Annotated in this window: 48 protein-coding genes; 16 read left to right on the forward strand and 32 right to left on the reverse strand. The window is 45.3% G+C overall.

Annotated features, from left to right (window positions below; all coding sequences use genetic code 11):
- Positions 1-26: 26 nt before the first annotated feature.
- Positions 27-320: a DUF2218 domain-containing protein gene (locus tag IM753_RS03930; RefSeq protein WP_065256745.1), complete on the reverse strand. Its 294-nt coding sequence runs from the start codon at positions 318-320 to the stop codon at positions 27-29.
- A 131-nt stretch (positions 321-451) separates the two neighbouring features.
- On the opposite strand from IM753_RS03930, the gene IM753_RS13270 reads away from it, so the two are divergent.
- From IM753_RS13270 to IM753_RS03940, 3 genes are all read left to right on the forward strand, one after another.
- The gene (locus tag IM753_RS13270) at positions 452-574 is read left to right on the forward strand and encodes a hypothetical protein (protein WP_255518639.1); all 123 of its coding nucleotides are present in this window, start codon (positions 452-454) and stop codon (positions 572-574) included.
- A gap of 103 nt (positions 575-677) precedes the next feature.
- On the forward strand, positions 678-1,091 hold the full coding sequence (locus IM753_RS03935) for a CidA/LrgA family protein (RefSeq protein ID WP_227713066.1): 414 nt from the start codon (positions 678-680) through the stop codon (positions 1,089-1,091).
- Positions 1,088-1,792, forward strand: coding sequence for an LrgB family protein (locus IM753_RS03940; RefSeq protein ID WP_194092570.1), 705 nt, complete (start codon positions 1,088-1,090; stop codon positions 1,790-1,792). The genes IM753_RS03935 and IM753_RS03940 overlap by 4 nt, the downstream gene beginning before the upstream one ends.
- Before the next feature lie 48 nt (positions 1,793-1,840).
- Here the strand turns inward: IM753_RS03940 and htpX are convergent, their stop codons facing one another.
- The 3 genes from htpX to IM753_RS03955 all read right to left on the reverse strand — a co-directional run bounded on the left by htpX (position 1,841) and on the right by IM753_RS03955 (position 4,766).
- Positions 1,841-2,749 carry a protease HtpX gene (gene htpX / locus IM753_RS03945; RefSeq protein WP_062501308.1) on the reverse strand — a complete coding sequence of 303 codons (909 nt, stop codon included), beginning with the start codon at positions 2,747-2,749 and terminating at the stop codon, positions 1,841-1,843.
- Positions 2,750-2,912: 163 nt separating this feature from the next.
- Positions 2,913-3,764, reverse strand: coding sequence for a lytic transglycosylase domain-containing protein (locus tag IM753_RS03950; RefSeq protein ID WP_065254851.1), 852 nt, complete (start codon positions 3,762-3,764; stop codon positions 2,913-2,915).
- Between the two features lie 399 nt (positions 3,765-4,163).
- On the reverse strand, positions 4,164-4,766 hold the full coding sequence (locus tag IM753_RS03955; RefSeq protein ID WP_065254852.1) for a nitroreductase family protein: 603 nt from the start codon (positions 4,764-4,766) through the stop codon (positions 4,164-4,166).
- 356 nt (positions 4,767-5,122) lie between these two features.
- Here IM753_RS03955 and IM753_RS03960 point away from each other — a divergent pair, with 356 nt between their 5' ends.
- The 5 genes from IM753_RS03960 to IM753_RS03980 all read left to right on the forward strand — a co-directional run bounded on the left by IM753_RS03960 (position 5,123) and on the right by IM753_RS03980 (position 12,801).
- On the forward strand, positions 5,123-6,019 hold the full coding sequence (locus IM753_RS03960; protein WP_065254853.1) for a LysR family transcriptional regulator: 897 nt from the start codon (positions 5,123-5,125) through the stop codon (positions 6,017-6,019).
- Positions 6,020-6,354: 335 nt separating this feature from the next.
- Positions 6,355-8,766 (forward strand): penicillin-binding protein 1B, encoded by a 2,412-nt coding sequence (mrcB, locus tag IM753_RS03965; protein WP_227713067.1) that lies wholly within the window; start codon positions 6,355-6,357, stop codon positions 8,764-8,766.
- Between the two features lie 129 nt (positions 8,767-8,895).
- Positions 8,896-10,752 (forward strand): Na/Pi cotransporter family protein, encoded by a 1,857-nt coding sequence (locus IM753_RS03970; protein ID WP_194108727.1) that lies wholly within the window; start codon positions 8,896-8,898, stop codon positions 10,750-10,752.
- A 206-nt stretch (positions 10,753-10,958) separates the two neighbouring features.
- Positions 10,959-12,548, forward strand: coding sequence for an inorganic phosphate transporter (locus tag IM753_RS03975; RefSeq protein ID WP_065254854.1), 1,590 nt, complete (start codon positions 10,959-10,961; stop codon positions 12,546-12,548).
- 97 nt (positions 12,549-12,645) lie between these two features.
- On the forward strand, positions 12,646-12,801 hold the full coding sequence (locus tag IM753_RS03980) for a hypothetical protein (RefSeq protein ID WP_194108728.1): 156 nt from the start codon (positions 12,646-12,648) through the stop codon (positions 12,799-12,801).
- Positions 12,802-13,194: 393 nt separating this feature from the next.
- Here IM753_RS03980 and gltS read toward each other — a convergent pair whose 3' ends face one another.
- The 3 genes from gltS to IM753_RS03995 form a co-directional block, all read right to left on the reverse strand.
- Positions 13,195-14,457, reverse strand: coding sequence for a sodium/glutamate symporter (gene gltS / locus IM753_RS03985; protein WP_065254855.1), 1,263 nt, complete (start codon positions 14,455-14,457; stop codon positions 13,195-13,197).
- A 213-nt stretch (positions 14,458-14,670) separates the two neighbouring features.
- Positions 14,671-14,838, reverse strand: a complete 168-nt coding sequence (locus tag IM753_RS03990; RefSeq protein WP_156064926.1) for a hypothetical protein — start codon at positions 14,836-14,838, stop codon at positions 14,671-14,673.
- Positions 14,839-14,912: 74 nt separating this feature from the next.
- Positions 14,913-16,202 (reverse strand): sodium/glutamate symporter, encoded by a 1,290-nt coding sequence (locus IM753_RS03995; RefSeq protein WP_065254856.1) that lies wholly within the window; start codon positions 16,200-16,202, stop codon positions 14,913-14,915.
- 482 nt (positions 16,203-16,684) lie between these two features.
- On the opposite strand from IM753_RS03995, the gene prfB reads away from it, so the two are divergent.
- Both prfB and IM753_RS04005 read left to right on the forward strand, forming a co-directional pair.
- Positions 16,685-17,780 (forward strand): peptide chain release factor 2 gene (prfB, locus tag IM753_RS04000; protein WP_194108729.1). Its coding sequence is split into 2 segments (ribosomal slippage): positions 16,685-16,756 and positions 16,758-17,780, totalling 1,095 coding nucleotides; the frame shifts between segments, so codons are not numbered across the junction.
- Positions 17,781-17,943: 163 nt separating this feature from the next.
- Positions 17,944-19,470 carry an acetyl-CoA hydrolase/transferase family protein gene (locus tag IM753_RS04005; protein ID WP_194108730.1) on the forward strand — a complete coding sequence of 509 codons (1,527 nt, stop codon included), beginning with the start codon at positions 17,944-17,946 and terminating at the stop codon, positions 19,468-19,470.
- 94 nt (positions 19,471-19,564) lie between these two features.
- Here IM753_RS04005 and IM753_RS04010 read toward each other — a convergent pair whose 3' ends face one another.
- The 8 genes from IM753_RS04010 to tsaB all read right to left on the reverse strand — a co-directional run bounded on the left by IM753_RS04010 (position 19,565) and on the right by tsaB (position 26,548).
- On the reverse strand, positions 19,565-20,263 hold the full coding sequence (locus tag IM753_RS04010; protein ID WP_062499503.1) for an LrgB family protein: 699 nt from the start codon (positions 20,261-20,263) through the stop codon (positions 19,565-19,567).
- Positions 20,250-20,675: a CidA/LrgA family protein gene (locus tag IM753_RS04015; protein WP_065254859.1), complete on the reverse strand. Its 426-nt coding sequence runs from the start codon at positions 20,673-20,675 to the stop codon at positions 20,250-20,252. Before IM753_RS04015 ends, IM753_RS04010 begins: the two co-directional genes overlap by 14 nt.
- 368 nt (positions 20,676-21,043) lie before the next feature.
- Entirely contained in the window at positions 21,044-22,315 is a 1,272-nt protein-coding gene (gene purD, locus IM753_RS04020) for a phosphoribosylamine--glycine ligase (RefSeq protein ID WP_194092569.1), read from the reverse strand.
- 740 nt (positions 22,316-23,055) lie between these two features.
- Entirely contained in the window at positions 23,056-23,304 is a 249-nt protein-coding gene (locus tag IM753_RS04025) for a hypothetical protein (protein WP_062501241.1), read from the reverse strand.
- 22 nt (positions 23,305-23,326) lie between these two features.
- Positions 23,327-24,130 (reverse strand): class I SAM-dependent methyltransferase, encoded by an 804-nt coding sequence (locus IM753_RS04030; protein ID WP_062501238.1) that lies wholly within the window; start codon positions 24,128-24,130, stop codon positions 23,327-23,329.
- Positions 24,131-24,340: 210 nt separating this feature from the next.
- Complete coding sequence (locus IM753_RS04035) at positions 24,341-25,183, reverse strand: undecaprenyl-diphosphate phosphatase (RefSeq protein ID WP_065256920.1); 843 nt, start codon at positions 25,181-25,183, stop codon at positions 24,341-24,343.
- A gap of 14 nt (positions 25,184-25,197) precedes the next feature.
- On the reverse strand, positions 25,198-25,740 hold the full coding sequence (locus tag IM753_RS04040) for a hypothetical protein (protein WP_065256919.1): 543 nt from the start codon (positions 25,738-25,740) through the stop codon (positions 25,198-25,200).
- 85 nt (positions 25,741-25,825) lie between these two features.
- Complete coding sequence (gene tsaB / locus IM753_RS04045; protein ID WP_227514768.1) at positions 25,826-26,548, reverse strand: tRNA (adenosine(37)-N6)-threonylcarbamoyltransferase complex dimerization subunit type 1 TsaB; 723 nt, start codon at positions 26,546-26,548, stop codon at positions 25,826-25,828.
- A 510-nt stretch (positions 26,549-27,058) separates the two neighbouring features.
- Here tsaB and IM753_RS04055 point away from each other — a divergent pair.
- Positions 27,059-27,865, forward strand: coding sequence for an MBL fold metallo-hydrolase (locus tag IM753_RS04055; protein WP_194108731.1), 807 nt, complete (start codon positions 27,059-27,061; stop codon positions 27,863-27,865).
- A 211-nt stretch (positions 27,866-28,076) separates the two neighbouring features.
- Here IM753_RS04055 and IM753_RS04060 read toward each other — a convergent pair whose 3' ends face one another.
- Positions 28,077-28,979 carry an ATP-binding protein gene (locus IM753_RS04060; RefSeq protein ID WP_194108732.1) on the reverse strand — a complete coding sequence of 301 codons (903 nt, stop codon included), beginning with the start codon at positions 28,977-28,979 and terminating at the stop codon, positions 28,077-28,079.
- A 397-nt stretch (positions 28,980-29,376) separates the two neighbouring features.
- Here IM753_RS04060 and IM753_RS04065 point away from each other — a divergent pair, with 397 nt between their 5' ends.
- Positions 29,377-30,309, forward strand: a complete 933-nt coding sequence (locus IM753_RS04065) for a leucine-rich repeat domain-containing protein (RefSeq protein ID WP_194108733.1) — start codon at positions 29,377-29,379, stop codon at positions 30,307-30,309.
- A gap of 30 nt (positions 30,310-30,339) precedes the next feature.
- Here IM753_RS04065 and fetB read toward each other — a convergent pair whose 3' ends face one another.
- The 11 genes from fetB to IM753_RS04120 form a co-directional block, all read right to left on the reverse strand.
- Positions 30,340-31,116, reverse strand: coding sequence for an iron export ABC transporter permease subunit FetB (fetB, locus tag IM753_RS04070; protein WP_065256914.1), 777 nt, complete (start codon positions 31,114-31,116; stop codon positions 30,340-30,342).
- A gap of 107 nt (positions 31,117-31,223) precedes the next feature.
- The gene (locus tag IM753_RS04075) at positions 31,224-31,895 is read right to left on the reverse strand and encodes an ATP-binding cassette domain-containing protein (RefSeq protein WP_062499064.1); all 672 of its coding nucleotides are present in this window, start codon (positions 31,893-31,895) and stop codon (positions 31,224-31,226) included.
- A 122-nt stretch (positions 31,896-32,017) separates the two neighbouring features.
- On the reverse strand, positions 32,018-33,052 hold the full coding sequence (gene ppk2, locus IM753_RS04080; RefSeq protein ID WP_083108223.1) for a polyphosphate kinase 2: 1,035 nt from the start codon (positions 33,050-33,052) through the stop codon (positions 32,018-32,020).
- 384 nt (positions 33,053-33,436) lie between these two features.
- Entirely contained in the window at positions 33,437-37,390 is a 3,954-nt protein-coding gene (locus tag IM753_RS04085) for an AAA family ATPase (protein ID WP_194108734.1), read from the reverse strand.
- 115 nt (positions 37,391-37,505) lie between these two features.
- Positions 37,506-38,834 (reverse strand): exonuclease SbcCD subunit D C-terminal domain-containing protein, encoded by a 1,329-nt coding sequence (locus tag IM753_RS04090; protein ID WP_194108735.1) that lies wholly within the window; start codon positions 38,832-38,834, stop codon positions 37,506-37,508.
- A gap of 119 nt (positions 38,835-38,953) precedes the next feature.
- Positions 38,954-39,283: a YbeD family protein gene (locus IM753_RS04095; protein ID WP_062499067.1), complete on the reverse strand. Its 330-nt coding sequence runs from the start codon at positions 39,281-39,283 to the stop codon at positions 38,954-38,956.
- Between the two features lie 103 nt (positions 39,284-39,386).
- A complete protein-coding gene (gene rpoD / locus IM753_RS04100; protein WP_065256911.1) occupies positions 39,387-41,240 on the reverse strand; it encodes an RNA polymerase sigma factor RpoD in 1,854 nt (617 codons plus the stop codon).
- A 489-nt stretch (positions 41,241-41,729) separates the two neighbouring features.
- The gene (locus IM753_RS04105) at positions 41,730-42,485 is read right to left on the reverse strand and encodes a tRNA(His) guanylyltransferase Thg1 family protein (RefSeq protein WP_065256910.1); all 756 of its coding nucleotides are present in this window, start codon (positions 42,483-42,485) and stop codon (positions 41,730-41,732) included.
- Complete coding sequence (locus tag IM753_RS04110; RefSeq protein ID WP_194108736.1) at positions 42,467-42,919, reverse strand: ATP-binding protein; 453 nt, start codon at positions 42,917-42,919, stop codon at positions 42,467-42,469. The genes IM753_RS04105 and IM753_RS04110 overlap by 19 nt, the downstream gene beginning before the upstream one ends.
- Positions 42,919-43,704, reverse strand: coding sequence for a hypothetical protein (locus tag IM753_RS04115; protein WP_065256909.1), 786 nt, complete (start codon positions 43,702-43,704; stop codon positions 42,919-42,921). Before IM753_RS04115 ends, IM753_RS04110 begins: the two co-directional genes overlap by 1 nt.
- Positions 43,705-43,893: 189 nt before the next feature.
- A complete protein-coding gene (locus IM753_RS04120; protein WP_194092571.1) occupies positions 43,894-45,054 on the reverse strand; it encodes an MFS transporter in 1,161 nt (386 codons plus the stop codon).
- A gap of 668 nt (positions 45,055-45,722) precedes the next feature.
- Between IM753_RS04120 and IM753_RS04125 the strand changes: the two genes are divergently transcribed.
- Positions 45,723-46,619 carry a LysR family transcriptional regulator gene (locus tag IM753_RS04125; protein WP_065256908.1) on the forward strand — a complete coding sequence of 299 codons (897 nt, stop codon included), beginning with the start codon at positions 45,723-45,725 and terminating at the stop codon, positions 46,617-46,619.
- 57 nt (positions 46,620-46,676) lie between these two features.
- Here IM753_RS04125 and accC read toward each other — a convergent pair whose 3' ends face one another.
- Positions 46,677-48,020 (reverse strand): acetyl-CoA carboxylase biotin carboxylase subunit, encoded by a 1,344-nt coding sequence (gene accC / locus IM753_RS04130; protein ID WP_065256907.1) that lies wholly within the window; start codon positions 48,018-48,020, stop codon positions 46,677-46,679.
- Between the two features lie 10 nt (positions 48,021-48,030).
- Positions 48,031-48,459, reverse strand: coding sequence for an acetyl-CoA carboxylase biotin carboxyl carrier protein (accB, locus tag IM753_RS04135; RefSeq protein WP_194108741.1), 429 nt, complete (start codon positions 48,457-48,459; stop codon positions 48,031-48,033).
- A 444-nt stretch (positions 48,460-48,903) separates the two neighbouring features.
- Here accB and IM753_RS04140 point away from each other — a divergent pair, with 444 nt between their 5' ends.
- Together IM753_RS04140 and IM753_RS04145 are read left to right on the forward strand one after the other, a co-directional pair.
- On the forward strand, positions 48,904-49,239 hold the full coding sequence (locus IM753_RS04140) for a hypothetical protein (protein ID WP_062499098.1): 336 nt from the start codon (positions 48,904-48,906) through the stop codon (positions 49,237-49,239).
- Between the two features lie 45 nt (positions 49,240-49,284).
- Positions 49,285-49,728: a hypothetical protein gene (locus IM753_RS04145; RefSeq protein WP_062499099.1), complete on the forward strand. Its 444-nt coding sequence runs from the start codon at positions 49,285-49,287 to the stop codon at positions 49,726-49,728.
- Between the two features lie 268 nt (positions 49,729-49,996).
- On the opposite strand, the gene IM753_RS04150 is transcribed toward IM753_RS04145, so the two are convergent.
- The 3 genes from IM753_RS04150 to xseA all read right to left on the reverse strand — a co-directional run bounded on the left by IM753_RS04150 (position 49,997) and on the right by xseA (position 53,274).
- Positions 49,997-50,608 carry a TIGR00730 family Rossman fold protein gene (locus IM753_RS04150; protein ID WP_194108737.1) on the reverse strand — a complete coding sequence of 204 codons (612 nt, stop codon included), beginning with the start codon at positions 50,606-50,608 and terminating at the stop codon, positions 49,997-49,999.
- Positions 50,609-50,772: 164 nt separating this feature from the next.
- Complete coding sequence (locus tag IM753_RS04155; RefSeq protein WP_194108738.1) at positions 50,773-51,717, reverse strand: DMT family transporter; 945 nt, start codon at positions 51,715-51,717, stop codon at positions 50,773-50,775.
- Positions 51,718-51,768: 51 nt separating this feature from the next.
- Complete coding sequence (gene xseA / locus IM753_RS04160; protein WP_194108739.1) at positions 51,769-53,274, reverse strand: exodeoxyribonuclease VII large subunit; 1,506 nt, start codon at positions 53,272-53,274, stop codon at positions 51,769-51,771.
- A 516-nt stretch (positions 53,275-53,790) separates the two neighbouring features.
- Between xseA and IM753_RS04165 the strand changes: the two genes are divergently transcribed.
- On the forward strand, positions 53,791-54,564 hold the full coding sequence (locus tag IM753_RS04165; protein ID WP_194108740.1) for a Nif3-like dinuclear metal center hexameric protein: 774 nt from the start codon (positions 53,791-53,793) through the stop codon (positions 54,562-54,564).
- Positions 54,565-54,826: the final 262 nt, after the last annotated feature.

Below are 54,826 nucleotides of genomic sequence, written 5' to 3' on the forward strand. Positions count from 1 at the left end.
GATTGCCCTTTTTTATTGCCCTAAATTTAATCTTGCCAATCGTACTCAAATGTCTGATTTGCCATGCGGTCTAAATGGTCGGTGATGACAAAGCGTAGGCGAGTCTCATCATAAGGGCGTTCGGGACTGTCAGTGGTTTCGTTGCGAGTGTACTCAATATACAGCTCATCATCGTGGGGTGTCAATACAACGTCTGCCCCTGCCATTTTGACCAAATAGCCCGTGTCAGTCTCGGTAACTTCTACTTTATGGCGAAAGTGGTTAGTTAGACGTTTGGCAAGTCTTGCCCCTTCGGTGGTGCGAACACGAACGTGTGGCATATCATCTCCTGTGATAATGTGGAAAAATAACAACTATTAAATAAGACCTATTTTCACTAAATCAAGCCTTTTTATCAAATTTAACAAAATAAAATAACAATCTTAGGGCGTGCCTGCCTTTGGTATTTGCAATGAAAAATGAGAAAAATCGCACGTTTTTCAAGGAAAAAACGCAGGCTGATAGTCATTCTATCAGACAAGTTTTTGACGCAGAAAAACAAGATTTAGCCATTTTTCATGCAAAAATTGATTGAAATTGTCAAACTTTCATCTTATTTTATAAAAATGTTATCAATGGTAGGCACGCCCTAAATTAAGCGGTGCAAAATGCCATAAAGTTTTGTACAATACGTCATCTTGGGTATCTTTGGGTCGGATAAAACCGTCATGATTTTAAAAGCATTTTTGATTATTTTTGGGTGTGTGTTTTTGGGCGAGATTTTTATTGCCTTGACAGGATTGCCCCTGCCCCCGAGTGTGATTGGGCTGATTATCCTATTTGGGGCGTTGCAGGCAGGCGTGGTTAAGTTAGAGACGGTACAGAGCCTTGCCAAGACCTTACTGGACTATTTGGTGCTAATGGTCGTGCCTGCCTGTATCTCCATCATGCAGTATCTTGACATCATTCGGGCGGATTTGGGGGTGCTGATTGGGGCGACTGCCATCAGCACACTGCTGGTGCTGATTGTGACGGGCAAATCCTATGAGTGGCTGCGGCACGCCCAAAAAGCCAGGCATCAAGGACGGTCAAACCAAGGGGGCAACTTATGAACGCTGAACTATCAGAGTTGTTAAACAGCCCTTTTTTTCTGCTGTTCATGCTCATCGCTGTCTTTCATGGCTGTATGCACATCAAAGCCCGCTTTAAAAATCAGCTCATCAATCCCACGCTCATCACGACCATCGTGGTCATCATCCTGCTAAAAATGCTAAACATTGAGTGGGCGAGCTTTGAGCAGGCGAGTCGTCAGCTGACCTTTTGGTTGCAGCCTGCGGTCGTGGCACTCGCCATTCCGCTTTATGTTCAGTGGCAAAAAATTCGCTCGCAGTGGTTTCCCATCATCATCTCACAACTGCTAGGCTCGCTCACAGGCATCATTTCAGGGGTGTGGCTCGTGCGTCTGATGGGCGGTAGCGAGCAAAGTGCTATTGCCATCGCTCCTAAATCCGTCACCATGCCGATTGCCATCGAAGTCACTGATAAATTAGATGGGGTGATGGGCATTACCGCCAGTACCGTACTCATCGCAGGTGTGGTGGGGCAGATGATGGGTATAGGCGTATTGTTATTTGTCAAATCCACTCGCCCCATGGCGTGGGGGCTATCCATGGGGACAGCGTCGCACGCCCTTGGTACGGTGCGGGTCATGCAGATGGGGTCAAGGTTTGTGGCGTATGCGACGGTGGGGCTGATTTTAAATGGTATTTTAACGGCATTTTTAGCCCCTGTAATTGTGCCGTGGCTACTCTAATAAAAAATCCCCAATCAAGGGGATTTTTTATAACATGATAACATGGTGTTAATTGGCAGGCAGTTTTTGTAGTGCTGCGATACGCTCATCCAATGTCGGGTGCGTGCGGAACAGATTGGCAATGCTAAATCCTTGGGATTGACCGCTAGAAATGGCAAAGGCTTTCATGCTCTCTGGCATTTGGTCGGGGCGAGCTTCGGCAGGACGTAGGGCGTTTAAGGCACTAATCATCTTGTCACGGCTAGCAAGTTTTGCCCCCATCTCGTCGGCACGGTATTCACGCAAGCGAGAGAACCACATGACGATGGCACTTGCCAAGAAGCCAAGCAAGATATCCATGACGATACTGGTCACAAAGTAACCAATACCAGGGGAGTCGCTTTCGTTTTTAAAGACCACTTGGTCCACAAATGAGCCAATGATACGGGCAAAGAACATGACAAAGGCGTTCACCACACCTTGAATCAAGGCAAGCGTCACCATGTCGCCATTGGCAACGTGTCCGATTTCGTGAGCCAATACTGCTTCGACTTCATCGGCGGTCATGGTGTGCAGTAGTCCTGATGAGACAGCAACTAGGGCTGAGTTTTTGTTCCAACCTGTGGCAAAGGCGTTGGGTTGGGCGTTGTCAAAAATACCCACTTCAGGCATGCCAATACCGACGGCTTTGGCTTGTTTGGCGACGGTATCCACAAGCCACTGCTCGGTGGCGTTACTGGGACGTTCAATGATGACCGTACCTGTGGATTTTTTTGCCATCCATTTTGACAAAAACAAAGAAATCATTGAGCCAATCATGCCATAGCACAGACACATGACGGCAAGCGAACCATATTGAAGTCCGCCTGGTCCATGCACACCGCCCAATCCAAAGACTCTGCTTAGGATGAAAAAGGCGATACCTGCCACGACCATGACGGCGACGTTGGTGAGTAAAAATAAACCAATGCGTAACACGGTAAATTTTCCTTAAAATAAAAGTTGCAAAATAAAAATGCCCCCATTGGCATTACTGCTATTATGGGGCATGACGTTAAAAATTTAAATGGTATTTGTGTAACTGATTGATTATTTTTATAAAAAATCAGATATTTTTTAAAATCAACCAGTTACAAGCACATTATTTATGGATATAAATACGCCCTGAACCACTACCAACACTGGGGTTTTGGGGGGTGGCGTAGTTATTATTTGGGGTTGTGTAGGTAATGCTGACATTTTGAACACCTGATGAGCTGGGTACTTGTAAGGTGGTCGGGGCAGGCGTGGTAAAGTTTTGGTTCATTGCCAAGTGCGTGCCACCCCCGATGATACCCGTATCATGGCGATAGAGACTGGCATAACGGCTGTTTACCGAGCGGACGTAGTTTTGGGTTTCGCGAAATGGAGGGATGCCACCATGCTTGCGAACATTGCCCAGACCTGCATTATAGGCAGCGACAACGTGGTCACGGTTGCGAAATTGGCGTTGTAGCCATGCGATGTATTTTACCCCGCCTTCGATGTTTTGGACGGGGTCCCAAGCGTTACTTACGCCCATGTCTCGGGCGGTGCCGGGCATGAGTTGCATGAGTCCCATTGCCCCGACGGGTGAGCGAGCATTTGGGTTGAAGGCGGATTCGGTGTGAATGATGGCTTTGACAAGGGCAGGGTCTACACCATGACGAGCAGCGGCGGCACGGATTAAATGGTCGTAGGCGTTACGGTTAGCACTGCGACTGGGTGTGGCGGCAGTCGTTGGGTTGTAGGTGCTAGGGATGTTGCCGTTAGAGTGTAATTTGGTGTCAGGATAATAAGTAACGCTGATTTGGGTGAATTTTTTGGTGCCACTGGCGTTTTGTTGGACATTGGTCAAAAATTTTTGTCCGTTATCGCCGTCTTCGTAGACATAGATGGTGTTGGCTGTGGCATGAGTGGCAACAGCAGAGACTAGGGCGATGGGCAGTAGGCGACTTAAAAAAATATGGGTCATGGTCTTTTGGTTGTTAAAATGGTAAATACCCTAATTATAACATAAAAATTTATTTTTAAATAGGGTGTGCCTGCCTTTATATATTTGCAATGAAAAATGCCTGTTTAAAAAAGCAGGGGAGTCGCCCGTTTTTCAAGGAAAAACGCAGGCTGATAGTCGTTCTATCAGACAAGTTTTTGCCTTCGAGCCACAATCCGACCACTTAACTGGGTAGATTTTTAAGATTTTAACTTAACTTTTTAAATTAAGTGGTCGGATAGCCATTTTTCATGCAAAAACATCCTTTTATTTTTACAATATTTCCAAATTTTAAATGGTGTTATAAAGGGTAGGCATGCCCTAAAAAACCAAGATTTTTATCTTGGTTTTATCGCTGTGCTGTGTTTATTTGTTTGTTGATTAACCAAAAACTTTTAAGCGTTCTGCCACAGGGGCGAAAGTTTTCTCGCCAGCAGGGGCGACGATACCGCCAAAGACCATTTGGGCGACCAGTTGCCAGTTGCTAGGTACGTCCCATTCGCTTGCCACGAAGTCATTAATGAGTGGGTTGTAGTGCTGTAAGTTGGCACCGACATTGGCAGAAGCTAGGGTTGTCCAGATGGCATACTGCACCATGGCATTAGCGTGACCTGCCCAAATGGGGAAGTTGTCGGCATAAGCAGGGAACTGCTCTTGCAAGCCTTTAACCACGTCGGTGTCTTCAAAAAACAGCACCGTGCCTGCCCCTGCTTTAAAGGCGTTTAATTTGTCTTGGGTGGGGGCAAAATTCTCAGCAGGCACGATACCACGCAAAATCTCGGTGGTGGCATCCCACAGTTTTTCGTGTTCAGCCCCGTGTAGCACCACAAGGCGAGTGGACTGTGAGTTAAATGATGATGGCGTGTGGAGTAGGGCGTGTTCAACGATTTGGTCGATTTGTACGCTGGTTAGGGGGCTGTTTTTGTCTAGGGCGTAGATAGAACGGCGAAGTTCGGCGGTGGCTTGTAGGGTTTGGGTCGTCATGGGGTGTTCCTTGTTGGATAAAAATAAATAAAAGGTAAATGAGATGGGATTTATTATAAATTAAAACAATAAGAAAACAATAGTCGTTTTGTTAAAGATTTGTTTCTTATTAAGAAAAGGTTTATAATGGTAAAATGGTTTTGTTAAGTACACCTAACAAACTTAATATTTACCACAGGCTTTGTAGGGACTGGCTCCGCACGTCCTTTGATAACATGCCAATTTTTATAGGCGTGCACAGCACGCCCCTACACCAAAACTTCATTATGTTTGTGGTAATTTTAAAGTTTCTCGGGTGTATGTTTTGCCATTTAACACACTTTTAAAAATATTGCTTTTAATATAAGAACCCCAACATGGATACACTCACCAGTATCAAAGTCTTTCATCAAGTGGTTTTGACAGGCAGTTTTACCAAATCTGCCGACAGTCTAGACATGTCGGTGGCGATGACCAGTAAGCACGTCGCCCATTTAGAACGCACGCTCGGCACCAAGCTGTTGCATAGAAACAGTCGCAACATTCATCTGACTGATGCAGGCGAGCAGTATTACCGTGAGTCGCTGTACGCTTTGGAACTGTTAGACAGTGCCAAAGAGACCGCCCAAGGGGCAACCGATGGCGTGCGTGGCATGTTAAAAATCACCATGCCCAGATGGTTTGCCAATCCCAAGATGGCAGGCTATTTGAGTGAATTTCAGGCACGTTATCCTGACGTGATTTTGAATGTCTCGCTGTCTAATCAGTTCGTGGATTTGGTGGCGGATGGTTTTGATTTGGCACTGCGAATCACCCACGACCCCAAGCCATCCTTGATAGCCCGCCCTTTGACACGCATGGATTTTTATCTGGTGGCAAGCCCTGACTATCTGTCACGCCATGGCACGCCGACCACGCCCGATGAGCTAAATGACTCTGCTTGTCATCGGGTGATATTGCCGACGTATGTCAAAATGGACAACGTGTCCATTTATCATCACGCCACGCAAGCGGAATTTGTACTAAACCCCAAGCCGTCCATGTACAGCAATGACACGCCCATGATTAGTGAGCTGGTGCGGGCAGGGGCGGGGATTGGCTATGCCCCAAGCTGGCTTGTTGAGCATGATTTGGCAGATGGGCGACTGGTGCGACTGCTTGCTGATTATGAGCTGTTGTCGGTCACACTCTATGCGGTGTATGTGGATAGGGCGTTTTTGAGTGCCAGAGTACGGGCGTTTATTGATTTTATGGTGGAAAAATTGGATGGTTAGAATTTAGCCATTTTTCATGCAAAATAGATTAAAATTTTTAAAATTTATTTCAATTTCAACTTAAAATTACAACTTACTGATTCTTCAATGATTATTTTCGGGTTGTAGGGGTGAATTGCAATTTGCCCTTGATAAAACAATCACTCATACAAAGTTGAGAATGGGGTAAAATTTTGTTTTCTTTTTATAAAAATATTATCAATGCTCGGTACGTTCTGATCATATCCTGTCAGCTACCTGTAACATTTGGGTGGTTTTCCATGGTTTTTTCACTTGCCAAATGCCCGATTTTAACGTTATGATATGACACTTTTAATATTTTAACAATGATTATCATGCTAAATCATAAAAAAATCCCCAACCGCTCACCAAAATCAGAACAGGGGCTGATGCTTGTTGGGTTTTTGCTGTTGGTCATCATCATCGCAGGACTCGTGTTTTTGGCGATGTATGCCTATAAGTTAAACAGCGAGATTGTCAGTAAATTTGAAAATCGCCGTTGGGACATTCCCGCCACGGTCTATTCTCGTCCGCTGGATTTGGAGCAGGGCGTGGCGATCTCTGATGCCAATTTTAAGGCGTGGCTTGACATGCTAGGATACAGCCAAGGCGATGTTAATCAGACGGGGCGTTATGAGAAATCGGGCAGTACCTACACGGTGCATACACGGGGGTTTGATTATGGTGATGGTGAGATAGACTCAGCACAGGTGCTAAAAATCACCTTTAACGCTGGCAAAGTGACCAAAATCCAAAGCACCAATCCCAATACAGATGGGGCGGTGCGTTTGGAGCCGATTAACATTGGCGGTATCTATCCTGAGAATAACGAAGACCGCATTTTGCTGACCAAAGACACCATGCCGAGACAGTTGGTGGATGCACTCATTGCGACAGAAGACCGTGGTTTTTATGAGCATTATGGCATTTCACTGCGTGGCACGAGCCGAGCGTTGCTCTCCAACATCACAGGGGGCGAACGTCAAGGCGGTTCGACCATTACCCAACAGCTCATCAAAAACTTCTACCTAAACTCCGAACGCACCCTAAAACGCAAGGCAAATGAAGCCTTGATGGCTCTGCTGTTGGAACGTCATTATAGCAAAGATGCGATTTTGCTGGCGTATTTAAATGAGATTAATCTAGGGCAAAATGGCAATCGTTCGGTCAATGGCTTTGGCATTGCGTCGCATTTTTATTTTGACAAGCCCATATCGGAGCTGAGCCTTGACCAGTATGCCTTGCTTGTTGGGGTTGCCAAAGGGTCAAGCTATTACAACCCCAGAAAACATCCCGAGCGGGCGACCGAACGCCGTAACACCGTGCTACACAACATGCTGGTCATGGGTAAAATCAGCCAAGATGAGTATAATGAAGCAGCCCAGCGACCACTGGGTGTGGTCAAAACCCCTGCCATCGCCAAGCCCAAATTCCCTGATTTTTTTGATGCGGTCAGTCGTGAGCTAAGACGGTATTATAAAGACAGCGATTTGCGTGGGGCGGGGCTAAAAATCATCTCCACGCTAGACCCGATTGCCCAAATGTCGGCAGATAAAGCCATCAGTGAGCATTTAAATAAAAAAGGCAATAAAAGCAAAAATTTACAAGGGGCGTTGGTCAGTGCCGACCCTGCCACAGGCGAGCTCGTTGCCATCGTGGGTAGTGCTAGCGACTTTACGGGGTTTAATCGTGCCATTGATTCAAAACGACAAGTCGGCTCGCTGTTAAAGCCTGTCATCTATATGACTGCCATCCAGTCGGGCAAATACCACTGGGCAACCCCCATCAAAGATGAACCCATCGCCTATCCTGCCGGTGGCAAATCATGGACACCCAAAAACTATGCTGGCAGAAGCTATGGCGATGTCCCCATGCTCAACGCCCTTGCCAACTCTTATAACCAGTCGGCGGTCAATGTCGGCATGGATTTTGGGGTGGATGTGTTCGCCAAACAGCTACGCCAGTTGGGGGTGGAGAGTGACATTCCCCACTACCCATCGGTCATGCTCGGGGCGGTGGATTTGTCGCCCATGGACATGCTCGGGGTGTATCAAGTCTTTGCCAGTGGTGGCTATCACACCCCCATTCATAGCATTCGTCAGGTCATCAGCGAGACGGGTAAAGTGATTCAGCGAACAGATGACAACATCAAATCAACGGCACGCATACCACCCGAGGTCATGACGGTAACAAACTTCGGTCTGCAACAAGTGGTCAAAGATGGCACCGCCAAAGGCATGGGTAAGATTGGCAGTACTTATAAACTCGCTGGCAAAACAGGCACGACCAATGATGCCCGTGATGCGTGGTTTGCAGGGTTTAGTGGCAACTATGTTTCGGTGGTGTGGGTTGGACGCGATGACAATAAGCCTATCGGACTGACAGGGGGGTCGGGGGCATTGCCGATTTGGGCGGATTATATGAGACGGCTTAACTTAGCCCCTGTGCATTTTAGCCAAAGCAGTGATGTGACATGGCTGTGGCTTGATGGCGAGACAGGGCTGCTCTCAGATGAGATGTGCGAGCGTGCCATGTATGTCCCTGTGCTAAGCAAGCACGCCCCCAAAGAAAGCTCGTCATGCCTAGATGAACAGTATTTGGATGAGGATGATGAGACCATCAGCGAAGATGGCGAAGAGGTCATTGATGATGGTGAAGTGGTCTATGGCGAGGTGGCTGATGAGACCGCAGAAGATGTAGTCTATGGTGATGTGGAAGCGGAAGTGGAAGCAGAAGAGAGTTTTTGATGTATAGCCATTAAAAACCATTTGCAAAATCAAATCAATACTGCTATCATTGATTTATGACAAAATAGTGACAAAACCGTAACAAAGCCATGACAAAACTGTAAAATAGGATTGTCGTGGTTTTTGTTCATGCCACATACCAATCATGAAGTGTTCATCATGAAACGCAAAAACTACCTACACCATCTCATGCTTGTCGTCTTTGCCGTGGGGCTTGGCTTGTCCTTTTGGTACAGCTCAGCATGGCTACATCTGTGCTATGGACTTGCGTTGTTTTTGTTTGGTATGCAGTGCATAGAGGAGGGCTTACACAGCACGGCAGGCGGGACACTTGAACGCCTCATGACAAAAAGCACCGCCACACCTGCCAAGGGCTTTTTGTTTGGGGTAGGTTCTACCTTTATTTTGCAGTCCAGTACGCTTGTATCACTTTTGACCATTGCCTTTTTGGGGACGGGCATGATTACGCTTGCTGGCGGTATTGCCATTATTTTTGGTACAAACCTTGGGGCAACGACAGGCATTTGGCTACTTGCCTTGGCAGGGCAAAGCGTGAGCTTATCGCCTGTTGCCATTCCCATGCTTGTCTTTGGGATTTTGCTTGGGTTTTTTGGTGGTCAGCCCAAGGCGGTAGGGCGGATATTGGTGGGGGTGGCACTTATTTTTATGGGTATTGATGCCATCAAATCAGGCTTTGGGGCGTTTGGCGGACAGCTTGATTTTGCGTCTTTGAATTTTAGCCCAACCTTAGAAGTGCTGACCTTTGCAGGGATTGGGTTTTTATTAACGTGCGTGTTGCAGTCGTCCCATGCCACGCTGATTTTAACCTTGACCGCCCTTGCCAGTACACAAATCACCATTCCCCAAGCCTTTGCCATTGCGGTTGGTTCAAACTTAGGCTCATCTGCCACAACTGCCATCATGGGCATGATAAGTAGCGAGCGAGCAGGACAACGCCTTGCGTTGGCACACCTGATTTTTAATGGGGTAACGGCTCTTTTGACCTTTGTGCTTTGGATGCCGATGACCACGATAGTGGACACCATTGCCGAGCTTGCCAATTTTCCGCCTTTGATACAGCTTGCCTTATTTCATACGCTCTTTAACGTGTTTGGCATTGCGGTGTTTTGGCGGTGGCAGGGCAATCTTGCCAATGCTTTAACCAAAATCCTGCCCGACAAAGCCAACACCAAACTTCTGCCCGATGGCTCACAGGCAGTCATGCCACGCCATCTTGACCCCAATGCCTTGATGTCGGCAGATATTGCCCTGCGAGCGGTATCCCAAGAGATTCGCCATTTGGCAAGCCTTAGTATGGAAGTGATGTCGCACGCTGTCTTTGTGCCAAGCGATGATATTTACAAAAAAGACGAGTCGCCCACTGCCCCCACACCGCCTTTTGAACCGAATGTGCAGACTTTGTACGAGTGGCAGATTAAGCCTTTATACAGTGAGATTTTGGACTTTGTTAGTAAAATGGACGTGGATGAGACCGACACCCGCCAAGATGAGCTGACTGCCATTCACCTGGTGGCGTTTACACTACTGGGTATGGTTAAAGATGCCAAGCATTTGCAAAAGAATATGGCAAAGTTTTTGGCGGTTGATGTAAAGAATGACAAAAAAGATGGCGACATCAATGACATCGGTCAAGAATACCGCTATCTTAGAGAGCATTTGTTTGTCTCACTACAAGCCCTTGCCAAGGCGGGGGAGGTGAAGCTGGGTTCACAAAAATGGGTCATGCACATAGACACGCTCATTCGCCATGCTGATGGGCTTGATGAAATGCGTGGGCAGGTATTTGACCGCCTGCGAGATGGCGTACTTGATGGCGAACAGGCATCATCGCTCATGAATGATATTAGCTATGTCAAACGCATTGAAGATGGATGGTGTGCTAGAACTTCTGATGGGGGCAGGCGAGATGTTTTGTTGTCAGGCACGTTAATGCTGTCAAAAAAGCAAACAATCATAACATTTTGATACATTTTCCCAAAACTTATGAAATGTGTTAAAATTGTCATATAACTGTCATATTTGACTTTTATAATGCAACGATTTTTGGATACAACCATGTTATCCATGACGATTCAGATTAAATAGTAGTGGCGTTGCCCATTTAAGGATTGAATGGGTAGGGCTTTTTTATTGTCATATTCTTTTAATTTAACCAACCCTTGGCGGATTTTATGGTAAATTCAGCAAAGCAGTCCACGCCCATGGCGGCGAATGTCTTTTTTGCCTTATTGATGTTAGGTATTAGTGTCTATTTTGTGATGTGGGGACTTGATTATACCAATCATCAGCAAGTTGTGCTGTTTTTGGTGGCATCATTTTTTGGGATTTTTATGGCGTTTAACATCGGTGGTAACGATGTCGCCAACTCCTTTGGTACGTCAGTCGGAGCAGGGACGCTCAGTGTTACCCAAGCCCTAGCCGTGGCGGCGATTTTTGAAGTCTCTGGGGCGGTCTTGGCAGGGGCTGCCGTGACTGACACGATACGCAGTGGTATCGTGGACATCTCCGATTTGGGGGTGTCGCCCAATCAGTTTATTTATCTTATGCTCTCAGCACTCATCGCGGCGGCGTTTTGGCTACTGTTTGCCACCAAGCGGGGTCTGCCTGTCTCCACCACACATGCCATCATCGGGGGTATCGTGGGGTCGTCTATCGTGCTTGGCGTGAATCTGGGTGGGTCTGAGCTTGCTTTATCCACTGTTAAATGGTCAAAAATCGGCGAGATTGCCATCTCTTGGGTGCTCTCCCCTGTACTAGGCGGGGCGTTGTCCTATGTTATTTATGGGCTGGTTAAAAAGAACATTTTGGCGTACAACGACCACATGGAAATCAAGGTCAAAGAGCTAAAAGCGGAGAAAAAAGCCCTAAAAGCCCGCCAAAAAGAACATTTTGAAAACCTACCAGAAGAGAATAAACTGGACTACACCACCGCCTTACTGCGTGACCAAGAGATTTATAAAGAAGTGGACAGTGCCGATGAGCTAGAAACAGGCTATTATAAAGAGTTGCACGCCATTGAACACAAGCGTGAAAACCTAGACACCCTAAAAGCACTCAAAACATGGGTGCCACTTATCGCTGCTTTGGGTGCGGTCGTGATGACAGCGATGGTGGTGTTTAAGGGGTTAAAAAACACAGGGCTAAACCTATCCACCTTGCATTCTGCCCTTGTCATGGGCATGATTGGGGCGATGGTGTGGCTGACCGCCTTTATCTATACCAAGACCATTCGTGGTAAGCACAAAGAGGATTTGGGGAAAGCGACCTTTATCATGTTTAGCTGGATGCAGGTGTTTACCGCTTGTGCCTTTGCTTTCTCACACGGTTCAAACGACATTGCCAATGCCGTTGGACCTTTTGTGGCGATTATGGACGTTATCCGTGAAAACGCCATTGCCGCCAAAGCCACCGTGCCTGCTCCTGTACTGGTTACCTTTGGTGTGTCGCTTATCGTGGGGCTTTGGTTTATTGGCAAAGAAGTTATCCAAACTGTTGGGACAAATTTGACCGAAATGCACCCAGCGTCAGGATTTTCTGCCGAGCTTGCGGCGGCGGCGGTGGTCATGGGGGCGTCAAGCCTTGGTATTCCTGTATCCAGTACGCATATCCTTGTCGGGGCGGTGCTTGGCATTGGACTTGTCAATAAAAACACCAACTGGAAACTCATGAAACCCATCGGGCTTGCGTGGATCATCACGCTCCCTGCGGCGGGGGCGATTAGTGCGGTGGCGTTTGTGGCATTGTCAGCGATATTTGGCTGATGATAAAATTAAAAAAGAGCGGATTTACCGCTCTTTTTTGTTGGCAAAAATTTAAAGGCTGTTATCCCCAAGGAACTTTAAAATTACCACAAATGCAATGATGTTTGGATATAGCCCCTACAAGCCTGTGACAAATATCAAGTTTGCTAGACATGCGTTGGCAACACACCTAGAAGTGGTGGATAATGCCTATACAGGGGGCGTGACGGATTTGCCTAGCTTTAAGGATGGTGAGATTTTTCATGCAAAATAGATAAAAGCGTTAAATTTTCATCTTATTTTATAAAAATGTTATCAATGGCAGGCACGTCCTAGATAAAAACCGCCGATGACAATGGCATTTGTTTTGACAAACTTATCACTTAGTCAGATTCAAAAAATGATTTACCGCTTTTAACGTTTGCTGATAAGGCGGTGTGTGTTTGCCCTGATGAGATATTAACCGCTCATGCAACAGAGCAGGGGTGGGATGTGGTGGATTGGTGAATTTGATGCGGTATTGATGATTGGGTGGATTTGTAGGGACAAATTGATTTGCCCTTTGGTAAAAGGTTGGTTTTTAGGGTGTGTTTATAAAAAGTTTTTTTGAACATGCAAGCAACAAAAAAAAGGCGTACTCAACGATACGCCTTTTTATTTGTATGGATTATTTCATAAATGGCAACATCAAGAAGCCTTGTAGCACCACTAAGTTCATTAAGTCCACAAAGAACGCCCCCACCATCGGGATAATCAAAAATGCCTTGTGAGATGCACCATAGCGGTCGGTAACTGCTTGCATATTGGCAACAGCAGTCGGGGTTGCACCCATACCAAAACCACAATGACCTGCCGCCAGTACTGCCGAATCGTAGTTTTTACCCATGACTCTAAACGTCACAAAATAGGCAAACAAAATCATCACAATGGTTTGTGTCACTAAGATGACAACCAAAGGTCCTGCTAGGTCGGCAAGTTCCCACAGTTTTAATGACATGAGTGCCATCGCCAGAAACAGGCTCAAAGATGCATTACCAAAGACATCAATGGCACGGTCAAACATATCAAAATTAAAGATGCTGGTCAATACGTTACGCAAAATCACGCCCGTAGCCAACGCCCACACAAAGGTTGGCACTTTGAGCTGAGCTAACCACTCAATGTCTTTGGCAACACCGCTCATATAATCGGCAGCCACCAAGCACACCGCAAACAAAGCCAACGTCTCCACCGCAGAGACGGCAGTAATAAGGCGTACGCTGTCAGATTTTTCAAAGACGGTGTTGTTAGCGTCGTTGCTAGTGTCTGTTTTGTCAAGATTGGCGTTGTTTGGTGCGGTATTGACGGCTTGTACGCCCATTTTTTTGATCAGGCGTTTTGCCACAGGACCGCCAATCAGACCGCCTGCCACCAAGCCATAAGTCGCCGCCGCGATACCCATGGTCACTGCCCCTGTTACGCCATAGTCGTTTTCAAGGGTCGCACCCCACGCACCTGCCGTGCCATGACCGCCAATCAAGCTGATAGAACCTGCCACCAGTCCCATGATGGGGTCAAGCCCGAGCATGGATGCCAGTGCCACGCCCACGCCGTTTTGGACGAGTAGGAAGAAGCCGACCAGTACCGTCAAGATAACCAGTGGCATGCCCCCTGCCTTTAGACGGCGAAAATCTGCTGACAGACCGATGGATGAGAAAAACATGAGCATGCAAGCGGTCTGTAATTCTCTTTGGATATTAAAAACGTAGCCGTATTGGAAATTTAAAAAATAAATGATGGCAGCTGCAAGCAAGCCACCCGCCACAGGTTCGGGGATGTTAAAATCTTCCAAAAATTTAATCTTTTTAACCAAAAATTGTCCCACAAGTAGGACGATGGTTGCCAAAATCAGCGTGTGATAGCCGTTTAGCGTGATTTCGGTGAGTTCCATGCAAACTCCTTATTTAAAATAATACGCCCCAAAAGAGCTTAATCGATTGTTAGTTTTTTTAAAGCTATAATTTTCAATGACTTACAAAAATCATTTGAAAATGGTGTATTATATACAAAAAGTTACAATAAAGCAAATCATGATCTAATAGATGATAATTTTGGGTGGATTTGTGTGGGTAAGGTGCAATGTTTTCTTATATGATTGTCAAATTTAGGTTCTTTTATTATAAATACAAAAGTTCAACACGCCCAAATAAGGATTGACCTGCCGATAAGGATCGGTTTGCTTTGACTTGTACAACTGATAAAAATAAAAACCAATGACAATTGCACCAATCGTCGCCACAACAACTTGCATGATTCGAGTTAATGGATTCATCGTAAAATCCCTAAATCTTGTATTGCTAAAAAAGCGTATCCATTGATACGCTTTTTTTGGGTCTAAATGGCAAATCACTGCATGAACGGTAGCATAAGATAGCCTTGTAATATTACTACGTTCATCAAGTCCACAAAGAACGCCCCCACCATCGGCACAATCAAAAACGCCTTATGCGAGTCGCCATAACGGTCGGTAACCGCCTGCATATTGGCAACGGCGGTCGGTGTCGCCCCACAGCCAAAGCCACAATGACCTGTGGCAAGCACCGCCGCATCATAGTCCTTACCCATGACATTAAAGGTAACAAAATAGGCAAATAAAATAATCGCAAGCGTTTGTACGCCCAAAATAATGACCAAAGGACCTGCTAGGTCAGCCAGCTCCCACAGTTTTAAGGACATGAGTGCCATCGCCAAAAACAGGCTCAAAGAGGCGTTACCAAAGACATCAATGGCACGGTCAAACATTTTAAAATCAAAGACCATCGTCAAAACATTACGCAAAATCACCCCTGTTGCCAACGCCCACACAAAGGTTGGCACTTTGAGGGCGGCGAGCCATTCGACATTTTTGGCGATGTTGCTCATGATATCCGCCCCCACCAGACACACCGCAAACAGAGCAAGGGTCTCAATGGCAGAGCTTGCGGTAATGAGACGAATGGTGTCAGGTTTTTCAAACATGTTTTTATTGGCGTTATCGTCATCGATACTGTGCTTGGTGCTATATAGCGATTGGTCGTCTGCCAGTTTTTCTACGTCCGAGCGGTCATCTTTGGCGGTGGTGGGCTGTATGTTGAGCTTACTCACCAGTCGTTTTGCCACAGGACCACCGATAAGACCGCCTGCCACCAAGCCATAGGTTGCAGTGGCGATACCGACCGTTGTCGCCCCTGTCAGACCGTACTCGGTTTCTAGCGTGCTACCCCAGCCCCCTGCCGTACCATGTCCACCTGTGAGGCTAATCGAGCCGACCACCAACCCCATGATAGGTTCAAGCCCAAGCATGCTTGCCAGTGTTACACCAATACCATTTTGTAAAATCACAAACGCCCCAACCAGTAGGGTAAAGATAACCAACGGCTTACCCCCTGCTTTTAGACGGCTAAAATCAGCCGATAAGCCAATAGAGGCAAAAAACATCAGCATACAGGCGGTTTGTAGCTCTGCCTGAAAAATGAAACTGTACCCAAAGACCGTATTGATTCCCAAAATCAGCATGGACGCCAATAAGCCCCCTGCCACAGGTTCAGGAATGTTAAACTCGTCCAAAAAGCGGATATTTTTGACCAACAACCGCCCAATGAGTAGCACAATCGTTGCCAAAATCAGCGTATAATAGCCGTTTAAGGTGATTTCCATGTAAGCTCCATAGATTTATCAAAAACTTTTAATTATAAATGCAAAAACCTTATAAATCAATGATTGATTTTTATTCAAATTGTCCCGCCCAACAAGTAGCATTTTTCATGCAAAAACGGTTGATTTATTTGTAAAATATTTTTAAATTATAAATAGTGCAATAATAGAGTAGGCACACCCCAAGCAGGGCAATCGCACTACAAAATTTTATATGGAATTGATTAAAAATCAAGCAAATTTAGTGTTTATAGTTAATTTTAACTAAATAAATTTTTAATAGATTATTCAAAGTGTAATTGGTTTGGTGGGTTTTTAAATAATTGTGCATCTAAAAATTACCAATTTCTTTAAAAACATAATTTTATTTGCTAAAAATTAAATATAGTGCGATTGCCCTGACACCCCAAGCGGTATTGATGAAAAATAATCAAATATTTGCTATAATATGCTTTTATTTTTAAATCCATTGTAAGGTAATCATCATGGAAATCGCCCCATATCAAGAACAAATCAAAGACCTACACGCTCGTGGCAAAGAGCTTTGGGGGTATCTTTGACGTTGAGAGTAAAAAAGAACGCCTAGAAGAAGTTAATCTAGAACTAGAAAACCCCGACATCTGGAATGACCCCGAGCTTGCCACCAAAATCAGTAAAGAAAAATCAGTGCTAGACGGTATCGTGGGCGTGGTAGACGGCTTGACCGCCAAGCTAGACGACGCGACCGCCATGTTGGAGCTTGCCGTAGAAGCGGACGATGAGAGCCTGCTGGCAGACGTGCAAGCCGAGCTTGATGATGCCCTAAAAAGCGTGGAAGACTTAGAATTTAAACGTATGTTTAGCGGTGAAATGGACGCCAACAACTGCTATCTGGATATACAGGCAGGCTCAGGCGGTACCGAAGCCCAAGACTGGTCGGAGATGCTCCTGCGTATGTATCTGCGTTGGTGCGAGTCGCACGGCTTTAAGGCGGAAGTTTTGGAAGTTTCCGAAGGCGGTGTGGCAGGTATCAAGTCGGCAACCATTGCGGTCAAGGGTGATTATGCTTTTGGCTGGCTTCGCACTGAGATTGGCGTTCATCGTTTGGTTCGCAAATCCCCCTTTGACAGCAATAACGGTCGCCATACGTCATTTTCGGCGGTGTTCGTCTCCCCTGAGATTGACGACAATGTACAGATTGACATCAATCCTGCCGACCTGCGTATTGACACCTATCGGTCAAGCGGGGCGGGCGGTCAGCACGTCAATACCACCGACTCTGCCGTGCGTATCACGCACCAGCCCACAGGCGTGGTCGTGGCGTGCCAAAACGAGCGTTCACAGCACGCCAACAAAGACACCGCCATGAAAATGCTCCGAGCCAAACTCTACGAGCTTGAAATGCAAAAACGCATGGAAAAACAGCAAGCCCTAGAAGACAGCAAATCCGACATCGGTTGGGGGTCGCAAATCCGCTCTTATGTGCTTGATGATTCACGCATTAAGGATTTGCGGACAGGCGTTGAGACGTCCAACACCCAAGCGGTGCTAAATGGCGATTTGGATAAATTTATCGTGGCGAGTTTAAAAGCAGATCTGTGATTTTAAAATTAATCGTGATAAATAATAATGATTGATTTTGCCTATCCAAAAATCCTGCTAAATATTGTAACAAACTATTTATTTTATCATTAACAGGTGTTAAAATCTTAGCACCTGTTTAAAAAGGTATTTTTAATTTCCATGATTTCAATAAGGAATGATTATGTCAATTGACCGTATTCGCCACGCAGGTTTGCGTGAAAAAGTGATGACTGCTGATGAAGCCGCCCAATTTATCCAAAATGGCATGATGCTTGCCGTTACAGGCTTTACAGGGGCAGGTTATCCAAAAGCGATGCCGACCGCCATCGCCAACAAAGCCAAAGACGCTCATGCCAAAGGCGAGAAATTTAGCGTAGGTATGGTAACAGGTGCGTCCACCGCCCCTGAGTGTGATGGCGTGCTTGCCGAAGCCAAAGCCTTGCATTTTCGTTCGCCATTTCAGTCTGACCCAACCCTTCGTAATGGCATTAACGCAGGCGAGATTGCTTACCAAGATATGCACTTATCGCACGTAGAACAGCAAATGCGTCAAGGCTTTTATGGTAAATTTGACGTAGCTATCGTTGAAGCGACCGCCATTACCGAAAATGGCGAGCTGATTTTTGCGATGGGTATCGGTCATGGCGTAGAAGCGGTCAAAAATGCCGACAAAGTCATCGTTGAGATTAACGCCGCCCTAAGTGCAGGCTTAGAAGGTATGCACGACATTTATGGCGAAGTAGGTCTGCCACCGCACCGCAAACCGATTCCTGTGGTAGGGGCGTTTGACCGTATCGGTACGACAGGGCTTGCCATTGACCCTGATAAGGTTGTGGCGATTGTGCTAACAGATGCTGGCGACCGTAACTCTAAGTTTGCCGAACCCGATGACGTATCTAAGCGTATCGCCGCCCAAGTCATTGATTTTCTTGACCATGAAGTCAAAGCAGGTCGCTTGCCTAAGAGCCTACTACCGCTCCAATCAGGCGTGGGTAACGTAGCGAACGCAGTCATGGCAGGGCTACTTGACGCCCCATTTGATGATTTGACAGGTTATACCGAAGTGCTACAAGACGGTATGCTTGACCTAATCCTTGCCAAAAAGATGAAAACAGCGTCCGCCACTGCCTTGTCATTTAGCCCAGATGCGTTGGCTCGCTTTAACGAAAACATTGAGTTTTTAAAAGACAAAATCATCCTTCGCCCAATGGAAATCAGCAACAACCCAGAAGTGATTCGCCGTTTGGGTGTGATTGGCATGAACTCCATGATTGAAGCGGACATTTATGGTAACGTGAACTCCACGCACGTCATGGGTACTCGCATGATGAACGGCATTGGCGGTTCTGGCGACTTTACCCGTAACGGCTTTTTTAGCATTTATGTCAGCCCGTCCACCGCAAAAGGCGGAGCAATCTCGGCAATCGTGCCAATGGTAAGCCACCACGACCACACCGAGCATGACGTGATGTTTATCGTAACCGAACAAGGCATGGCGGATTTGCGTGGTAAGTCGCCAAAAGAGCGTGCCAAACTTATCATTGACAACTGCTCGCACCCTGATTACCGTGATATGCTCCGTGATTACTATGACCGTGCATTCGTGGCAAGCCAAAAATCAGGCGGTGTACACACCCCACACCTATTGCTAGAAGCCTTGTCATGGCACCAACGTTTTGTTGAAACTGGCGATATGCGTATTAAATAATCATCGCTTTGGCAAAACAAAACACCCAAGTTGTCGCTTGGGTGTTTTTTTGAGCGGATTTTTTGGGGTAAATTACATTTATCCTTATAAATCATCACTTCAACAGCCACAATATCGCCATTGGCAACCACACCGCCGTTACTAAGCCATTGATGGCAAGTCCAAAGGCAGCATATCGCCCTGCGGTGGGGCTGATAGTCCATGCTTCTACCGTGCCAATGGCGTGGGCGACCAGACCGAGTGCTAAGCCTTTTGCTCGGTCGTCTGTGATGTTTTTAAACAAAATACGGCACACCCCCGCCCCCAAAATCCCCGACACGATGATGATAAGGTTGGCAAGCACAAGTGGTGCGTCAATGATTTGGGCGACCGACAAACCCACAGGCGTGGTAACCGACCGTGTGGCAAAGCCCAAAATCGTCTGCATATTTAGGCTAAACACATACGCCAAACTCATCGGCACAATCGCTCCAACTAGGCTTGCCATGACGACGATGATAGACAGCTTTTTGACAGGCAAGCCCTTAAAATCCATGCCTGCCAAGGGGACAGCAAGCAAAACAGTGCTATACCCAAGCAAGCGATCAAAGACAGGTTTGGCATGGGCGTAATAAGTATTGTAGGGCAGTTGAATTATGGCGATGATGATAAGCGTTAGCACAATGGCGATGATAATCATCGGTATGCCACGAAAGTATTTATTGATATAACGTAGTACATATTTTGCCCCGATGTGGGCGATGAGCGTAACAATAAAGGCGATAAAAATCGTGGTGCTGTCAAGGGTTGGCATGATTTCCTCCTTTATCGTCCGTGCTTTTTAGCCAGTTTTGGGACAATTTGGCAAATGCCCAAAGCGGTATCACGGTACTCAGCACGATGACCGCCGACACGGCAAGTAAATCCGCCCCCAGTCCAAACAGCAAAATCCCTGCCCCTGCCGACACAGGCAAAAATGCAAATCCACTATCCACGAGTAGCACGCTTGCCGATGACGACAGCCAATTTGGTAGACCGCCCTTAATGAGACGCACGCTCATAAGCACAGCAAAGAGCGACACCAAGCCGACAATGTTGGTGGCGGTCGGCATTCCCAAAGCGGTGCAAACGACTAAGGCAAGCTCACGCACACCGATGACGATACAGACGGTGGCGAGCATACCGAGCCAAAAAGTTGGGGATTTGGTGAGATAGGGGGATTTCATTGTTATTATGTCCTTATATGGGGTGTCGCTTGACTTGTCTAGGGCGTGTCTACCCTTTGTATTTGCAATGAAAAATGAGAAAAATCGCACGTTTTTCAAGGAAAAGTCCGCAGTTGATATTGAAATATCAACAAGGATTTTGACGCAGAAAAACAAGATTTAGCCATTTTTTATGCAAAAACAGTTGGTTGTTTTTGCAAAATTTCAAAATATAAATTGTGTTATAAAGGGTGGGCACGCCCTACATTATTTAATCATCATCACGTCATCAGGTCAAGGTGTGGGGCAGGTTTTATAAGAAATGTTCATTATTTTATAAAAAAATAAAGCCAAACACGACTGCATTTGGCTTTATATTCAGATAAAAACTAACGCCCAATCGCACGCCAGCCAATATCACGGCGGTACTGTATGCCGTCAAAGGCAATCGTACCACAGCTTGCCAAGGCACGGGCTTGGGCTTCGGCAACGCTCGCCCCGAGTGCGGTAACACACAACACTCGTCCGCCATTGGTTAGGATTTGCCCGTTTTGCTCTTTTGTGCCTGCGTGGAATACTTTTAGGTCGTCCTGCGACTCTGGCAAGCCTGTAATCACATCGCCTGATGATGAGCTTTCAGGATAACCACGACTTGCCAAGACAATGCCTAACGCCACTTTGTCCGTCCATTCTGCACTGGCGGGCAACTTGCCGTCTAGCCCTGCCAAAATCAGCTCAACCAAAGACGACTTTAATCGCATCATAATCGGCTGAGTCTCAGGGTCGCCAAATCGACAGTTAAACTCAATCACATAAGGGTCGCCTGCGTCATTTATCATCAGCCCTGCGTACAAAAAGCCCTTATAAGGTGTGCCATTTACTTTCATCTCGTCCACGACAGGGCGGATAACACGCTCAATCACTTTATTATGCACATCAGCCGTTACCACAGGGGCAGGGCTGTACGCCCCCATACCGCCTGTGTTCGCCCCTTTGTCGCCTTCAAAAATGCGTTTGTGATCTTGACTGGTCGCCATGGGCAAAATGTTATTGCCGTCAATCATACAGATAAAGGACGCTTCTTCGCCTGCCAAAAACTCCTCGATGACGACACGACTCCCTGCCTGCCCAAATTTATTGCCCGAGAGCATATCATCAATGGCAACAAAGGCTTCGGACTCGTCCATCGCCACAATCACGCCCTTACCTGCCGCCAAGCCGTCCGCCTTGATGACAATAGGCGTACCCTTGGAGCGGACAAAGTCTTTTGCCGACTCTACATCGGTAAAGACTTCATAAAAGGCGGTGGGAATGCCGACTTTTTTCATAAAATCTTTGGCAAATGCCTTAGAACCTTCTAGCTGTGAGCAGTATTTAGAACAGCCCCACGCACGCACGCCAGCACGCTCCAAATCGTCCACAATGCCCGCCACAAGCGGAGCTTCCGCCCCCACAAGCACAAAAGCGATGTCGTGAGATTGACAAAACTCAATTACGGCAGGGTGGTCGGTGATGTCCAAATCCACGTTTTGGAGCTTGGGTTCGGTGGCTGTACCTGCATTGCCACGAGCGACATAGACGGTCTGTACTCTGTCATCTTTGGCACACGCCCACGCTAAGGCGTGCTCACGTCCGCCTGTACCTGTAACTAAAATTTTCATAGCAGTCCTTATGGGTTGGGGTAAATGCCCTTATTGTAGCAAATTTTAGCCAAAAAATCTTGGGGGTTTTTGGCTGTTCTATGGATTTTCTTTTGATTTGTGGCGAAAAAAATAAGATAATGCTCATAAAAATCCCAACAAAGAAAAGATGGGTGTAAATAGAGTAATTTTATTCATCATAAGCTAATAGGGCGTGCCTACCATTGATAACATTTTTATAAAATAAGATGAAAATTTAAAGCTTTTATCTATTTTTGCATGAAAAAATGGCTATCCAACCACTTAATTTAAAAAGTTAAGTGAAAATCTTAAAATTTACCTGATTAAGTGGTCGGATTGTTTTTCATCGTCAAAAGCTCGTTTGATAGAATAACTATCAAACTTCACTTTTTCCTTGAAAAACATGCGATTTTTCTCATTTTTCATTGCAAATACCAAAGTTCAACACGCCCTAGTTAACGGCGTTATCAATAAACTTGCGATTGGTTTGATAATAAATCTCTTTCCAAACTAAAAATAAACCTTTATAAGTATTGGGGTTGAAGTTTTTAAAAATCCACAAAAATCGGGGTTTGGAAAGAAGTCTAATACATTTTTGATTACACATCCAACCAACTTGATATTTACCACGGGTTTGCAGGGGTGTGCTGAGCACACCCTGTGAAAAACACTCTGGTCGCTAAGAGATGGTTGATTGGGAGTTGGGTGGGTTAATATGAAAAAAATACCCCACCCAAAACCTAAGACTTATCCTGATGGGCAAGCTGACTGATTTCCACCGCTTGCAATAATCCCAATTCATTAAATTCTTGGCGTAATTGTTTTACTGCTTGGGTTTGGTCTTTGGTTTGGGCAAGAATGTCCAAATAGCGGTTAATGTATTTGGTTTTATCTACCGCTTGCCAAAGTTTTTGATATTTGCGTTTTTGAAAAATATCATTCACAAAGCTAAGTAATAATAACCCAAGCAGAATATATTCTATTTTCATAGTTTACCCATATCAATATGAATCAATATCTATCAAACCGTATTGCGTCATTTGCCACACTTTGCACGGGCGTTTTATTTGCCAAATGGGGAGCGGATAAGGAGCGTTTGACAATGATTTTGCCATTGCCTTTTAATTGAACATTGGCAATATCCAAAAACAGTCTTTCATCATCATCGCTTGGCGGATTTGCTAAGTCATGTAATACTTGCATGGTTTTACCCACCTTTGCCGAATAGCTATCAGACGGAAACATGGGGTCAAGATAAATCATATCCACTTTTGGCAATGTTGCCATAAAGTCGGTATTCAAAAAATTACCATGATAAATTGCAATTCGGCTTAACAGCTTTTGCCAATTTGGATTGGCGTTCATCATTTGATGCTCAAATAATAACAGCATTGCCACGATAGGATTTTGCTCTATCATTAACACATTCGCCCCTGTACTTGCCAATATCAATCCATCCTGCCCAAAGCCTGCCGTACCGTCTATCACGCTCATATCAGGCGTTAATTTACTTGCTTGTAATATCAGCTCAGACTTTCGCCCTGCGGTTACGATACGTTTGGTTAGGGCTTGCCAATTTAATGATGATTTTATAATAGCATTGTTGTCAATTTTAATTAAGGTTGGGGTATTTTTTATAATAGCGATTAGGGGTGTATTAGCATTGTCATTGGCAAACGATGAGATAAATTTATCACTTAGTTTTGATAAAGCATAAAAAGATAAATTTAAAGACAAATTATGATTTTTATTGATAACGTCTAATATATCAAATAATGCTTTTTCTTGTTCGGTGCCGATGATGTTGATAGTCAAAATATTGCCTTTTTTAAATAGATATTTCTATACTTGTTTAACTTCAAAATGCACCACCGTAGGGGCGTGCATAGCACACCCCTACAAAAGGTATTTTTCAAAAGGTAGAATGGGTGCAAATTGGGGTTAATTTCCATAAATGGTATGTGTACTAGATTGATTTTAAATAAAAATCAAATGTCATTTTAATATATTAAATTTGATAAAATATTACCCTTTAATCTGATAACCAAACACAAAATACGCCGATAACACAATCACGCCTGTGATAATCCGCAAATAGGCAAAAATCATAAAATCCCGTTTTGACACCCAAGCCACAAGCAAACGAATACATAGCAGGGCAACGACAAAAGACACCGCCGTTCCCACACCCAAAATCGCCCAATCTTCCCCTGTTTGCAGCACGTCTTTTTTCTCAATAAGCTCCAAAAGCCCTGCCCCGACAATGACAGGAATACCCAAAAAGAACGAAAATTCAGTAGCGGATTTGCGAGATGCCCCAAACCACAACGCCCCAATAATGGTAGAGCCAGAGCGACTGGTACCAGGGATCAGGGCAAGGCATTGAGCCAGTCCGATTTTTAACGCCATTTTAAAGTCAATATGTTCAGCTTCTTGTGCCTTAATGGGGCGTGGGTGCTTTTCCACATAAATGATGAGCAATGCCCCGATGATGAGCATGGTTGCCACGACAAGCGGGTGAAACAGCGTGCCTGTGATAAAGTCTTTGAGCGTAAAGCCGACAATCATGACAGGAATGGTGGCGATGATGAGCGAGATACCCAGCCCACGGGGGTTGGTCATGCCGTCCGCCTTGCCAGTCAGTAGCCCCATAAATGCCGTCCACAGCCTGCCCCAATAGTCATAAATAACCGCCAAAATCGCCCCAAGCTGAACAAAAACAATGAACAAATCCCGCTTGTCCTTGTCCCAAAAATTCATGATGTCTGCCGACAAAATCATATAGCCTGTACTAGAAATCGGCAAAAACTCGGTAATGCCTTCGACAATGCCCATGATAAAGGCTTTGATAACTAATAAAATGTCCAAAATATTACTCTTGCTTAGGGTTGTAATTGAGATTGATTAAATTTAGCTAATGATGTTGGATTAGAATAATCATATTTCCACTGATTGGATTTTTTATCCAAAATCAGACGCACGATTTCACCATTTTTTAAAATTTCTATTCTAAAAAACTCTTTGGTTGTAAAGTCTTCTGCTGGTATTTCATAAATAACCCTAACGTTGTCATTTAATATGGATTTTAATTGTTTGGCTAACGAAATGCCCATTCTGTGAAATTCAAGCCAATCAAATGAAATTGGCTTGGTTCTATCAAAATCTCTAAAAGCCAGATTAGCATCATTATAATCAAACCATGCATATTCAAATTGTACATGCCAATCACAAAATTGTTGCCATAATTCATCGGGTATGGGGCTGGGTTGGTCGGTCATGTTGGGAAAATAACTCACGCAACATTCGCCAATGAACTTGTCTTTTAATTCTTGCTGTCCCCATAAAAAAGCCTTGCCATATTCTGCCATGACAATAATAAAAGCATGGTCGTTTAAATTGGTTTCATCAGCGGTTTGTTTTTTCATGATATTGGCGTTTGTCACGCATGGTTTGGTGTTTTGTGTGGTTTTGACAATTTAAATAGGGCGTAACATACTTACGCCATAATAATCATTTCTTACCTTGTTCTGCCAAGGTTTTCCAAGCGTTATTTCTAAGATACACAGGCAAGGCGTTTTCTGCCGTTACCGTCTCGCCCTTTAAAAATAGCGGATAGGCAAGGCGGGCGATATGCTCGGCACTGGGATTTAGACGTAATTTTTTGGCATCTGTTGCCACCAAATCCACCCCGTCCCCCACGATGATGTCGGTCTCTACACGCTTATCATAATCCAGCAGATATTCGTTTTGGGCAATGGGCAAGGCGTTTTGCACCACAAAATCCCCTGCATAGACTTGGTTTTGGCGAGCGTCTATCACGGCAGTTATCGTTGTGCCGTCCGCCATGCTTGTTTGTTCACACGCCATAAATGCCAAGGCGTGTAGGCTAGATATGCCGATACACGGTGCGTCATTGGCGACAGATAAGGCTTGGGCTAAGGCGGTGTTGATACGAATACCGCTAAACGCCCCCGGTCCACGGTTAAACGCCCATGCTTTGACATCCTTAATATCCACGCCTGCCGTATGTAGTGCCTTATCCAGCATGGGCAAAATAATCTCCGTTTGCCCACGTCCACCCGCTACGGTCTCGGTATAGATAATGGTGTCATTTTGTAAAATGGCGATAGAGCATTGCTCAAAAATGGTGTCAAAGGCGATAAGAATGTCAGATGGGCTGGGCGATAAGGCAGTCATAGAATGCGTGCGGACGAAATAAAAAACGCTTATCATACCACAAAATACTTGTAAATTTTAGGGTTTTAAAAGCGGTCGGGGGCATTGATAACATTATTTACAAGAGAGTAATAATTAAGAAATTTTATTTTTGTTGGACGGGGTGGTTTTATGACAAATAAATTTAGGGCGTGCCTGCCTTTGGTATTTGCAATGAAAAATGAGAAAAATCGCACGTTTTTCAAGGAAAAAACGCAGGTTGATAGTTATTCTATCAGACAAGTTTTTGACGCAGAAAAACAATCCGACCACTTAATCAGGTAAATTTTAAGATTTTCACTTAATTTTTTTAAATTAAGTGGCCGGATAGCCATTTTTCATGCAAAAATTGATTGAAATTGTCAAGTTTTCATCTTAATTTTATAAAAATGTTATCATAAAAATGTTATCAATGGTGGGCACGCCCTAATAAAAACTTTTGGTATTTTTAATCAAATCAGCGTATAATGCTTAAATCCCATAAAAACTTTATGGTGTGTATTTTTAGGTGTTATTTAGGAAATTGTTATGGAATCTTATGTTTTGTATGATGATGGTCATCACAAATGTATTGCGTTTAGCATGCCCGAAGAAGATGAAAGCGTGCCGTCTAACCAATTTTTAATCATTGATGGCGAAGAAGCGGCAATTATTGACCCAGGTGGGGATTTGACCTTTACGCCACTGACCTTGCAAATCACCAAATACACCAGCATGGAGAGCATTAAGTACGTCATCGGCTCACACCAAGACCCTGACATTTTGGCGTCCATGCCCCGTTGGCTCATCCATTTGCAAAACACCAAACTGCTTATTCCGACGTTGTGGGAGCGGTTTTTACCCCATTATAATTCTGCCTTTACCAAAGGGCGACTGCACCACGGTCTGTCAGAGCGGCTCGAAGGCATTCTTGATACAGGTGGGGTTTATGCACTGGGCAACACCCAAATCATGGCAATCCCTGCTCACTTTTTACATTCGGTGGGTAACATTCAGTTTTATGACCCTGTCAGTCAGATTCTGTTCTCGGGCGATATGGGGGCGTCATTGGTGGGACATTCTGGCATTAAGGTGGAGAATTTTCAAGCTCATATCAACAGCATGTCAGGCTTTCACAAACGCTATATGGCAAGTAACAAAGCCTGCCGTCTGTGGGCGGACAGCGTGCGTCAGTTGCCTGTGGACATGATGGTGCCACAGCATGGCAAACGATTAGAAGGGCGTGCCATCTTTGATGAGTTCTTAGATTGGATTAGTGAGTTGTCTTGCGGTATTGATTTGATTGATGAGAGTACTTATGACATCAGTGAGCTGATGACATTGGCAAGAATATAAGGGCTTGTGCAATAAAAAAGGCGTGATGATACGCCTTTTTATTTTGGTTTTTTGGTAGGCAGATTGCACCTAACCAGCTTGATATTTACCACGGGTTTGTAGGGGTGTGCTGAGCACACCCTTTGACGACAGTACCGTGCAAGGCGTGCACAGCACGCCCCTACACCCAAACGTCATTGCGTTTGTAGTATTTTAAAATTTCTTGGGTGCGTCATTCATGGGTAACACCATCCACAGAGCCATGCTCTAACAGCCTTGACCCTATCCAATGCCGACTAAACTGATATGCCACCCGCCCCGAGCGACCACCCCGAGTGCTTGCCCATTTTAGGGCTTCACCACGTACCATCTCATCAAATGCCATGTCCTCCCGTGCCAAATAATACGCCACAATATCCAGATACGTCTCTTGATTCATGGGCGAGAACGATATCCACAGCCCAAAGCGGTCTGAGAGCGAGACGGTCTCATCGATGGTCTCATAGGGATTGACTTCATCGGTTTGACCGTTATAAATACTAACGTTGTCTTTCATGAGCTGTGGTAATAGATGACGGCGGTTACTGGTGGCATAGATGAGTAGGCGGTCTTGTTCGCTGTCTAACGCCCCATCCAGCACGCTTTTTAGGGTGCGGTAATTTTCATCATGCCCATTAAATGCCAAATCATCGCAGTAGATGATATAACGGCAGTGGTTGTCGCTTGCTTTGATGGCGTGGCGGATTTTGTCAAGCATTTGCAAATCATCTCGGGCGACTTCTATCACTCGCAGACCGTCTTGATGATGGGCGTGAAGTAAGGCACGCACAAGGCTTGATTTACCCGCCCCACGAGTGCCAGTCATGAGAACGTGGTTGGCAGGCAGGTTTGCCAAAAACTGGCGGGTGTTTTGAATGATTTTGTCTTTTTGGGTGTCAATGCCGTGCAAATCGTCCAAAGTGATGGCAAGGTGAACATCAACAGGGACGAGTGTGCCACGCTGACCGCCAACCCAGCGATAGGCAAGGACATCGGGGTCTAGGTGGATGGATTGGGTGGTGCGTTCGCTTAAAAATTGATTGGCTTTTTGCAAAAAGTCTGCACCAAGGGCAAGCAGTTCGTTAGGTAGGTTCATACAGGATTGGTGGGGTTAAAGTGTCTCATTAATGTAGCATAAAACACCCAAAAATAAAACCACTTCGTGTGGTGGTCGATGAGTGCGGGTGTTGCAAAAAGATTATTGAGCCATGCGAATGCCGATGTCTGTTCGACCATGCTTTTGCAAAGTATCACGTTTGGCAGTGCTCTCTTTGTGTTACACTCAATAAACTTTAAAATTGCTACAAACGCAATGATGCTTGGATGTAGGGGCGTGCTGTGCACGCTTTGCACGGTACTGTCATCAAAGGGTGTACTCAGCACACCCCTACAAACCCGTGGTAAATATCAACTGGGTGTATAATCCAAGTATCACATAAAGGCAAACATGCCCAAATCAACCATGCTACCCAACACCAGACAAGGACACAACCATGACCCATGCATTATATTCTCATCATTTATCTGCCAATGCAGCAAAAAGCCTAAACCAAATGACCGATGACGAGCTGTGGACATGGTGGCTGTCGCTTGATGATGAGTGGCGATTTTTTTTGTTAAGACAGGGGTTGGAATTAAAATTATGGAAAAATAATAAAAGGGTTTTTGATGAAAAATATGATTATCAAGCGGAATTTGATTGGCTGGATAAATCATTGGTTTTTGAGTGTGTTAAGGAAATAGTAAGTTTAACCAAACTTAATTTAGAGCGTAACCAAATCCAAGACATTTCAGCATTGGTAGGCTTAACCAATTTAACCGAGCTTTATTTATGGGGCAATCAAATCCGAGATATTTTGGCGTTGAAAAGTTTAATAAGCTTAACTGAACTTGATTTATCATACAACCAAATCCAAAATATTTTACCTTTGGCGAATTTAACCGAGCTTGATTTATTAGAAAACCAGATACAAGATATTTCAGTATTGGCTAAATTGACCAATTTAAACGTTCTTAATTTAGAGAGTAACCAAATTCAAGATATTTCTGCTTTAAATAATTTGACTGATTTAAACATTATTGATTTACGCAATAACCAAATCCAAGACATTTTATTTTTGGAAAATTTAACAAATTTAACCAGTCTTGATTTGGGAGATAATAAAATTAACAATATCTCGGCATTGAAAAATTTAACCAATCTAACTTGGCTTGACATATGGGGTAATCAAATTCAAGACATCTCTGCTTTGGCAAGTTTAACCAATTTAACAGTGCTTGGTTTGGAAAGTAACCAAATCCAAGACATTGCTATTTTGGCAAATTTGAAAAATCTGAGTAAAATTTATTTAACCAATAATCCAATTAATCCGGCAGATATTGAAAAATTACGCCAACAATTGCCAAATTGTGATATTGTGTTTTGAGATAGAATAGGAAATTTGCCTTATAATAGACTAACCCGCCACCACAAACCGCCCACGCTCATCAAAAAACCGCCGAACCACCAGCACCGCCGACAGCGTACACGACAGCGTACTGCCCGCACAGATAAAAAACATGGTAACAATCTGATAGCGTACCGCCTGCGTGGGGTCAGCCCCTGCCAATATTTGCCCTGTCATCATACCGGGTAGGCTCACCAGTCCGACCACGAGCATGGAATTGACGGTTGGGGTCAAGCCATTTAGCACCGCCGATTTGACAAGCTCATGCACCGCTTCAAAGGGGGTAGCCGACAGCGATAGGCGAGATTTGATAAGGGCTTGCTTGTCGTGCATGGCGTTTACAAGTTCGTTGGTTGTCAAGGATATGGCGGTCAAAGAATTGCCCAAAATCAGCCCCAAAATCGGTATGATGTACTGGGGGCGATACCAAGGCGACACCTTTAAAATCAATATCATGGCAATCAGCGTAACCACGCCTGCGGCAACCGACAGCGAGATGATGCTATCAGATAATAAGCCCTTGTAGGGGCGTTTGACCCGACCTTTTGCCGAGACGCTGGCAATGAGTGTCATCACGGTTAAAATCGCAAGTACCTGCCACGCACTCTCACGAGCGAATACCCACGCCAAAATCAGCCCAATCATGGACAACTGCACGACCGTCCGCACCCCTGCCATGATGAGCGTACCTGTTAAGCTAAGTCGCAGGTATGCCGACACGCCTATCGTGATAAGTAGTAAGGTGCTGGCTAAGGCGATGTCGGTTAGGGTAAGTGTGATTGCCATAATGTATAAGTTATTGATTTAAATTGATATTTTATTATTTATAGATGTAGGGGCGAATTGCAATTCGCCCAAATCTACATTAATCTTAAAATCTTGTTATTGCCAATTTACACCGCCAACATACCATTATCCATACGCCACAAATCCGCCCCCAACACCTGTTGTTCGCTTGGCGTGTGCGTAACCCAAATCAGGGCTTTGTGGTTGTCATGCCAATCTAGCACGAGTCTCATGAGCAAATTTGCCGTCTCATCATCAAGGGCGGACGTGGTTTCATCAAATAGGGCGAGCGTTGGGTTAAATTGCAACGTCCGCAAAAAACTCACGATTTGGCGTTCACCCCCTGATAGCTCGTGGATGGATTGGTTGATAAAATTGTCATGTTTGCCGAGCGTGGTAAGTTGTTGTAAATGCCAGTCTTTATCAAATTTTTTGTTTTGATGATGTTTAAAGCCAAAGGGGGCGGTTAGGTTATCTAGTACTGTGCCGTCCGATAGGCTAGGCGTTTGATGAAATAGGGCAACGGCAGTGCGGTAATCAGGTGGGGAGATTTGGCTAAGGGGTGTTAATTTTCCATTTTTATTTAACATAATCCTATCAGTAACGGCATTATCCAAAGGCAACAAATCGGCTAGGGCTTGTAATAATATCGATTTGCCAGAGCCTGACCGACCGACCAGAGCGACTTTTTGCCCGTAATGTAAGGCAAAAGACACGTTATCAAGCAAGGTACGGTCTGGGGTGTGGTAGGATAGGGCGGTGGCGGTGAGTAAGGACATGATGTGGCGTGTTTGGGGTGGGGATTTATTATATTAGATTTGCCGATGGCATTGCCAAAAACCGCCTGCCCTTGATAGATTGATAAGTTTGATGAGTGGGGCAGACGGCTTGGTGTGGGATTTTATTTTTTGGTGGGTCGCTTACTTACATCCTTATGCTCGTCAGTCTCATATAACGCCCCTGCACGTCCCACGATGAGCGGGTCGATGTTGCCAATCTGTGAGTCGTCTTTGTCGGCATAGTCCAGCTTGTTTAGGACATAACGCATGGCGTTGAGTCTGGCACGCTTTTTACAGTCGGATTTGACGACAATCCATGGCGATTCGCTCGTGTCGGTCTCAAAGAACATCGCTTCTTTGGCGATGGTGTAGTCATCCCATTTGTCAAGGGACGCTTTGTCCACAGGCGAGAGCTTCCACTGTTTTAGGGGGTCATGCTCACGGCGAGAGAAACGCACTTTTTGTTCTTCACGACTTACCGAGAACCAAAACTTGATGAGCGTAATGCCCGACTGAGTCAGGTGTTTTTCAAAGGCAGGCACCTGCTCCATAAAGGTGTGATATTCATCATCACTGCAAAAGCCCATGACGCGCTCGACCACAGCACGGTTATACCATGAACGGTCATACAGCACTATCTCGCCTGCGGTGGGCAGGGTCTGCACATAACGCTGAAAATACCATTGCCCATGTTCGGTCTCGGTCGGCTTTTCTAGGGCGACAACCCTAGCACCACGGGGGTTTAGGTGTTCCATAAAGCGTTTGATGGTACCGCCTTTACCAGCGGCGTCACGTCCTTCAAAAAGGATGACGATTTTTTGTCCTGTTTCTTTGACGTGGCGTTGTAGTTTTAGAAGTTCGATTTGTAATTTGTACTTTTGGGCTTCGTAGTTTTTACGGCTCATGCGATGTTTATAAGGATAACCGCCTTCACGCCAGTTGGGAGCAAGTTCGGTATCTTTGGATTTGCTCGCACCCAGCTCGCTACTTAGTTGATGAGCGACGTTGGTGGCAGGTAGGTACTCCGCCAAGCGAACTCCAATTTGGGTCAAATCATCAGCACTGGCGTGTTCAACCAACTCTTCTAAGCGAGAGAGTGTGTCAGAGAATTCATCACGAAATTTGGTGGTGGACTGCTTTTTTGGGGCGGTTGCCATGGCACATACTCCTAATAAAAATGTGGTTTTGTTTTATATTAACATAACGGTAATATTTTGGCAATATAATACATCCATTTGTTTTTGACTTTTTATGATGGGTTTATTTAAACAGCTGTGATTATCAATTAACTGCTTATTATCAACTTTGTATAAGTGATTTGTTTATTAAGGGCGAATAAATTGTCCCTATAACCCAAAAATCACTATTGGGCAATCAATAAGTTGCCATTTTAAGTTGATATTGAAGTATTAATCATAATTTTAAATTAGTTTGTCAAGACAAAGGATGAATTTCTTTGAATTAATTTTTTTATCAAAGAAATTTAGCTTTACCAACCAATTTTTAAAATAATTAACATCATTTGCCAAATCATACCAAGCCTAACTCACGCCCGAACCTAATAATCTGCTTTCGCCATTAGCGATTTTTTTGACGTGGATTTGGGTGGGAATGCGTTCTTTTAATGATTGGACGTGTGAGATAATTCCTATCATCTTACCTGTATCTTTTAATGATGATAATACCGATAACGCAATGTCCAATATCTCATCATCTAATGTGCCAAAACCTTCATCTAAAAACAATGAGTTAATACTGACATTCTCACTGCTCATTTGTGATAAGCCCATTGCCAATGCCAATGACACAATAAAACTCTCGCCCCCTGAGAGATTTTTGGTGCTACGAATCTCACTGCCTTGGGCGGTGTCGATGACATTTATCTCTAAAAGGCTTTTGTTTATCTTATCATCGCCATGGGTTAGGACGTAGCGACTGTCCATTTTACTAAGGACGTCATTGGCGTGATGGAGCATAAGCTCTAAGGTCAGCCCTTGGACGAAATTGCGGTATTTTATGCCTTCTTTGGAACCGATGAGTTCATCGAGCTTTGCCCATACCAGTAAATCCTGCTGTTTTTGACTGATTAAATTCATCAAAGAACCGTGCTTTTCTCTACTGTCCTTGGCATTTACAAATAGCTGTTTTTGCTCACCAAAGGCGGTTAGCTGTGCATAATGACGGCTTTGTAATTGCTCTTTGTGGTGTTTTAATTCATCCAATGTCATGTTTAATTCATCCAATGTCATGTTTTGCGGTTTGTCATTTGTTGTATTGGGTTCATGTTGTTTATCCATGTCTTTTAAAATATCTGCCAAAACTTTATCATTAGGCTTGGTAGTCATGATGTCATCTAGCTTATGCTCCCAATAGTTAAGATTATCACGGGCTTGTTTTAAGGCATAATGCAGGTTTTGCTCGGTTTGTGCTAATGCCAAGCGTTCATCATTATCCATACATGCCGATAAAAATTCATCGGTGTCTTTAAAACCTTTGTCTGTCAGTGATTCATTAAACTTATGTTGTAATTCATTAATGTGTTTATCAAGCGTGGCAATGTGGCTTTGATGATGACTGATTTTTTCATTTAGGCTTAATAGGGCTTGCTGGGACTTTTGATGGCTCTCTTGGCTATCATGAAACGCCCGTTCGCTCTCATCTATCGCTTGGCGTAGCGTGGCTTCTTTGTCATCGACATTATCCGTGCCAAACAGTGCTTCACGCTCTGATGTGTGGCTGTCATGGTGCTGGGTTAGAGATATTTTTTCTTGCTCTAATTCATGCAGTTTTTCTTGATGGTCATTTAATTGTTTGGTTTGGTTGGTCAGATGAATTTGAATGTGACTTAGCTCGGATTCTAATTGCTGTTTTTGGGCGTGGTAATTGTCATGGTCTTGGCTGATTTGGGTTAGCTCGCCAATATGCTGATGAATATTTGCTAATAATGATATGTGGCTGTCATTATTATTAATATTATTAATAACATTAATAATATTATCCATATCAATATCAATGACTTTTTGATAGGGTTCTAATTTGGTATTAATGGCATGGATAAGCTCATGAATACTTTGTTCATAATCAGCGATGGCGGATTTGGTGTCTTGTGTTTGTTCTGTGATGATTTGGATGTGATTTTTTAGGGCTTTGCCGTCTTGGGTGATGATGTCAAGATTTTGGCGTAATGTGCTAAGCTCTTGGCTTTTTTGGGTAAAAGCGTGCTGTAATGTATGATAGTTATCATAACTGCCAGTTAAACTGGCTAATGTTTGATGAATGATGTCATTTAATGTATTAATGACTTCTTTTATTTTGGGCGAATTATCATCTAACGCCGTGGGCAATTCATGATGGGCGTTTTTTATTGTATCCTGTGCGATGATGGTCTGATAATCACGGTTTATATTGGTGATGATTTCATTTTTTTGTGCTGTTAATGTTTGTTGTTGCTCGCCATAATACACTTTTGCACTGGTGATATTGGCAAGTGTTTCTTTGTGAGCTTGCAGGTTTTCTTTATGCGTTTCTATTTTTTGAGTGGTGTGGGCGATGGCGGTTTTGGTGCTGTCATCAATATCATGGATAAAGGGGTTGTTAAGGGCGTACGGGTGCAATAATGAGCCACACAACGGACAGGGTTCATTATCGGTCAGCTTGGCATGATGTTCTTTTAGGGCGATGAGCTGTTGCTGGGCGTCATAATGCTGTTGCAAGGTAGATAGGGTGTTTTGTTCTTGGGTGATTTGCTCGTTTAGGGCAGAAATGGCAGACAGGGCGGTTTGCTCTTGCTCGGCATTGTCATGCAGGCGAGTGCTTAGCTCATGAAGTTGTCCATTTAGCTGTCTGTGGCTCTCTTCATGCTGGCTAAGGGCATGAGTCAAATGCGACAACTCTTTGATGCGATGAATCTTGTCTTGAAAATGCGTGCCATAATACGCCAATTTGTCATTGTCAATATCAGACAGCATGAGCGATGTTTGTAACAGCTCGCTGATTTGTCCGATAAGGGCTTGATGGTCATGCTCGCTTTGGGCTAACTGCTCTTTTTGGGTTCGCAGTTCGTCTCGTTTGTCATTGATTTGTTGGTTTTTTTGGTGTAGCTCATCGGTTTGGGCGTGCAGTTTTTGGGTGTGCTGACGAAGCTGTGCCAAAGCCGTGCCAAGCTCACGTTCATGACCTGACAGCACGCCCACATCTTGCTTGATGTCGGGATAGTGTGCCATGTGCTCATGGCGGTCATTGATGGTATGTAGCGTGGTTTGGCACCCATCCTGCTGACTGTGTAGTTCTGATATCGCCTGCTTGGCATTAGCTATCATCGTCTGCTCGTTCGTGATGGCGTGGCTGATTTTATCGATTGCCGATTTGTCCTGAGCGATGATGTTATCTAGCGTTCGCACTTGTTTGAACAGGGGTAGGGCTTGTTCATACTGGGCTTTGTGGGTGGTCAGGGTTTGATAATAGTTGTCCTTTTGTGCTTGTCGGGTTTGCTGTTCTTGTACTAGCTCGGGCAGGGCGTTTTGTAGCTCGGTTAGAGCGGTGTGGGTGTGGGTTAGGGTGTGGCGTTCACGCGTGAGTTCTTGGTAGATAGGCGATAGCTCATGAGCCAGATTGGCAAGGCGTAAGCGAGTCGCCGACTCACCAAAGGCTTGGATGTCTGTCTGGGCGGTCACAATGTCCGCTTGGTGCTTGGTGATGTGGGCTTGGGCTTGGGCTTGGGCTTGGTGCCAGCCGATGATGGTGTCTAGGTGTTGCAGGCTTGTTTGGGTGTCACGAAGACGGGCGTCATCATCGCTGATACGTCGCTCCAAAGCGGAGAAATGCTCATCATCCATGACATCGATGTCGCCTACTTTTTGCTCTAATTGGTGTAGCTCTTCCTTTTTTTGCTTATGCACGTCAAAGGCTTTTTGGCTGATTTTGGCGTAGATGTGCGTGCCGGTGATTTGTTCTAGGATTTCGCCTTTTTCGTTGGCTTCGGCTTTTAAAAAGGCAGAGAAGTTGCCTTGGGCGAGCATGACCGAACGGGTAAACTGCTCAAAGTTCATGTGCATGATTTCTATGGCTTTTTTATCGCACACGCTCGGTTTGGTCTCAATGATGGTGCCGTCATCGGATGGGCTGGTCAGTAGGCTGATTTGGCGTTTGATGGGTTGTAATTTGCCGTCGGGCTTTTTATTTGCCCGTCGCTGTTCAAAGCTGAACCGATACAGCTTATCGCCTGCACTCTCATTCATGAGTAGCACCACTTCGCTGTGGCAGTCGCCCCTATCTACGCTCATGAGTTCGTTTTGGGTGTTGCTGATGGTGCTAATCCTTGGCGTTTGTCCATAGATGGCAAGGCAGATGGCGTCTAGTATCGTGGTCTTGCCCGCCCCTGTCTGCCCTGTGATGGCAAACAGTCCGTCATTGACAAAGGCGTCATCGGTAAAATCAATGTGCCAGTTGCCTTTTAAAGAGTTAAGATTGCTAAATGATAAAGAAAGTATTTTCATGATGTTTTGGATGAATAAATGGCAAAATAAATTGGTAAAATGACTTTAAAATAAATTGGGTCAAAATCAGTCGGATAAAATAAGTGAGGTGGCAGGCAAACCAAGCCATACGCCGTCAGTCCGCCTGCACGTCCTGCTCATGAATGGCTTGGATGATGTGCTGATAGGCGACTTTTAGCTCATCTTTTTCATCATCACTCACCGCTCGTCTATCTAAGAGTCGCTCAAACACGTCCATGGTTGTGAGTTGTTTTAGGTTTTCGCCATGATGGGTGCTTTGTAAGACGTGCCTGCGTTGGGTGTTGTTTTGGATGTTTAGGGGTAGGACGTTGGTGTCTGTCAAAAAGGCTTTGATGTCTTTGGCAAAATTCGGCTCTAACGCCTGCCCGTCATAGATAATCTCGGCATAGATGGTCTGGTTTTCGGCGATTAGGGGGCGTAAGGCGTGCTTAATGCTGTCGGTGTCGCCTTGTAGTCTCACCAGTTTGGTAAAGACAGGTACGGTCAAGGCATGAATGTGGGGAGTGTTATCTGTGGCGGGGTCAAAATCAACAATCAAGACCTGCTTGTCCTTACCAATCTCACCAAAGCCCATGGCAATGGGCGAGCCACAGTAGCGAATGCGGTCTTGCCCTGCGACCTTTTGGGGAGCGTGGATGTGTCCTAGGGCGACATAGTTGATGTCATCGGCAAAAATGCTAGCAGGCAGTTGCCCGAGCGTGCCGACAAAGGTCTCTTTTCGCATGCCGTCATCATCCGATGACACGCTCGCCCCTGCACTAAACAGATGACCGGTGGCGATGATGGGGATGGGGGGCTGGTGTGGGCTGGCTTGGTGTTCATCTCGCAGGGCGATGGCATGGTCGGCAAGGCTTTGATAATGCTTGGCAATGCCTTGGGCGGTCTCGATGTCTCGCTGTCCTGTCAGCTCAAAACTACCGCCTGTCCTGACGTCTTTGTCACGCAGATAAGGCGCGGCAAGGACGATGGCACGCACGATGTCTAAATTGTCTTTTAAATTGTCTTTTAAATTGTCTTTTAAATTGTCTTTTAATAACAGTATTTCATCATGGATGTCGGCGGTGACTTGTCCGACGACTTGGACGTTGAGTGTTTTTAAAATGGCTTTGGGGGCGTCCAAAAAGGTGGGGCTGTCGTGGTTGCCTGCGGTGATGATGACGTGTTGACAGGGGCTTTTGGCGACTTTGCCTAAAAATTCATAATACAGCTCTTGGGCTTTGTTACTGGGGGTGGCGGTGTCAAAGATGTCGCCTGCTACGATGAGTGCGCCCACGTCATGAGTGCTGATGGCGGTGTGTAGCCAATTTAAAAAGGCTTCAAATTCATCATATCGGGTGTGATTAAACAGGCGTTTGCCGATGTGCCAGTCGGATGTGTGTAAAATGCGTAGGGCGGTTGGGGGCTTGGGGGGTATGGTGTGCATGGTGGTTATTTAGATGAGTAAGATAAATGGGTAAACGAGATAAATGGGTTATGGTATTTTAAAGTTTATAAAAAAAGACCAACTCTTGCAAGTGGTCTTTGGTAAACGTATGTAGAGCACTAGACAGCGGTCTTGACCGTTTTGGCTTTGTCAAGGGCGGTGTATAGGCGATTGACTTCATCGGCAGATGTTAGGTGTAGATTGACTCGTAGGGCGTGAAACCGTCCTGTCTTGGATGGGCGGACGACCATGCTGGCGGTGTCAAAATCAGGGAAAATCTCTGCCAAAATAAGCGTGACTTCATGGCGTAGGCTGTCATGCTCGCCTTCATGCCCGATGATGCTCATGGGGTAGTCCATGGGGAATTGCCACAGCTCGGGGTTTTGGATTTCGGTGCGTTTGGCGTTCACGGTAGGGGCGATGTTTAGATTGGTAAGTTTGGTGGTCATGATAATAATAAGTAGATGAATTTAGGGGTAAATGGGGGTGGCGGTCGCTTTTTCAAGCATAAAAATAACCACACTGTGGTGGTTATTTTGGGTGTTTTAAAAATCAATCATTTTCCAAGAACGAACGCAAATGCTCGGAGCGAGATGGGTGGCGAAGTTTGCGTAGGGCTTTGGCTTCTATCTGACGGATACGCTCACGAGTAACATCGAACTGCTTGCCTACTTCTTCTAAGGTGTGGTCGGACGCCATGTCAATACCAAACCGCATTTTTAGCACTTTGGCTTCACGCTCGGTTAGGTTGTCTAGCACTTCTCGGGTGGCTTCACGCAGACCTTCGGCAGTGGCACTCTCAACAGGGCTTGAAATGGTGCTGTCTTCGATGAAATCGCCTAGGTGGCTGTCTTCATCATCGCCGATGGGGGTTTCCATGGAAATCGGCTCTTTGGCGATTTTTAGGACTTTACGCACTTTGGCTTCGTCCATGTCAAGACGTTCGCCCAACTCTTCGGGGGTGGGTTCACGTCCCATCTCTTGGAGTAGCTGACGGCTGACACGGTTGATTTTGTTAATCGTCTCAATCATGTGTACAGGGATACGAATGGTGCGTGCTTGGTCAGCGATAGAACGAGTGATGGCTTGACGAATCCACCATGTGGCATAGGTTGAGAACTTATAACCACGGCGGTATTCAAATTTATCTACCGCTTTCATGAGACCGATGTTGCCTTCTTGGATAAGGTCAAGGAACTGTAAGCCACGGTTGGTGTATTTTTTGGCGATGGAAATAACCAGACGTAAGTTGGCTTCGACCATGTCTTTTTTGGCACGACGAGCTTTGGCTTCCCCGATTGCCATTTGGCGAGCCACGGCTTTCATGTCTTTGATGTTCATTTGTAGGTTTTCTTCGTGTGCCAAGATTTTCTTTTGCAAGGCAACAACATCAGGCATCACCGCTTCTAAGGTGCCAGCAAAGGCGGGTTTGCCATCAATGCGGTGAGCCAGCCAGTCGATGTTGGTTTCGTTACTGGGGAAGGTTTTTTTGAACTCATCAAGGGGCATTTTGCCTTTACGAATAACCAGACGCATGATTTGGCGTTCGGTGGCACGTACGTCTTCATAGACTTCACGCATGAGTGCCATGATTTGGTCAGATAGGCGGTTGTTTAGTTTGATAAGCATAAAGCGAGTGGCAAGCTCATCATAGGCAGATTTGGCTTTTTCGCTGTTACGTCCATGTTTTTCAAGCATTTTTTTGGCATTGTCAAACAGGCTTTGAATCTCATCAAAGCGGGCTTTGACTTCTTCGGGGTCAAGACTGCTATCATCGCTGTCAGCGTCCATGCTCATGCCGTTGTCATCTTCTTCTTCGGTATCGCTGTCATCATCGGCTTCACTGATTTTTAGGTCAATCTCTGTGTCGTTCTCTTGGATTTCAAAATCGCTGTCATCTAGGGATAAAAAGCCTGTGACCACATCAGAGATTTTTTTCTCGCCCGTTTGTACTTGTGCGTACTCATCAAGGACAAACTTGACCGTGCCAGGCCAGTACGCCATGATGTACTGCACTTCTCGGGTACCTTCTTCGATACGTTTGGCGATACTAATCTCGCCATCTCGAGAGAGCAAATCTACTGTCCCCATCTCACGCATGTACATACGCACAGGGTCGGTGGTACGCCCCGGTTCGGTCTCAACGCTGGCTAACACCGCCGCCGCTTCATCGGCTGCCATGTCGTCATCGCTGCCTGAGTTTGCCAAAATGATGTCGTCTTCATCAGGGGCGACTTCATAAATGGCAATGCCCACGTCCGTCAGCATGGCGATGATGTCTTCTACTTGGTCGCTTTCGGTGACAGATTCGGGCAGTTGGTCGTTAATCTCGGCATAGGTCAGATAGCCTTGTTCTTTGCCAAGCTGAATAAGGGCGGCTAATTGGGAAGTAGAATGTTCGCTCATGGGTTCTCGCTCATGCCTAAAAGTGATTGAAACAGTCAATTATAACACAGTTGGGTGCTAAATGGGGGTTGGGCTTGATTTTTTAAAGGGGTATAAAAAGGGATGTGATAAATTTTAAAGGACATGCTCCAATTTTAGCTACTTTTGCCTTACCATGGGGCAAATTGTCGTTTGTCCCGATAAATCAGTTTAAAGGTAGAATTGATGAATAATCCTATTTAAAATGCATTGTTTTGTTTCAATCTCAACTTAAATCTCAATTTAAAGTTATAACTTATTGATTTTTCAATGATTGTTTTTGGGTTGTTGGGATAAATCACATCTGCCCTTGATATAGGATAAAATTTTAAAACCCCATTCTCAACTTCACATGAGTGATTGATTTATCAAGGGCGAATTACAATTCGTCCCTACAACCCGAAAAATAATTATCAAATAATCAATGAGTCGCCATTTTAAGTTGAGAATGAAGTGTTTTAAAGATTAAAATCAGCCAAGCATGCCCCCAATCATCTCACGATACTCATCATAAATGGGTAGATTGTCATCAACGACCAAGGTTCTGCGTAAGGCGACTGTCTGCTCGCCTGTTTTGGGATTAAAGCCATCTTTGTGAGTATCTTGCCAATATACGCCCACGCCACGCTTTTGCCAATTTGGTGCGTCATTAAAATTCATGCCGTTTTGAAATAACAGTTCATGCTTTTCACTTACCGATTTGTATAACAAAAAATCGGCACTTGCCCGTGGCGATTGTCCTTGTTTTCTAAGTAGCCAGTAGCAATGTGTGTTTAAGGCGTTTCTGTGAGCGTCTTCTTGTCGCCAGCTAAAATAATCCTGCACCAATGCTTTATTTGGCAATTCACAAATGCGAGCGTCAAAACTGGCAGGGGCGTTCATGACAAGGCTAAACACTCCGCTTGCTTCACCTGCCAGTAGTGAGATGATTTTGCGAGTTTTGCGATTAAAACTGTCGTCATCGATGTGTAGTAGCAAAGAAATCTCATCGCTTTGGGTGTAGCCATAGACCACGCGAAAGCCAGTATTCATAAGGTGTTCGGTGGTTTTGGTCATGGCGTGATGAAAGGTGTCATCAAAGGGGCGGTTGAGTCGCCAAACATCGTCCGCCTTTTTGGTAAAGCCCCGACCGTCCAACCGCACGATCATGTGAATATTTGGCAAAACAAAGCTGTCATGTAAGGTTTCGTATTGGCGTAACCTTGTGTCTAATTCGTCAAATCGCATACATACTCCTGTACTTCAAAGTCGCCACTGATATTTTTTACCACAAAAATCTCATCAAAACCTTCATCAAAATCAGGGCGGGTCAGCACTTTGGCGACTGATTTTAGCCCTACTTCGGGGATTTTGGCTTTGCCGTGTCGTTGGTTGTTATTGGCAAGTGCCACATCAAACGGCACATCAAAATAATAGGCAATGACCTTAAAATGATGAGCCTTTGCCAAACGGATATAATCCGCTCGGACATTTCTGGTTGGATTGGTTTTGTCTATCACGGTTGGGGTTTTGCTGTCTAGGCACGCCCCAAACAGCAGTTTTTCACGGTGGGCGGTTTTTAGCATATCGCCATTTAGCCGAATGTGCGTGTCAATAAACCGCTCTTTATAGAATGTACTTTTGCCCGCTCCTTGCAAGCCAATAAACATAATGAGTTCCATTAGACTTCTTTGTCATCCGCCTGATTGGGATTGTCTTTTTCGGTGATGATGGGGCTGTTTGGGTCGCCTAGGCTTAATATGTCGCCAAAGTTGGGCTGTACTTTTAGTACCAGTTGCTCTTTTTTGACGATGGCGTGATTGACCTGAGCTTTTTTTAAGTAGCCTTTGATGTCATCAGGGAGCCAACGTCCGATTTCTAGGTAGATGACGTTGCCCTTGTATTCAATAAAGGGCTTGCCTTTGAGTTTGGGCGATAGCGACAACAAAAAGGGCAGGGGGTCTTTTCTAAGTAGGGTGCGATAGGCAGGCACGGCAAACTTGATGGCAGGGGTTTTCCACCATGATTTGCTGTGCAAGGTGATGATGTCGGTGTTGGAGATTTGTTCAAAGGCAAACCGCTGAACATGACGGTCAAGACGAGCTTCGGTGAGCTTAAAATTGCACGCCACCGATAGGTGCATATCTAACACGTCCGCCGTGCAGTAAAGCCTTAAAAAGCCGTCAAACAGTTCAAGGTGCAAATCTAGCACCATGCCGACATTTTGTACCACAAACTGATTTAGGGCATCGTTAATCTGCTCTTGACTGCCCGTTACATAAATCTCATCAACCAAATCCCCTGCGGTGTGGGTGTAGCTGTGTTTGATGTTGGTTAAGGCGTTTTGAATGCTGGTGGTGATGTTGTCAAACAAATTTTCGTTTTCAAAGGCGAATCCTGTTTGCTCAAATCCTGCTGGCTCATCAGAAAAATCCGCCTGCGTGCGACTGTCGTAAGTATTGTTCATAAATGCTAAAAATAAAAGGAAAAAATAAACGCCCTACTATTGTAGCAAAAATTCGGTAAAGATGGGTAGATTTATGTGCAAATCGGGTAAATTGTCATCCACCCTGTGTCAGATGGTGATTTTTGGGGGTGTCATTTTTTATATGATTTAAAAGGTCTTAATTGAACAATGTTCATTATCATCTTATCATCACGCCTTTTTCATAAGCCCCATTACCACGCCCAATGCCAACAGTTGCACGCCAAAGATGGTCAGCACGGCATAGAGCCATCCACCATGAGCATAGGCGATGGCACAGACCCATGCCCCGACACTGCCCCCGCCATAGTAGCCCATGTAGTACAGTCCTGACGCCAGCGAACGCCCTTCTTTGACATGGCTTGCGATGTAGCTGATGGTCGCCGACTGCGTGATAAATACCCCTGATGACATGATGGTCAAGCCGATGATGATGAGCGGTAGGGGGGCAGATAAAGTGATGAATAGCCCTGTGATGGAGCAGATGACGGCAAAGATGATGGTGTTGGTCATGCCAAAGCGAGCGATGATTTTGGCGGACAAGGGGGTGATGACCATGCCGATGAGATATAGGGCAAAGATGTTCGCCAGATGAGACGCTGATAGCCGATAAGGGGCATCGGCTAGGTGCAAGTTGATAAAGGTAAAACAGCCCACCAAGCTAAATAGCACACAGCCACCGAGCAGGCAGGCACTCATGACATGGCGGTTTTTGGTGTGGGACAGGAGCAGGCGTAGGGCGTCTTGGAAGTTTTGGCTTTTTTTAAAGTGTTGCGATTTGGGTAGGCTTTTTAGTACCCACACCGCCCCCACTAAGGTCAGCACCGCCATGACGCCATAGCCCCACCGCCAGCCTATCCATTCGTGCAAATGCCCTGCAAAAAACCGTCCGCTAAACCCGCCCAATACCGTGCCTGCCACATACAGACTCATCATGCCAGCGATGTTGTCGCCGTACTCTTCGCCAATGTAGGCAATGAGTACCACCGTGATGCCAGGGACGGCAAGCCCCTGCAAAAACCGCCAAAACGTCAGCCCATCCACCGACCCCGCCATACCGACCATAAAAGTAGGAATGGCGAGCATGAGCAATGAGCCGATGATAAACCGCCGTCGCCCAAAGGCATCCGAGAGCATGCCCATAAAAGGCGACATCAGGGCAATCGCCATGACCGTCGCCCCGACCGCCAGCCCCACTTGCACTTCGCTCGCCTGCAAGTCCTGCATGAGTACCGGCAAAATCGCCTGTACCGAATAGACCTGTAAAAAGGCAAAAAAGCCAATCATGGCAATGGTGAATTTCTGGGTAAAAGTGGGGTTGTGGGCGGTCATGACATCATCAAGGATAGCAGGTAACATAGGGCGTGCCTACCATTGATAGCATTTTATAAAATAAGGTAAAAACTTAACATTTTAAATCAATTTTTGCATGAAAAATGGCTAAATCTGGTTTTTCTACGTCAAAATCCTTGTTGATATTTCAATATCAACTGCGGACTTTTCCTTGAAAAACGGGCGATTTTTCTCATTTTTCATTGCAAATACCAATGTTCAATACGCCCTAATATTGTATCACAATTTGTCGGGGGCGGGAGTGATGTCAGTGATTTATCCAGGGCAATCGCACTATATTTAATTTTTAGCAAATAAAATTATGTTTTTAAAGAAATTGGTAATTTTTAGATGCACAATTATTTAAAAACCCACCAAACCAATTACACTTTGAATAATCTATTAAAAATTTATTTAGTTAAAATTAACTATAAACACTAAATTTGCTTGATTTTTAATCAATTCCATATAAAATTTTGTAGTGCGATTGCCCTGGTGATTTATCAAAAAACTCATCCAAACCGATGTCTATCATCATTTTGTCTTATTTATTTTTTAAAAAACATAACCAAAAGTAAATAAAGTTATTACCAATCCCCAAAAATTTGATATAATATTGCACTGACAACTTTGTCATAATACGATAATCATTTACGCAGGAATGCATCATGAATACCACCAATTTATCCACGTTCATCACCGTCATGCAAACGGGCAGTATCTCAGGTGCCGCCGAGAAACTGTTTATTACCCAACCTGCCGTCTCCAAGCGGATTAAGAGCTTAGAAGATGAGTTTGGCACGGCACTGTTTGACACCATCGGACGTGGCATTATCCCCACGGCATCAGCTCATGAGCTACTGCCCTATGCCAAAAAATGGCTTGAAGACTATGAGAGCTGTAAAGCCAGTCTGCTCTACTCAAAGGAAGTAGCGACGGGGCGACTGGTCATTGGCACCAGTCATCATATCGGACTGCACCACTTGCCCCCCGTCTTAAAGCAGTTTATCCAAACTTATCCGTCTGTTCAGCTAGAAGTGCAGTTTATGGACAGTGAGACGGCACATAAAGCGGTGCTAGAAGGCGATGTGGCATTGGCATTTTTGACCTTACCCCCGACTTTTGACAGACGACTGGCGTATCACACGCTGTGGTCTGACCCGCTGTATTTTGTCACGGGGGTGCTAAGCCCATTGGCACAGCAGTCGTCCGTGAGTCTCTTGCAACTGGCACGTCATCCTGCGATTTTGCCTGCGGCGAATACTTTTACCAGTCAGATTACCTTGGCTGAGTTCAACAAGCACAACCTACGCCCCTTTGCAACCATGAGTACCAACCCGTTAGAATCCATCCGTATGCTCGTGTCTGTGGGACTGGGCTGGTCGGTGCTACCTGAGACACTCATCAATCAAGATTTGGTTAAGATTGACCTAAAAGAGAACGTGGAGTTACAACGTCATCTCGGGCTGGTCATTAATCCTAACCTAACCCGTTCATCAGGGACGGACGCCTTGCTTGATATGCTGGGCATTAAAGATGTGCAGAGTGAAGAGAATCGAGCGTAATAATAAAAACCTTGGTGAGAGCCAAGGTTTTTTATTGATTTGTTAAAAAGCGATGAGTTAGTTGCCCTTTAACAAATGATTTTCCAAATAATGAATGTTTTGAGCTTCTTCGGTAAAGGCTTCATCTTGCAATATCACATCACGGTGTAAGGCAGTGTTGGTCTTAATGCCTTCGATGATGAGCTCATCTAGGGCATGGAGTATTTTTTGTACGACCTGCTTGCGAGTTTGGGCATGACAGATGAGTTTGCCAATCATCGAGTCATAGTAGCTAGGAATGCTGTACCCTTGATACAGATGACTGTCAAACCGCACGCCAGAACCGCTTGGGGCGAATAGATTGTCAATGCGACCAGGGCAGGGCATAAAGGTCTTGGGGTCTTCGGCATTGATACGGCATTCCATGGCATGACCGCGAATGGTAATCTCATCTTGATGATAAGACAGCCCATAGCCTGCGGCGATTTTAAGCTGTTCAACAATGATATCAATACCCGTAATCATCTCGGTCACAGGGTGCTCAACTTGCACACGAGTATTCATCTCAATAAAGAAAAACTGCTCATTTTCATACAAAAACTCAAACGTCCCCGCCCCACGATAGCCGATTTGCTCGCACGCACGCACGCACGCGTCTAAAATCGGCTGTTTGATGTCATCAGGAATACCAGGGGCAGGGGCTTCTTCTAGCACCTTTTGGTGGCGACGTTGTAGTGAGCAGTCACGGTCAAACAGGTGTAGGGCGTTACCATTGCCATCGCCTAGGACTTGAACTTCTACGTGACGTGGGTTTTTCAAAAACCGCTCCATATAGACCGTATCATCGCCAAAGGCGTTTTTGGCTTCGGTTTTGGCGGCTTGGACTTGATTGATAAGCTCTTCAAAACGCTCAACCACACGCATGCCACGACCGCCCCCACCAGCTGCCGCCTTGACGATGAGTGGAAAGCCGATGGCACGAGCCTGCTCTTCGGCATTGTGTAGGGTGATGGCACCGACCGAACCGGGGACAGTGGGTACGCCTGCTTTTTTCATGGCGTTGATGGCGGAGACCTTGTTACCCATCAGGCGGATGTGGTCAGGGTGGGGGCCTACAAAAGTCAGTCCCGCTTCTTCGACCTGCTCGGCAAAGTCGGCATTCTCGGACAAAAAGCCATAACCAGGGTGAATGGCATCCGCCCCTGTTATCTCGGCAGCAGTCAAGATGGCAGGGATGGACAGATAGCTTTGGGTGGATGGGGCATCGCCAATGCAGACCGCTTCATCACAAAACCGCAGGTGCATCAAATCCTTGTCCGCCGATGAATACACGCCCACCGTCTGTATGCCAAGCTGTTTGCATGCACGCACGATACGCAGGGCAATCTCGCCACGGTTGGCAATCAATAACTTCTTAATCATAACTCACCCGTTAGGCTTTGTAGCGAATGACTGGTTGCCCAAACTGCACCACGTCAGCGTTAGACACCAAAATCTCTTCAATGATACCGCTTTGGGTGGCTTCTAAGGGGTTCATGATTTTCATGGCTTCGATGATACCAAGCTGGTCGCCTGCTTCTACTTTTTGCCCGACTTTGACAAAGGGTGGGTCGTTTGGGCTAGGGGCGGAGTAAAATACCCCAACCATGGGCGATGTCTCAACCTTGCCGCTCGGAGTTTTTGGCGTGGGGGCAACAGCAGAGGTGCTATCTGATGAAATGACGGCTTGGGGGACGGCAACGGTTTGCACCGCCACGTTACGGGTCAGATGAACATAGCTGTCATCGTTGCCCAATTCTAGGTTTGCCAAATCTTTTTCTTCCATGAGTTCAATCAGCTCACGAATCTGAGCGATGTCAATGGTGGCATTCGTTGCCGTCTGTGTTTTTGTGGATTGGGAAGTTGGTTTTTGGGTGTTTTTTAGAATGCCCATGCCGTCACCTTATAAAATGTAAAAGTTTATTGTAACAAATTTTTTCAAAATCGCCTAGTGGCAATCATCGGCGTTATTGTTAAAATCGGTAACGCAAAAAATTTGTGTTATCATCAGGTGCATAGTGTACATACGTACGAATATTTTGCAAGTATTTTTTGCGATTTTAGGCAAATTTTTTACAAAATGGGGTAAATTGGGCAAAATAAAGATAAGATATGATTAATTTTTAATCATTTTTTAATGATTGGATTGTTAATGAGTACCCTTTAAAATTTGTCTTTATAAATTGGGATTGGACTTGTTGCCAAGACTGGGGTGTAGTAAAATTGATTTTAATTGGCAATGATTGTGTTTTGACTGGGGTGTTTTATGAAATTATTTTTTAAAATAGGTGTTGTGTTTACTGCCGTTATTTTATCTGCTTGTGGTGGTATAAATGAGCAAGTGCGACAACATGATGACTATTTACCAAATGATAATGGGGTTAAAAAGGCTTATGATGGATTATATGCAAATTTATCCAATAGCCTAAAAGTTGCCTTAGAAGATAATCAAAAAAAGTGGCAACAAGACACTTTTAAAAACTGCACTAAAAATCCACAAACACAAAAGCAGTGCCAAGCAACTGCCAATCATCATCGCTTGTCGGTATTGACTCATCATCAAAGACATCTTGCTAATTTATTAAACTTCCTGCAAAACTAGTTTTCCGCTCGCCCTGAGCTTGTCGAAGGATGGCGGAAAACCGTTATGGTTCGACAAGCTCACCACGAACGGTTTTCTTTAATCTGGGGTTTTGCAGGAATTCTATTAAACAAAGAATTAAACGGTTTGGAAAAAACTGATGGCAAATACGTTGGTGCTTTTGATGCTTATTGTATGTGCGGTGCCGTTTTTCCTTTTATCGATACAAAAAATAACACAATCATTTGGAAAGACTTTTGTACTAACGTTATTGAAAAACACTCCATTGATAACGTGCTTTTGTCAGATGATGGCATAAGTTTTATCATGACAAATAAAAGTGGCTCCAACTATGAGCTGATGGTTAAATATCATCAAAATGGGCTATATAAAGTCATGATGAATGGCGATTATGATTTAAATCAAACGGTATACATCCCAACTTACCTTGCAAATAAAAAACTTTATCCTGTTGATGCGGATTTGATTTGTGGGGATTTTGATGGGTGATAAATAAGAAAGTTTTTGCACCCAAGAAATTTTAAAATTACCACAAACGCAATGATGTTTGGATGTGGGGGCGTGCTGTGCGTGCCTATAAAAATAGCAATATTAAAGGACATGTGCGGAGCCGATTCTTACAGACTCATGACAAATATCAAGTTCGTTGGGTGTAACCCCAATATGATTGTTAAAAATGAGAAGGATAAAATATTTTACCCTTATATATCAAATTGCAAAAACCATCCAACCAACCACCCCTGTGTTTGGCATAACATTAAGAAACAATCTCATCAAGCCATGCTGGTCTAACCCATTTGGGGGCGTCGATGAATTTAAAATTTGCCATTTTGTGCAGTAGCTCTTCGCTGTTGTCGGCGATGCACAAAAGCTGTAAATTCTCTTTGGGCATAAACCCACTCTCGGCAGTCTTGGCGAGCATGTCAAGTAGCGGGTCAAAGAAATGAGCGACATTTAACAAGCCGATGGGTTTGCGGATGAGATTAAGCTGAGTGATGGATAGCACTTCAAACAGCTCTTCATACGTCCCCAAACCGCCTGCCATGGCGATAAAGCCGTCCGCCAGTTCGATGAGCTTGGTTTTGCGAGTGACCATGTCGGGGGTTTCGATGAGCTCGGTCAGTCCTAGATGGGCGACTTCTTTTTGTTTTAAAAAGGTAGGAATCACGCCAATGACTTCCCCGCCATGCGATAACGTACTGTCGGCAAGCGTTCCCATGAGTCCGACATTGCCCCCGCCATAGACAAGGCGGATGTTATGATGGGCAAGGCGTTCGCCTAGGATTTGGGCGTGATGATAATAATCGGGAATCTCACCAAAGTTAGAACCACAATAGACGGTGATGTTATTTAGCTTGATGGCAGACATAAAAACTCGCTATATTTTTACTTATTTATAAAGGGAATTTGTGGGCGTTGTTACAAAAAATTCAAATGACATTTATAAAACATTTTGTCAAAACGACAAGCACCCTAATTTAACAAAACTTGGACAAAAAATCAATGATGGCTTAGGTGTTTGGTCGGTGCGATTTATCCAGATGATTTGAACAAACGATTTTTTAGCATGCCCACATAACGCCATGGCTGTACCGTACCAAGCCCCATGCCGATGAGCCCTAGCACCATGACGCTGTTTAGGGGTTCGCCTAAGAGTGGCACGGCAAGCAAGGCCGAGAGAAACGGGGCAAGACTGGCAAGTCCGCCAGCGAAAAATGCCCCAAGTCGCTCCACCGCCAGCGAATACGTCATCGTGGCAAATATCATCACCATGACGCTATGAAACGCCCCTTGGATGATGGCATGCGACAAAGCAACGCCACCAAAGCCCAAACCGCCCACACCCAGATACAGTAGCATGCCATAGACGGGCAGGTAGAGTATCGCCGACCAGATGGCGGTGCTACACATGACTTGCCATGGGCTAAATCCCCATTCTTTTAGCATGATGCCATAACCTGCCCAACAGCAGGCACAGATGACAAACAGCACATCGCCCACGCCAAAGGATAAGCCTTTGATGAGCATGAGAGCGGTCATGAGCGTGAGTGTGATGATGATAAGGATGAGTGCGATTTTGGTGTCGTGGTCGGGGCGTTTTTTGAGCAGTAGGAGCATGAGCAGGGCGGTGGCGACAGGTATCATGCCATTTAAAAACACCGCCCCATGCACCACAGGGGCGAGCAAAAAAGCACTGTACACAAGCGAGCTATAACCGACCCCACCAAACAGTGCTAAGATGACAGCTTTGGGTTGCCACAAAAATGCTGTAGTTCGCCGATAGATGAGTATGGGCAAAAGTAGCCCTGCCGACACGCCAAAACGCACGGCGATGATGTCCCACGCCAAAATGCCCCAACTGGCGTTTAGGCGAGCAAGCAAGCTAAAACTGCCCCACGCGAGCATGGTCAGTACGATACAAACATAGCCTTGGGCGGTGGGCGAGAGCTGACAAAACAGCTGGCGTAAATGAGTCATGAACACTACCAAGCGATGGATGGGTGGGCAGATGGGCGATACAAAAACCGCCTATTTTACCACAGCCTTGATACGCCCGTCATGAAATTCGATGTCAATCTCGCCTTGTCTGATGGTGTTCGATGAGCCAATGACATGCCCGTCTTGATGGATGAGTGCGTAGCCTTTGGTTAGGGTACGGGCAGGGTGTTGCACCAAAATCATGCTTTGCAAGTGGCGGGTCTCATCACGCAAGGCGGACAGACGGGGCAGTAGTGCCTTGTGCCGAGATAAGGTGTGGGCGGTGGTTTGGCGAGCGTGCTTGATGTGTTCGTGAGAGGTTTTGTGCTGACGGGCGAGCAGGTCGCTGATGGCAGATGAGAGCGTGTGAGTGCGGTATTTGGCGTGACTGCTTAGCGTGCTTAATAAAAAGTCGCTGTCTTTTTTGGCAAGTTTTAGGGTTTGGCTTGCTCCGTGATGGACGCTTTTCATGGCAAGATGGCTTTGCTCTTTGGCGTGGTGCAGGCGAGTGCGACTGAGGTCGCTGATGGTGGTCATGGCACCTTTGGCGAGTGCGACCATGGCGACCAGATGGTTTTCGATGGCTAAGATGACCTTAGATGGCGTATCAAAGCGGGTGTGTGCCACTTCATCAAGTAGCACTTTATCACGCTCATGTCCGATACCGACCCACACAGGCATGGGTGATTCGGCAACCAGTGCCGACAGCTCATAGTCATTAAGATACGCCAAATCGCCCACCGCTCCGCCCCCACGGATGATGACGAGCAGGTCGGCATGATGGGCGTGACTGGCATAAAACTCACCGATGGCGTGCGTGATGGCTGTCCTTATCTCGCTTGGGGCGTGATTGCCCTGAAAGGTGGCGTGATGATAATAGAACTGGCACGCCCCCGTCTGTGCCAATCTGTCCGCTTCGGCACGAAAATCACCCAGTCCTGCCGCCTGCTCGGGGGCGATGACGATGACGTGACGGATGTCAAAGGGGGTGGGTAGGGCTTTATTTAGGGCGGTCAGTCCTTCATCATGTAGGCGTTTTAGCATGGCGTTATAAGCCTGAGCCAATGCCCCGAGCGTGTAAGTGGGGTCAATGTCGCTTATATTAATACTAAACCCGTACTGCGGATGAAAACTTGCCGAACCTTTTATCAGCACCGCCAGTCCTGCCGAGAGCGGTTTGCCTGTCTCGCGGGTGAATTTGCCGACAACCGCATTTGCCCGATATCGCCATAACGTCGCCCGAGTACTGGCGATGATATTGCCGTTATCGTCTTTTTCGGCAAGTTCAAAATAATAATGCCCACCCTTGGTATTGACCGCTCGCAGTTCTGCTTGTATCCACACTTCATGGTCAAAGGTGTCGCTGATGACCAGTTTTACCGCTTCTAGGTAGCTACTTAGTGATAACTGCACCCCTGCCAATGTCGGCTCATCGGATACGCCATTCATCTCATCGGCGATGGCTTGATGTAAGGCGTTGATGTCGGCACTGTCTTGGGTTTGTGCTAGCCTGTCTAGGTTTTGGTCTAGGGCGGTCAAAATGGCTTTGTGGTTCATGGTGGCTGTTTTAAAGTAAAAAGGTAAAAGGTAGAAAATAGAAAGGCATTGAAAGGGCAAATAATACTAGGGCGTGTTGAATATTGGTATTTGCCATGAAAAATAGGAAAAATCGCAGGCTGATAGTCATTCTCAACTTAAAATAGTAACTTATTGATTTTTAAAAATTATTTTTTGGTTGTAGGGGCGAATTGCAATTCGCCCTTGATAAATCAATCACTTATACAAAGTTGAGAATGGGGCAAATTAAGTTAAAATCTTAAAAATTACCTGATTCAGTGGGCGGATAGCCATTTTTCATGCAAAAATTAATTAAAGCGTTAAATTTATCATATTTATCAATAATGGCATCAATGTTTGGCACGCTCTAAGATTGTAACAGATTTTTGATGATTTATGAATGCTGGTGGTGGTAAAGGATTGGGTTTTAATTTAAAATTGCCAAAATGCCATAAATAACGTAACATAGCAAAGACTTTGAACAATTTTAAATTGAGTAACGCACAAAGGCACACCATGAGCAAAAACACCCCAATTATCCCTACCAATTTAGCAAAATTTTGCGATGACTATTTACAAGCAAGCGAATTTAACGACTATTGCCCCAACGGTCTGCAAGTCGATGCCGATACGCCCATCAGCAGGGTCATCACAGGCGTTACCGCTTGCCAAGCCTTGATAGATAAGGCGATAGAGCATAACGCCCAAGCGATATTGGTACATCATGGCTATTTTTGGAAAGGCGAGCCTGCTCCACTGGTCGGCATGAAAGGCAAACGCATTCGCACCCTGCTCCAACATAACATTTCACTCATCGCCTATCATCTGCCCCTTGATGCTCACCCTGTCATCGGCAATAATGCGGTGCTTGCCGGTGAGCTTGGCTTGACCATAACAGGGGCGTTATATCCCCATGAAAAACACCCTGTGGGTAATGTCGCCACCTGTTCGCCCACGACATCTGCCGATTTTGCCAAAAAAATCGAGCAAGTGTTGGGGCGTACACCCCTGCACATCAGCGATGACCCTAACCGCACCCTAACCAAAATCGCCCTATGCACAGGTGGCGCCCAAGACATGATAACCCAAGCTCATGCTATGGGTTGTCAGGCGTTTATCTCGGGGGAAGCGTCCGAGCGTACCACGCATTTGGCACGAGAGCTGGGCGCGGATTATTTTGGGGCGGGTCATCACGCAACCGAACGGGGCGGTATCAAGGCATTGGGCGAGCATTTGGCGGACGTGCTTGGGCTTGATGTGGTTTTTGTGGATATTGATAATCCTGTTTAAAGGGGTGTTTGCCAATGATATTTTTAAAAAATATCCCATTTACAACGCCATATAACAGATTGATGTATTAAGGGCAAATGGGATTTGCCCCTACAACCCAAAAAATGGCATAATAATCAATCATCTACCATTTTAAATTGGCATTCAAGTAAAAACACCATTTGCAAAAGTAACTCATTTGGCTTGTCTTTTTTGGTATTATTTTTTAAAAAATAATGGTAAAATTAGCCGATTTTTGTTTGTATTGTAAATTTTAAAATTT

The sequence above is a fragment of the Moraxella sp. K127 genome, from assembly GCF_015223095.1.
Taxonomy (GTDB): domain Bacteria; phylum Pseudomonadota; class Gammaproteobacteria; order Pseudomonadales; family Moraxellaceae; genus Moraxella.

Excerpts from the sequence above, each read along its gene's own strand:
- IM753_RS03930 (WP_065256745.1), bottom strand. The coding sequence starts at position 320 with ATGCCACACGTTCGTGTTCGCACCACCGAAGGGGCAAGACTTGCCAAA.
- IM753_RS13270 (WP_255518639.1), top strand. The coding sequence starts at position 452 with ATGAAAAATGAGAAAAATCGCACGTTTTTCAAGGAAAAAACGCAGGCT.
- IM753_RS03940 (WP_194092570.1), top strand. The coding sequence starts at position 1,088 with ATGAACGCTGAACTATCAGAGTTGTTAAACAGCCCTTTTTTTCTGCTG.
- IM753_RS03950 (WP_065254851.1), bottom strand. The coding sequence starts at position 3,764 with ATGACCCATATTTTTTTAAGTCGCCTACTGCCCATCGCCCTAGTCTCT.
- IM753_RS03955 (WP_065254852.1), bottom strand. The coding sequence starts at position 4,766 with ATGACGACCCAAACCCTACAAGCCACCGCCGAACTTCGCCGTTCTATC.
- IM753_RS03960 (WP_065254853.1), top strand. The coding sequence starts at position 5,123 with ATGGATACACTCACCAGTATCAAAGTCTTTCATCAAGTGGTTTTGACA.
- mrcB (WP_227713067.1), top strand. The coding sequence starts at position 6,355 with ATGCTAAATCATAAAAAAATCCCCAACCGCTCACCAAAATCAGAACAG.
- IM753_RS03970 (WP_194108727.1), top strand. The coding sequence starts at position 8,896 with ATGCCACATACCAATCATGAAGTGTTCATCATGAAACGCAAAAACTAC.
- IM753_RS03975 (WP_065254854.1), top strand. The coding sequence starts at position 10,959 with ATGGTAAATTCAGCAAAGCAGTCCACGCCCATGGCGGCGAATGTCTTT.
- IM753_RS03980 (WP_194108728.1), top strand. The coding sequence starts at position 12,646 with ATGATGTTTGGATATAGCCCCTACAAGCCTGTGACAAATATCAAGTTT.
- gltS (WP_065254855.1), bottom strand. The coding sequence starts at position 14,457 with ATGGAACTCACCGAAATCACGCTAAACGGCTATCACACGCTGATTTTG.
- IM753_RS03990 (WP_156064926.1), bottom strand. The coding sequence starts at position 14,838 with ATGAATCCATTAACTCGAATCATGCAAGTTGTTGTGGCGACGATTGGT.
- IM753_RS03995 (WP_065254856.1), bottom strand. The coding sequence starts at position 16,202 with ATGGAAATCACCTTAAACGGCTATTATACGCTGATTTTGGCAACGATT.
- IM753_RS04005 (WP_194108730.1), top strand. The coding sequence starts at position 17,944 with ATGTCAATTGACCGTATTCGCCACGCAGGTTTGCGTGAAAAAGTGATG.
- IM753_RS04010 (WP_062499503.1), bottom strand. The coding sequence starts at position 20,263 with ATGCCAACCCTTGACAGCACCACGATTTTTATCGCCTTTATTGTTACG.
- IM753_RS04015 (WP_065254859.1), bottom strand. The coding sequence starts at position 20,675 with ATGAAATCCCCCTATCTCACCAAATCCCCAACTTTTTGGCTCGGTATG.
- purD (WP_194092569.1), bottom strand. The coding sequence starts at position 22,315 with ATGAAAATTTTAGTTACAGGTACAGGCGGACGTGAGCACGCCTTAGCG.
- IM753_RS04025 (WP_062501241.1), bottom strand. The coding sequence starts at position 23,304 with ATGAAAATAGAATATATTCTGCTTGGGTTATTATTACTTAGCTTTGTG.
- IM753_RS04040 (WP_065256919.1), bottom strand. The coding sequence starts at position 25,740 with ATGAAAAAACAAACCGCTGATGAAACCAATTTAAACGACCATGCTTTT.
- tsaB (WP_227514768.1), bottom strand. The coding sequence starts at position 26,548 with ATGATAAGCGTTTTTTATTTCGTCCGCACGCATTCTATGACTGCCTTA.
- IM753_RS04055 (WP_194108731.1), top strand. The coding sequence starts at position 27,059 with ATGGAATCTTATGTTTTGTATGATGATGGTCATCACAAATGTATTGCG.
- IM753_RS04060 (WP_194108732.1), bottom strand. The coding sequence starts at position 28,979 with ATGAACCTACCTAACGAACTGCTTGCCCTTGGTGCAGACTTTTTGCAA.
- IM753_RS04065 (WP_194108733.1), top strand. The coding sequence starts at position 29,377 with ATGACCCATGCATTATATTCTCATCATTTATCTGCCAATGCAGCAAAA.
- fetB (WP_065256914.1), bottom strand. The coding sequence starts at position 31,116 with ATGGCAATCACACTTACCCTAACCGACATCGCCTTAGCCAGCACCTTA.
- IM753_RS04075 (WP_062499064.1), bottom strand. The coding sequence starts at position 31,895 with ATGTCCTTACTCACCGCCACCGCCCTATCCTACCACACCCCAGACCGT.
- ppk2 (WP_083108223.1), bottom strand. The coding sequence starts at position 33,052 with ATGGCAACCGCCCCAAAAAAGCAGTCCACCACCAAATTTCGTGATGAA.
- IM753_RS04085 (WP_194108734.1), bottom strand. The coding sequence starts at position 37,390 with ATGAAAATACTTTCTTTATCATTTAGCAATCTTAACTCTTTAAAAGGC.
- IM753_RS04090 (WP_194108735.1), bottom strand. The coding sequence starts at position 38,834 with ATGCACACCATACCCCCCAAGCCCCCAACCGCCCTACGCATTTTACAC.
- IM753_RS04095 (WP_062499067.1), bottom strand. The coding sequence starts at position 39,283 with ATGACCACCAAACTTACCAATCTAAACATCGCCCCTACCGTGAACGCC.
- rpoD (WP_065256911.1), bottom strand. The coding sequence starts at position 41,240 with ATGAGCGAACATTCTACTTCCCAATTAGCCGCCCTTATTCAGCTTGGC.
- IM753_RS04105 (WP_065256910.1), bottom strand. The coding sequence starts at position 42,485 with ATGCGATTTGACGAATTAGACACAAGGTTACGCCAATACGAAACCTTA.
- IM753_RS04110 (WP_194108736.1), bottom strand. The coding sequence starts at position 42,919 with ATGGAACTCATTATGTTTATTGGCTTGCAAGGAGCGGGCAAAAGTACA.
- IM753_RS04115 (WP_065256909.1), bottom strand. The coding sequence starts at position 43,704 with ATGAACAATACTTACGACAGTCGCACGCAGGCGGATTTTTCTGATGAG.
- IM753_RS04120 (WP_194092571.1), bottom strand. The coding sequence starts at position 45,054 with ATGACCGCCCACAACCCCACTTTTACCCAGAAATTCACCATTGCCATG.
- IM753_RS04125 (WP_065256908.1), top strand. The coding sequence starts at position 45,723 with ATGAATACCACCAATTTATCCACGTTCATCACCGTCATGCAAACGGGC.
- accC (WP_065256907.1), bottom strand. The coding sequence starts at position 48,020 with ATGATTAAGAAGTTATTGATTGCCAACCGTGGCGAGATTGCCCTGCGT.
- IM753_RS04140 (WP_062499098.1), top strand. The coding sequence starts at position 48,904 with ATGAAATTATTTTTTAAAATAGGTGTTGTGTTTACTGCCGTTATTTTA.
- IM753_RS04145 (WP_062499099.1), top strand. The coding sequence starts at position 49,285 with ATGGTTCGACAAGCTCACCACGAACGGTTTTCTTTAATCTGGGGTTTT.
- IM753_RS04150 (WP_194108737.1), bottom strand. The coding sequence starts at position 50,608 with ATGTCTGCCATCAAGCTAAATAACATCACCGTCTATTGTGGTTCTAAC.
- IM753_RS04155 (WP_194108738.1), bottom strand. The coding sequence starts at position 51,717 with ATGACTCATTTACGCCAGCTGTTTTGTCAGCTCTCGCCCACCGCCCAA.
- xseA (WP_194108739.1), bottom strand. The coding sequence starts at position 53,274 with ATGAACCACAAAGCCATTTTGACCGCCCTAGACCAAAACCTAGACAGG.
- IM753_RS04165 (WP_194108740.1), top strand. The coding sequence starts at position 53,791 with ATGAGCAAAAACACCCCAATTATCCCTACCAATTTAGCAAAATTTTGC.